Origin of the sequence: Bacillus sp. RHFS10 (assembly GCF_016757475.1) — a bacterium.
GTDB lineage: Bacteria > Bacillota > Bacilli > Bacillales > Bacillaceae > Bacillus > Bacillus subtilis_G.
The window spans coordinates 229,151-286,821 of the sequence record NZ_JAESPO010000003.1; the positions used below are offsets into that span (position 1 = coordinate 229,151).

A 57,671-nucleotide genomic window follows, 5' to 3' on the forward strand; every position below is an offset into this window, starting at 1 on the left:
ATGCTGCTGTTTGCAGGGCTTTTTGAAGCTCTGCCTCGTCTGAAATATCCGTCTGCAATACCAGCACTTCGGCTCCAGCCTTCTCGAGCTCCGCTACAGCATTGCGTTTTTTTGCTTTAGCGTCTGCTTTTAGTTGATCGGTCAGTCCTGTCCGGCTTAGCAGCACAAGCTTTGCTTGAACCGTTACAGCTAAATGAGATGCAAGAGATAATCCGATACCGCCAAGGCCGCCTGTAATGATATAAACTCCTTTATGCCTGAGTTTTCCGGTCATATTCATCTCATCTTGCTTGGCCGGCTGCTTCGCCTGCCGAATCCATCTGCTGTTTCCGCGGTAAGCCACAATAGGCTGATCATCTTCTTTTTTCAGTTCATAAGAAATCATTTCAGGCCAGCTTGATTGGCCCCGTCTCGGATCCAGATAAAGATCAACCGCTTTACAGCTGATCTGCTTATACTCTTGCGGAATGGTCAAACAGACTCCGGTCAGCGCAGCCTGATGAGGCTGAAGTTCCTCCGTTCCCGTCACATCGTGGGCTTGATTGGTCACTGCGGTTATGTTGAATCTTTTATTGCTCTCTGTTCCAAGTAAACGGACAAGATCAAGAAGAGGGAGATAACCGGCTATTGTGTGCTCCGCAATGTCTCCATCACGGCAATCACAGTCTTGCAGCCACATCCAGATGATTTCATCAGGGACAAACCCTCTTGAATTGAGTTCATCCAGCAGCTTCCGAAAGTGGGACGTATCCCCGCGGTTTACCGTAAACGTGTTTATATCTGTTTCCGCAAAGCAATCACCCGGCAGGACAGACACTGCCTCCGCTTGCTGTTTTATGAGATGTTGGCTGACATCACCGTTTTCTTCAAAAACAAGTATCCTCTTTCCTTGATGAGTGAATGTCTCATTGACTGGTTCCATTCGTTCCCAGAACGGAACGGAAAACCACTTATCAAAAGGAAGCTGTTTTTCACTTGAAGCAACGTTTAATTTCAATTCGTTTTTGATCTTTTCTTCCATTCCACCCTGAGATATTTGCGGATCGGGAAATACTTGATGCTCAAAAGGATAAGTCGGAAGCGGGACCCTTTCGTATGAGCCCCCCTTTCGAAATTGCTCCCAGTTCATGTTTACACCATGCGTCCAAAGCCTGCCGATGCTGTTTAACAGATAGACACGATCAGATGATACTTCCTTTGGATGCCTGATGATATTTACCGCGGCATGCCGCTCTGTCATAAAACCCTTATGCTTTCTCACAAACTGCGTTAAAGTGTTCCCTGGCCCGATCTCAACGAATACAACATTGCCCATTTGTAAAAGTGTGTTCAGCCCTGAATGAAAATCAACCTTTTCTATGATTTGCGAAGCCCAATATTCCGGATCTGCCGCCTGCTCTCTTTGTATCCAATCGCCTGTCACATTCGAAATAAACGGAAGGTCAGGTACTTGGAATTCCATGTTTTTCAGAATATCAGCAAAACGAGAGGCTGCCGGCTTCATCATGCTTGAATGAAACGCATGGGACGTTTTTAAGTGCTGAAGTGGCACTCCTTTGGACTGAAGGCGCGTGGCAAAAGCATTGATTGGCTCCATAAAACCTGATACAACGGATAAATCAGAGCTGTTTGAAGCCGAAAGCTCAACGCCCTCCGTCAATTCCATTTCTATCTCTCTGCCAGACAGCCCGACGCTCAACATTTCTCCCTCCGGCATCTCCTGCATCAATCGGCCTCTCACCACAACCATATGAAGCGCGTCTTCTAATGAACAAATGCCTGACAGACAGGCTGCCGTTACTTCTCCTATGCTGTGGCCTATCATGTATTGCGGCTTTAAACCTTTTTTGATCAAGAAGGACGCCAGCGCATATTCAAAAGAAAATAAAATAGGCTGTGTATATGAAGTTTCATGGATAAGCCGTTCGGCTTCTTTGCTTTCTGCTTCATTAGCCGGAAACATGATGCTTCTAATATTGAGTCCTTCCTCAGCTTGCAGAATGGCAAAACAGCGGTGCAGCTCCTCCTGAAATATGGGCTCCATTTCATACAGTTGTTTCCCCATATTGACGTATTGAGAGCCTTGACCGGAAAACATAAAGACAACCGCCGGCTTTTCCAGGGCTATTGAAGAAGTTGCCTTATCGCTTGTTATTCCTAAAGGACCCGCCGTAAATGCCTGACGATACTGAAAATGCCTGCGGCCCTCTTGCAGCGTGTATGAAATGTCTTGGAGCGGTACCTCTTCATTCTCTTTTATAAATTGCTTGACTTGATCCGCAGCCTTAGTTGCAGCTTTTTCAGACCGGGCAGAAATAAGCATAAGGCAGTCTTCATGATCCTCTTTATGGCGTCTTTCCTTCATCGGCGGCTCCTCCATGACAACATGAACATTCGTGCCGCCGATCCCAAAGGAACTGACCCCTGCCCGAAACACACGGTCAGATGCTGTCCATTGTTTTGCTGATGTGCTGACATAAAAAGGACTGTTTTCAAAATCAATTTTAGGATTGGGCTTTTTGTAATGAAGAATTGGCGGCAGGATTCTCGCTTTGAGACTCAGCGCCGTCTTAATAAACCCCGCAATTCCCGCGGCAGAATCCAAGTGACCGATATTTGTTTTAACAGAGCCGATCGCGCAGTATTGCTTCTTTTCTGTTTGAAACGCTTGGTTAAGCGCCTCTATTTCAACTGGGTCTCCTAGCGAAGTGCCCGTGCCATGCGCTTCGACATAAGAAATACTTTCGGGCTCTACACGGCTGATGTTCAATGCTTTTCTAATGACATCTGCCTGCCCTTCGATACTTGGCGCGGTGTAACCGACTTTACGGCTGCCGTCATTGTTATATGCTGATCCCTTAATGACAGCGTAAATATGGTCTTGATCCTTCAGCGCCTGCTTTAAGGTTTTGAGCACTACAACACCGCAGCCCTCGCCCCCGACTGTCCCTTTTGCTTCCGCATCAAATGCGCGGCAGCGGCCGTCTGGCGACATAATCATCCCTTCTTGATACATATAACCCTTTTTGTGGGGACAAGTCACCGTTACACCTCCGGCCAGTGCCATTTTACAGTCGCCGGTAAGCAAAGCTCTGGATGCGAGATGCACAGCGGTCAGAGAAGAAGAACAAGCTGTATCCACTGCGATACTCGGCCCTTTCAAATTTAATTTGTAAGAAATTTGCGTATTCATAAAGTCCTTGTCCGTCAACTGCACAGCAGCAAACTGCTCAGAAGAACTGCTGCTTCTCAGCAGCATTGAACTTGCCTGCCAGTACAAATTCGCAGACGCAGCGCCGTATAAGCCGATAGGCTGGGAATAGTTTTCGGGATTGTACCCGGCGTTTTCAAGGGATTCCCACGCGACTTCATGAAACATGCGCACTTGCGGGTCCATTACCTCAGCTTCGCGCTGTGAGTAGCCGAAAAACGCTGCGTCAAAGTGGTCATGCCGGTCTACTTTTCCTTTGGCCCTGACATAATTCTTATGATCGAGCTGCTCTTTAGGCACACCAGCTTCCATAAGCTCTTCTTTTGAGAAAAATGTAATGGATTCCGTGCCCGTTTTGATATTCTCCCAAAACTCTTCAATATTTTTGGCACCTGGGAAACGGCAAGCCATTCCGATAACCGCGATTTCCAAGCCTGTTGTTTTACTCATCAGAGATCCCGCCTAACAGTTGTGAGACATTTTCTAAATCTTCCGCTGCCTCTTCCACTCTCTCAGCGTTTGCCTGAGAACCCTCAGACTCCGTTTGCCGGCTGAGCTGGGCAGCTATTGTTGAAATGGATGTATATTGAAACAGCTGAACAACTGACAGCTCTTGTCCAAACTGCTCTTTCAATTTGTTCGATAGTTCTACGATGTGAAATGAATTTCCGCCGATATCAAAAAAGTTATCTTCCATGCTGATTTCAGATTCAGGTATATTCAAAATGCCAGCAAAAATGGAAACCAGCTTTTTCTCTGTTTCATTGTGCGGTTTTATGACCTGCTCGTCAGATTCAGGCTCTTCCAAAGGATCTGGAAGAGCCTTGATATCAAGCTTTCCTGACAGGTTCATCGGAAACGAATCTATGCGAATGAATCGTCTTGGAATCATATAAGCCGGCAGCTTTGCTGCTAAAAATTCTCTCATTTTTCGAGTTTTCAGCTTTTGATCGGAAATGAAATACGCCACAAGAAACTGGTCATCCGATTCCTTTTGAACTGGAATAATCACCACGTCATGAATGATTTGTCCGGACTCACTGTAATCAAGCAAGGCTTTTCTAATCTCATCCAGCTCTACTCTGAATCCTCTTATTTTCACTTGATCATCATACCTGCCAAAAAATTCGATTAAGCCGTCAGAACGCCATCTCGCCAAGTCACCGGTATGATAAAGCTTGCTGGCGGGGATATGCTGCGGTACTGTAAACTTTTCAGCCGTCAGCTCAGGCTGGCCGATATATCCTCTTGCCACACCGTCGCCGGCAATGCATAATTCTCCGTACAAGCCAATGGGCACAGGCTGGCCGCAATGATCCAGAATAAAAATCTGCTCATTTGGCATCGGCCTGCCGATCGGCACGGCGGCTTCATTCCAAGGCTCAGGAATAATAAAAGCCGCTGACTGTACAGCGCATTCCGTCGGGCCGTAATTATTTGTCATCACAGGCTTGCCGGCTTGAAACGTTTGTAAAAACTGGTGAACCAATTGAGGCGGAAGAACTTCGCCGCCTGCTAATATTAACTTCAATTCGTTAACGTGGTGCGGCTCTTTCTCAGCGGCTTTAATCATTAGGCGCAAATGAGAGGGGGTCGCATCTGAAATATGAATGCGGTTCTCTTCATAAAAAGACCACAGCTGCTTTCCATCCATCCTTGCATGATCCGGTGCAATATATAAGGTGTGTCCGAGAAGCACTGCAGGAAATAACGTTTGCACAGATGCGTCAAAAATATGAGATGCAAGCATGCCGATGCGGAGATGCACTTGTGAAAACGGCTGAAAATGAAGGCTGTCTATGCCATATACTAAATTGATGACTTGACGATGCTCCACCATCACGCCTTTCGGTTTGCCTGTTGTCCCGGATGTATACAGCACATAAGCGAGATTTTCTGGAGACGGCAGACGCCCATGCTCCGCCGTCCCTTCAAATTTCATCATTTCCTCTATCAATAAGCTTTTTTTATCCCCAGCAGAAATGTCATGATCCTCGTTCGTGATCACAAACCGCGAACCGCTGTTTCTCAGCATATAATCCATCCGTTCGGACGGCATATTTACATCTATCGGCAAATAAGGACAGCCGGCTTTTAATATGCCTAATATGCCGATAACCATCTCTGCCGAACGATGAACCATCAGCCCAACAGGCTCCTCATGACGAACACCCTCTTTTATCAAAAAAGCAGCGACCCTGTCTGACAATTCATCAGCCTCACTGTATGTGAAGCTGACATCTTCATAAACAATCGCAGGCTGATCCGGCTTGCGATCGGCCTGTTCTTTGAATAGATCGACAATTGATTTGTTTTTCGGATATGGCTGATTTGTTTGGTTAAATGTCATGATGATTTTCTCTCTCTCTTCTTGAGAAAGAAATTGCAGCTCAGTAACCGGCGTCTCTGGCGCTGACATCGCCTGCTCTGCCAGCGTGCAAAAATGGCCTGCTATCCGTTCAGCCGTTTCAAAGGTGTAATGCCTTAAATTCCAGCTCACCTTACCAGTCAGTATCCCTTCGTCACGCTGAATGGAAATCAACAAATCGGTGTCCATCTCTTTCAATGAGGCGGGCTGCTGAAGATCAGCCATTGCCACGGAAATGCCGAAGCGGGGATCCCCTTTTATATGCAAAGGATAGAGCTCATCCAACAGGATTTTCACAGGATAATTTTGATGGGCATACGCTTGTTGAAAAGACTGTTTCACGCGCTCAAGGCAGTCTCTGAAACTCATAGAAGGGTTTATTTTCACCGGCAGCGGAAGAAGATCATTGATCACCGGCTGTGTTTCCCGCTGTCTCAACACAGGGGCCGACGCCAGGATATCCGTTCTTCCGCTGTACCTGTGCAGCAATGTGACTGCCACAGTCATAAAAATGATAAACATACGCAAATCTGAAGCTCCGGATGCCTTTAAGATGGCCTTTTCCAGCTGAGCCGGGAATGAAAAAGTGAATGAAGCTTCTTCATCGTTTTGATCAAGAAGCTGTGAATCATAAGGAAACCGGCAGTCCGACGGGATTTGAGATAATAGAGAAGTCCAATATTGCCGCTCCTTCACTTTTTCAAGAGCTGCGGTTTTCAATTGAAAGACATCGGTTTGGTTCATTGTTATTCACCTATTTCTGCTAGATTTTCAGATCGTCTAGTTCCAGCAACGATACCTTTTCTAAATCATTGATGCCTGAAGTCAGGTCAATATCCTTGAGAGCGGTTTGCTTACAATCAATCACGGCTGACAGCACCTTTTTAATCCCTTTCGCAACGCTTTCAATGGTTTCTCTTGTAAACAGCTCAGTACTGTATTCAATGACAGAAGATAAACCGTTTTCGTCTTCTGAAGCGATCCAAAGCAAATCAAACCGGGAAACCGCTGTTTCATATTCATAGTCGGTTAATGTGATCCCGTCTACCTCTAAAGCAGGCTGGCTTAGATTCTGCAGTGCAAAAACAGTATCAAAAATATGATTACTATTTAACGTCCTATCTAACTTCAAATCTTGAACCATATGTTCATACTGATAATCTTGATGATCAAAGTCATCAATCACCAGCTGCTTGACATGGTGCAGAAATTGAGTGAACGTCATCTCTTTTTTCGGATAAAACCGAAGCGGAAGCATATTAACGAATATACCGATGATCCGCTGCAGTTCCTCCTGCCTTCTCCCCGCGACCGGAACGCCGACTACAATGTCGGACTGCCCAGTGAGCTTGTGCAGCAGGATTTGATAGATTGATAAAAGCCCCATAAACAGCGTCGCATCCTCATCGGCCATAATGGCTTTGAACGCCTCCAGCTCTTTTTTGCTTATATAAAAACGATAATGGGCGCCGGCAAAGCTTTTGACAACAGGTCTCTGATAATCAGCCGGCAGCTGAAGCTCACGAAATCCGTCAAGCCGTTTCAGCCAATATGTTTTCACCTCATTCAGATCATCAGACTGAAACATCAGATTCTGCCATTCTGAGAAATCTTTATATTGCAATTCAAGTGGCGCAAGCTCCTTACCGTCATACAGATCCATAAATTCGCTGACCAAGATATCCTGAGATAAACCATCTGAAATAATATGGTGCATATCGAGCATCAGAATATACTCGTTTTCAGAGTTCTTCATAACACCAGCTCTCATCAGGGGAGCCTGATCAAGCTGGAACGGCTTTAAAAAGCCGCTGATGACTTCTTGTTCTTTTTGATTTTGTCCTTCCTGGCCTCCCACATTTGATAGGTCAAAAAAGTCCGCATGAAATTCCGCATGCTCAGCTATGCACTGCATAGGAACACCGTCTATTGCTTTAAAGGATGTTCTTAAACTCTCATGACGTATAATCAATTGCTTGAACACATTCTCAAGCCTTTGCATGTCAAGCTTTCCTGCAATCTTGCCGGCAGTGAACTCATTGTAGCCTGTGCTTGTTTGATCTAACTGCTGTACAAGATAAAGCCGTTTTTGCGCTGAGGATAACGGATAATAATCCCTTTTCGCAGCTTTTTTTATCTTTCTGTAAATCTTCTTGTCGGCTTGGCTGATAAATTCGGCCATCTGCCTGATCGTCGGAATGTTAAAGAAATCCGGCAGCGCAATTTCCACATTGAATGCTTGATGAATAATGGAAATGAAAGTAATCGCCTTTAACGAATCCCCGCCCATTTCAAAGAAATCATCGTCTATGCCGATTTGATCAATCTTGAAAAACGACTGCCATTGAACAAGAAGTTCTTTTTCCATATCAGTCACCGGTTCGGCATATTCAGCGGTAAGTTCCGGCCGTCCGTACAGCGAAACTTCCTCTTGCTCTTCACCGTTAGGCTTCTGCAGACGGTTCACATATTTTTGTATCCTTTCCTGCAGATCCGTGGCAGACACTACAATCTGATCCATATGATCAAATGTAAAAATCTTCTCAAAGATCTCTCTGCCCTCATGCGTACGAATCAGGGTATTTTCTAAATCCCCTCCGATTGGAATATCCGGTTTTTTGCCGTCCTCAAATTCCCAGCCGTCTAAATTTAGGGCTGTCCACTGAACAGGATGCTGTGAATTATGTTTATATACAAAGGCATCAACAAACTGGTTAACGGCAGTATAGGCGGTAAATCCAAGTCCTCCTAATATCGGAGACAAGGACGAAATCAAAAAGCAGAAATCAAGTGGTCGATCAGCCAACACTTTTTCTAATACCGCAACGCCCGTCATTTTTGCTTGAAAGTGAGCATTGGAGAAACTTTTATCCGTTTGTTCCATCATCCTGAATGATTGTTCGCCTGTTATTCCAGCTGCATAAATTACACCGTGGATGGAGCCGTACTTACGTTCAGCCATATGAACCAGTTCAGACATATCCGCTTCACAGCTTGCATCCGCAGCAACAGCAGTGACTTCTGCGCCTGTTTTTTCTATCTCATATATTGATTTTATTTTTTTAACGGTTGGATCATCCTCAGCATGCGTGCTGATTAAGGACTCCCATTCACTCCGCGGCGGTAGGCCGGAACGGCTTGTCAGAATAAGTTTTCCTTTTGTTTTCTCAGCAATGGTTTTTGCAGCATGTAAACCGATGAAGCCCAGCCCGCCAATCAGAATATATACACCTCCGGGACGAAGGTGCCCCTGCGATGATTCTGCAGGCACTGCTTTGTGAATAAAATTCCTAGTGTACCTTTTATTATTTCTGTAAACCGTTAGGAGATTACCGGATTCAGTCATCAGCTCTGATCTGATGAGTTCCAGCAGCTTGTCTTCTTTCCAGGAATCTTCTTTCTGTCTGTCTATATCAATCACTCGATAGCGAAGGAGCGGTGTTTCCTGAGAAATGACCATACACGGCCCCAGATGTACGGCTTTCTCTGGATACAGTATGTCTTCTCCGCCAAGCTGATACGTAAGGGACGATAACACAAAGATCGAAATTTCCTGCTTTGTTCCTTTCTTTTTCAATGCTTGCCCTAAGTAAAGCAAAGAGTAATAGGATTCGTTTTGCATCTGCTCAATCCACTCGGCAGCAGCTGATTCATTCTTCTCTGCCAGCCCCCAGAGGTGCAAAATCCGGCTGTACTGGATGTTTTCCTTCTCCAACACTTCAAAGAGACGGCAGTAATCTTCCGCAGAGTCCGGACGGAGTGTGTACACTCCTTTTTCAATCTGCTGAAAGCTATGTCCTTTTTTAATGATGACACAAGAAGCACAGGCTGGTTGAAGCCCCCGAATAAGCTTATGGCCAAAATCACTATCCTCCATGAAGACAAGCAAACTTTGTTCCGTCGCTTCAATCTCGCGAGAAATCGGCAGGATTTCTTTCTCCCATTGCGGCAGATAAAACCACTCCTGAACCGGGAGCTTTCCTTCGAAATGTTTTTTGCCTTTTCCGCTGGCTGTATGTTTCCGTTTGTACCAGAAGGATTCCTTTTCAAAAGGATATTGAGGCATAGAGACCTTTTCAGGATTTCTGCCCTCCTGCATCCCGCGCCAATCAATGTTCGCACCATACATCCATAGCGTGCCAATTCTGCTGAGTAAAAATTGGACATCTGACATACTCTGTCTGCTGTGTTTCAGCACATTGCAAGCATGCTGGCGCAGCTCATCCTTAATCGATCTCTTCACCAGCACACTTAAATCCTGTCCCGGGCCGATTTCGATAAAAATAGCATGTTCCTGCTTCGTTAACACGTCAATACCCTCGGCAAAGCGAACAGTCTCAGTCATGTGCCGCTTCCAATAGTCATAGTCCGCGGCTTCTTTATCCGCTATCCAGTCTCCCGTTAAATTTGAAAAGAAAGGAACATCCGGTTTTTGATAAGAAATGTGCTTTGCTGTATTTCCAAATCGTTCAGCTGCGGAAGCCATGACATGCGAATGAGCAGCAATTGAACCTTTTACTCTCATACAAAGCACTTTTTTGGCTTTTAACTGTTCTTCAAATACGGAAATGTCAGACTCAATCCCTGACACTATACAAGAAGCGTCATTAACAACAGCCAAGGAAATGCAATCAGGGAGAATCGGTTTCAATTCTTCCTCTGGCAATGGGACGCTTAGCATGATGCCTGACGGCGCTTCGTGCATAACTTGTCCACGTAAGCTGATTAGCTTGATGGCGTCCCTGAGCGTAAACACTCCCGATACCGCGGCAGCCGTTAGTTCACCAAAGCTGTAGCCGATCATAGCCCACGGCCGCAGCCCCCACTTCATCAGCAAAAGTGACAGCGCATATTCCAGCATAAAAATAGCAGGCTGGGCATATTTCGTCTCTTGAAGCTTTTTCGCGGCAGAGTCTTCATCCTGCTGGTCAGGGTATAGAATATCCTCAAGCCTCTCACCGGTCGCTTCATAGAATTCTAGAAAACAATGATCCATCGTCTCTTTGAAAAACGGCTCCTCCGTATACAAATCACGGCCCATGTTCACATATTGACTGCCTTGGCCCGAGAACATGAAAATCAATTTTTTATCCTTTTTCTCCTGAATCCGCGACATTCGGCTGAGTCCTCTGTCCTTTTTCTCGGAAAGCAGGCGGATGACATCCTGTCTGTCCTTTGCCACAAACATTTGCCTATAATCAAAGTGCTGTCTCCCAGCCTGCAGCGTATAAGCGGCGTCTGCTGCATTAAGCTCTATGTTCCTTTCCATGTGCTCGAGCAAAAGGTCTTTCGTTTTTTCTAAAGCATTCATCGTTTTTGCTGAAAGCGGAAACAGCTGATACGAACGCGAATGTTGTTCACGTTCACTGACAGGCGCTTCCTCCAGAATCACATGGGCATTGGTGCCGCCCATACCGAATGAGCTCACGCCTGCTCGTCTTGGGGTATTTGTTTTCTTCCACATTCGGAGCTTGTCATTCACAAGGAAAGGACTGTTTTCAAAATCAATATTCGGATTCGCTTCCCTAAAATGAAGGCTAGGCACAAATTGTTGATGCTTCAGAGAGAGAACTGTTTTAATGAGACCTGCCGCTCCAGCAGCAGCATCAAGGTGCCCAATATTCGTTTTTACGGAACCAATCCTGCAAAACGCGGTCTTATTCGTTTGAAACGCTTTTGTTAAGGCTTCAATTTCAATTGGATCTCCGAGAGCTGTGCCTGTTCCGTGAGTTTCCACATAGCTGATTGTTTCCGGTTCAATCCCCGCGTCAGCAATCGCATCTCTTATGACCTCTGTCTGGCCTTCCACACTCGGCGCATTAAAGCCTACCTTTTGGTCACCGTCATTGTTGACCGCAGACCCTTTTACAACCGCATAGATCCTATCGCCGTCAGCCAAAGCGCGGCTCAACGATTTCACTGCGACAAATCCGACTCCATCGCCTCCTACAGTGCCTTTCGCGTCTTTATCAAAGGTTCGGCAGTGACCGTCTGGTGATTTCACCATATTCTCTTGGTAGATGTAGCCTGACTTAACCGGATGGAGAATGGATACACCGCCTGCGAGAGCCACATCAGATTCTCCATTCAGCACTGATTTGCAAGCCAAATGCAACGCCACCAAGGAGGTTGAACAAGCTGTCTGCAGTGTAATGGCTGGACCTTTTAAATTAAGTTTATGAGCAACTCGCGTGCTGATCGTATAGGTATCATTTAAAGAGCCGATTTCAAACAGCTCTGACATCCTGCCGTCTAATGAATCAGCGAAATGCTGGAGCCATTGAAAATTTGAGGTTGTTCCAGTAAACAAACCGATTTTCCCTTCATATTCAGCTGAAACACACCCTGCATCCTCCAGCGTTTTCCATACATACTCATGAAGAAGACGGATTTGCGGATCCATGACCTCTGCCTGTCCCGGTGAATAGCCGAAGAAGGAGGCGTCAAATAAATCGGGGCCGTCGATGATTCCTTTCGCCCTTACATAATCAGTTCTCGTAAATGTTTGTTCATCAATGCCTTCCGCAAACAGTTCTTCATCAGTGAAAAAAGAGATGGATTCCTTGCCATTTTGCAGGTTATGCCAAAATTCATCTATGTTTTTAGCTCCGGGGAAACGCCCGGCCATCCCGATGATGGCGATGCTGTCATCTGAAGGATCCTTCCGCTTTGATATGAATGGTGTTTTCTTTTTTGATTGCTCTTCATCATGACCTGATAAGAATTCAGCAAGCATCTGAACTGTTGGACGGCGGAACATCTCAACCATCGGAATACTTTTTCCCGTTTCCTTAGAAAGCTGCTGATTGACTTGGATCAAATGCAGGGATGTGCCGCCGATTTCAAAAAATTTATCCTGCACATTGATGCTGTCTTGACCAAGTACGCGTTTCCAAACCTCCAGCACCATCTTTTCTGTTTCAGAAGCGGGGGCCGATGCAAACACCTCTCGTTTTGTCTCTGCTGCAAGCTCGGGCAGTGCTTTTTTATCCAATTTTCCATTGGCCGTCAGCGGCATCTCACTCATCACAATAAATCGGGATGGGATCATATATTCCGGCAAATAACGGCGCAAGTAAACGCGCAGCTGCTTTTCATCAATCGTCTCATCAGTGAAAAGATAAGCAGCCAGGCACGGCGTCTGGGACGCATCCTTCTTCACGACAGCCGCTGCCCCTTTTATACGCCCGTACCGGCAGAGCCAGTGCTCAATTTCCCCGCTCTCAATCCGATAGCCCCTAAGTTTGATTTGGTCATCGTTTCTGCCTAAAAACTGAATGGTTCCATCCGGTAAAAAGCGGGCTGCGTCTCCTGTTTTATACATTTTTTCTCCGGGTTTAAAAGGATTCGCCACAAAGCGCTCTGCCGTCAGTTCCTCCCGGCCTAAGTAGCCTTCTGCTACTCCTTTTCCGGCAATATATAGTTCTCCCGCTGCTCCTTGAGGCAGCAGATTCATATGTGAATCTAGAATGTATATATCAGTATGTGCTGCCGGCCGGCCGATCGGCACATACAGACCTTTATCCCTTTCAGATGAGTAGCGGTGAATCATGCAGCCGACTACCGTTTCCGTCGGGCCATATTCGTTAAAGATTTCAATTTCCCCATCGAAGTTCTGTTCAATTTTCGCCGCAAGAGAGGTTTCTAATTGCTCTCCCCCCAGTATCAGGCACTTCATCACACTGTCCCGAAACGGCATTCCGGAAATGAAATGCAGATGGGATGGCGTTAACTTCATAACATGGGCTCGATTATCTTTCAGAATCTGTTCCACAAGAAGCTGCTTGTTTTTATCACGATACACAATAATTGCGTTTCCTGTAATAAGCGGGGTAAAGATAGAAGTTACAGTTAAATCAAAAGATAGGGACGTATAAAGGGCAAAATCTCTTTTCTCATCTCTTACATATTGCTCGGCGGCCCAGGAAACATAATTTTCAAGACCAAGATGCTTAACAAGCACCCCTTTTGGCCTGCCTGTTGTTCCAGAGGTATAGATGCAATACGCAATGTCCTGCGAACCGTATTGTTTCACCAGATTGCTGTCGTTTCCTCGATAAAGGTTTTGATCGGTAATATCTATTTTCACACCATCGAACGAGTAAACCAGCCCCTCAATATCTTCTGTCAGCAGCAGTTTTATCCCGCTGTCCTGCAGGAGATATTCAATTCTTTCCGAAGGATAATCGGGATCAACTGGGACATAAGCGCCGCCCGCTTTTAATACAGCGAGACAAGCGATCACCATTTCAATTGAATGTTCTGTTAAAATACCGACTCTTTGTGCAGGTTTGACTCCCCGACTTTCTAAAAAGCGGGCGAGCTGATTCACTTTTTTATTTAATTGATCATAGGTCAGGGATTCCGAGCGAAAGTCCACAGCAAGCGCATCCGGCGTCTTTTCCGCCTGCTGTTCAAACAAATCAATAACAGTTTGATGTGTGTTGCCGGTCATACCTTTATAGCTGCAAAACTCTTCAAGCTGATAATGCACTTCGTCTTCGGAAAGCATATTCAAGCAGTGCACAGATCTGTCTGCCGGATACTCAATAACTTCCGATAACAGGTTGAGAAAATGATCTCCCAGCTGCTTCACTTGAAGAGCAGACATGACACCAGGATTGTATATAAATGAAAAATGGATATGCTCATCAAAAGCTTGTACGCTCAATGTCAAATCGAATTCAGTTTGTTCAAACATGTCGTATTGCTCGATTGAAAGAGGAAGACTGTTTGACTTAAGCATCTGGTCAAGTGGATAATTTTCAATCACGACAATCGTGTCAAATAATGACTGCTCAGCGGTCAGACCCGCATAGGTTTTTAAATCAGACAGCGGTGTATGTTCATACTCACTTCTCTTAGCAATCTGCTCATGTGCAAGCTGAATCACATCTAAAGGAGTGGAGTGAGGCGTGAAGCGGAGACGAAGCGGAATGGTATTGATAAACAGCCCCGTCATTTGTTCTATTCCAGGTACATCCGCGCCTCTTCCGGAAACGGTTGTCCCGAACACCACTTCTTCTTGATCAGAATAATTCTTTAGCAGCAGACCCCAGACACTATATAGAATTGAAGCCAGTGTAACCTGCCTTTCAGAAGCGAGTGAGCGCAGAGCTTTTCCTGCTGAAGCCGGAAGCTGTATTTCATGTTTAGAAAAAATAGCATTTCGCTTCCCTGGTCTTTCTGTATTCGGCAGCAATTGCACAGGCTCCCAGTCTTTCAATAATCCTTTCCAAAATGACGCCTGGCTGTCTTTTGTTTTACGCTGCTGTGCCTGCTGCCATTTCACAAATTCTTGATATGACGGTTTTTGTGGTATAACAGGTGTTTGACCCGTGGCTAACGCTTGATAGGACTCCATCCACTCTTTGAGGACAATCCCCATGCTCCAGCCGTCCATCAAGATATGATGAAAGCTGATCATCATCCAGGTCCCGTTTTCTTCTGTTTGATACAGTGTGACACGGAAAGGTACTTCTAGAAGTTGAAACGGCTCTTCCCGATCACTCTCCGCAAGCTCTTCCTTCAGCTTTTCCTGAGAAATGCCTTTCTCGAACGAGAGGCTCAGATAACGGATATCTATTTTATGATGCTTTAATATAACCTGAATTGGCTTAGCTGTTTCCTTCCACCTAAACACCGTCCGAAGCATTTCATTTTGCTGAACCGTTTGCTGCCATGCTTTTTCAAAAAGATCGCGGGCTGGCTCACTCTCTAGCTTGATTAGCATTTGTTCAAAATAAGCATTACCTTCCGGCTCCATTAAATGATGAAAAAGCAGACCTTCCTGAATGGTGGTCAGTCCGAGAATGTTGGCTATGTTATTTTTATCTATTTTTTTCATTTGCTCACTCACAGAATCCTCTCCATCCTCTGCCTATATATGTTTGACAAAATATCGTCTCAATCCATAATTCGCTATGACTTGCTGCTGAATTTGAGATGTTCCTTCAATGATTTCCAACACTTTGGCTTCTCTGTATAAGCGGGCAGCTGAATGATCTCTGCTGAAACCGCTTCCTCCATGGATCTGCACATTTGAATTGGTAATCTCCACAGCAATCTTTGAAGTGAAATATTTCGCGATAGACGTTTCCGTCACGGCCTCTGGATCTTGTTTCATCCGCATTTCGCCTGCTTTCATACATAAGGCTCGGGCTGCATGCAGCTGTGTTACAGCATCACCGATCATTCCTTTAATCATTTGATGTTTGTAGAGCTTCTCTCCAAATTGGCTTCTCTTCCGTGAATATGTGACTAAAGAATCGACGGCTTCCTGTGCAATCGCCAAGCCGGCCCATGCCACACTGTACCTCCCATGATCCAAGGCTAAATTAACGATGTAATTAAAGCCGCCCCCGATTGGCCCTAATATCTGATCTTCAGAAACCTCGACGCTGTCAAACTCTATTTCCGCAAGATAAGAAGCTCTATTGGCCATCATGCCTTCCATTTTTTTAACCGTTACTCCGCTCTGACGGCTGTCTACGATAAAGGCTGTAACCACTTCTCTATCACGGGCTATAACCAGAAAAAAGTCAGCAATGGCGCCAAAAGAAATCCATTTTTTTCTCCCGTTGATGACATAGCTGCTTCCGTTTCTTGTATACGATGTTTCAATGTGGTTTGCGTCTGAACCAATATTTGGTTCAGACAATGCAAACGCTCCGATTTTCTCTCCTTTTCCGATGGGGACAAGCCATTCTTCTTTTTGGCGCTCTGTACCGTACCGCAGCAGAGATTCACCGACTAACGAATTTACAGTCAAAAGGGTTCGAATATTACAGCACGCTTTACCTGCTTGTTCAGTAAACAAACCGTACTCGACAGGGTTCAATCCCAATCCGTGATAAACTTCCGGAATACCCGCAGCAAAATAAGATTTGCTCCCTAACTCTTTTATTAATTCTGCCGGGATGCATTCCTTCTCATCAAATTCGCCTGCAAAAGGTCTGATTTTTTCATCGCAGTAACCTCGGAAATCTTGAATGATGTCGGCTTTCATCTCAGCTGTTTTCATTAGCAAGCGCTCCGTTCTGTTTCTTTTCAATTAGGCTGACGATTCGGTTTACTGTGCTGAAGTTAGCAATATCTAAATCTTCGTTATCAAGCTGAAACCCAAAGTTTTGCTCAAGAAATGTTACAAGCTTCATCGCAAATAAAGAATTTACAAATCCCATTTCAAAAATGTGATCATCATTGGTTAATTCGATTTCATCGTCAAAGACCACCAAATTTTGTTCAATATATTCTCTAATTTGTTCATGAAGATTCATCTATTTGCTCTCCCCGCTATTTAGATTAATTGCTGCTTCCCGCAACAGGTGATTGGCTGAATTCCGTTTTGACCTCGACATACGCAGGATACGGCTGAATCCGGCTCAGGTCGTTTTCAAATAGAATGAAGCCGTCCGGGCCCTTCGTATGTTCTTTGAAATTGGCAAATTTATAGGTGATATACATGACTCTGTTGCGATCTGTTTGTTTAAAATCGGCAAACAGTTTTTTTCCTTTTTGTTTCGCTTCATTTAAAATAGCTGTCAGTAATATGGTACCGACACCGCGGGACATAACCCGGCATGACATTAAAAGAAGATTAATATGCCATTCATCTCCCTTTTCTTCTATTAAAGAGAGTCCGATCTTTCCATAAGAGCCGTACTTGTCCTCAAGCTCGCAGACTAACAGCATATGAGAATCTGACTTTCGGAAATCATTTAATTCCTGATAATCATATGTTTTTCCGCTTGCATTCAGCTGGTTTGTACGTACCGTTAGCTCTTCTGCCCGCTGCAAGTCGCTTTCTTGCGCATGGCTGATCGTAAACTTCATATTCAGAGTGGCAAGGAATTGTTCGGACGGTCCTTCAAACTGCTCTTCGTCCTCTTTTCTGCGGTCATCCTCAAGATACATCTGCCGGCGTCTTTTGGCATCCTCCGTTACGAATGCAGGCTTCAGCAAAGGATCGACGATGAGATCCTTATATCGAACGGCATCCCAGCACGAAATCTCCGGATGGGCATTTTTCACTTCTTCCCTTTCAAACGCTTGGTCGTCAATAAAGAGAAGCGTATCCTTATGAATATTGAGGTTTTTGCTGATTTTTTCTAAAGAAACCGATTTGGCATTCCAGCTGATTTCCGGATATAAAAAGAAATGATCTATTCCAAATTCCTTTAATTTTTCCATAGCAGCAGCTTCGTCATTTCTGCTTGCGACAGACAGCAATATGCCGCGTTCATCAAGCTCAGTCAAAATTTCTTTAATATTGTCCTTCAGCTTTACATCATCAGATTCAAGCAGAATACCATCCCATAGCGTATGATCTAAATCCCAGACAACACACTTAACTCCCTTTTTCAATGGTCTGCTCCTCCTTTAACTGTATTGAAAGAATCCTTGTCCTGACTTTCTCCCTAACTTTCCTGCGTCTACCATTTTCACGAGCAGCGGACATGGCCTGAATTTTGAATCTTTGTAGCTTTCATATAGAACCAGCAAGGAGTTAAGGATCGTATCAAGACCAATTAAATCCGCAGTCGCGAGCGGACCCATTTTATGCCCGAACCCGCCGCGGAAGATTTTATCCACATTGGCTGGGGTGGCCACTTGATCTTGAACCGTCCAAATGCTTTCATTAATGGTCAGCATTAATACACGATTTGACACAAAACCAGGCAAATCATAAACGACGACAGGATTTTTATCGAAAGATTTCAAAAACTCGACGGCTGCATTGACAGTCTCGTCAGAAGTGGCATCGCCCCGAATCACCTCTACAAGTTCTTTCAGAGGAACAGGATTCATGAAATGCGCTCCAATTACCTTATCCGGACGATTCATCAGTGAACCAACCTTCGTGATTGAGATACAGCTTGTATTTACAAGGTAGATGGTATCCTCTCGGCAGATATCCTTTAGTTGTAAATACACTTGTCTTTTTATCTCCCAATCTTCTGTTACGTTTTCAATGATGATATCAGCCGGCTCCAAATGGTGCGGCTCAGTCGTAAATTGAATGTTAGCAAGCACATTTTCCAGTGACATGCTGAATTTTTCTTTCCGCATTAGTTGAACAAGCCTGAATGTCTTTTTAATATTTTCCTCTGCGGCTTTCAGTTTTTCATCACTGATATCCAGCAAAATCACTTGATACCCGTTCGCAGACAAATCAAGAGCCATATCGGCCCCCATAACGCCTCCTCCGATAACACCGGCAGTTCTGAAATCCATTTCACACCACTCCTGTCTGATTCAAAATTTGATTGATTTTAGCTGTCACTTCTTCTGTCTTCTGATTAATGAAAAAATGATCCCCTTCAAATTCGTAAAACCTGCATGACTGATCGGTGTACTGATTCCAGTCGGATAAATCAAACAGCACTGACGGCAGATCACGTTCTCCATACAAAACCGAAATATCGCAGGATAAAGGAGCAACAGTTGTATTCTTGTATGTTTCCAGCAACTCAAAGTCAGCTCTTAATATAGGAAGGAAAAAGTCAAGCACCTGCTCATTTTTGCTGAATTCTTCTGGCACACCCCCCATTTCAATAATCGCTTGTTTTAAAGCGGAATCTGAAAGCTGATGAAGCACTTTCTTTTCCGGGATGTGGGGCGGGAAACGTCCGGAAAAGAACATATGGATCGGCTGTTTATGTTCCGCGGCTAACTTCTTTTGCAGTTCATATGCAAGCAGCGATCCCATGCTGTGTCCAAAAATGGCATAATCCGAATGGCCCAAATGGGGTATTGCTTGTTCCAAAAGATCTTCCGCCACGGGTTCCGCATGATGCAGCAACGGTTCAGACATTCTCGTTCCGTGTCCGGGAAGTTCTAAGGCCACCAATTCAACTGACGCATCAAGAAACCTTTTCCATCCGCTGAAGATGGTGCTCGAACCCCCGGCATACGGCAGACAGAATAATTTGATCATTTGACCCTCTCCTCTTTACCAATATCCTTCAAACATTCAATATGGGCTGCTTCCAGCTCCAGCACTTTCTGCAGTGAATCTTTGATCCGGTCTTTATAACCAGAAGAAGATCTTCCTGAAAAATAAAGCTTAGCCGCAAGATGCCGCGCTGCTTCCCATTCATCAATAATGTCAGATGTCACAGCGGCAAGCTGTTCAAAAGCCGGAAGAAATGCGAGACGGTATCGCTCTGTTTTTTTCACATTTAAAATTCCATTAAATGAATGAAGGAGTTTTTCGCTGTCTCTTATGCCGTGAAATTCCTCAGTAAACCGGCTGAAGCTCGCCAAACCGGATAACATCCGATCTAAGTGCTCGGTGATGTTATGAACAAAAAAGGCAGCAGCATCTTTGAAAAGGCTTTGCCCTGAGCGATCCCTGCCCGGATCATAAGAAAAGGAGGCATAAGAATGAAAAGCGGCAGGAGTCTGGAAATAACGATGAAAGCCTTGATAGGCTTTGGCCAAATGATCATATGAAATGTGTCTGGCTTCATATGACAAGTTATCGGGATAACGGTTTTCAAGGGCAAGAGCAGTTTGATTTGCGTCATGTAAGCCATAAATCAGTATGCTGTTCCGATTATGCTTAGACATATATTCCTGTCTATAAGGCTGTGCATATGTATCCAACCAAATGATGACGGGTTTATTTTTAAGAACATCCCGTTTGACATCATCTATGAGACTGCTGCTCATCGATTGCTTATCCGCGCTTATTCCCTGCTGATTCATGACATACTCAGGATCGTAAACTTCTGTCCGATCGATTATTGGATAACCGTCTTCATCTAATTGATATGAATACACGTCATTTAAAAGATAAGGATAGATTTCTTGTTGAAACGAGCGAACCACGGAAAAATAACAGTTGAAAAAACAGCTTCGATAAAATAAATCGTTAAACGGCTGAATACCAGGGATGTATGCTTCACATTTCATGCGTTTCACTCCTTCTTGCGGCACGGTGATTGAAAAAGCATGCGGCTAAACCGAATAGACAGGAGGCAAAGAGCAGTATATAATAAACCGCTGCCAAATAAAGAAGAGAACCGGGCCCCCAAATAAATATCATGCTCCAAGGCAATCCATTAAAGGCGAAGACTGAAATGAGCTTAGGCGCCACTATTCCCGCTGCCAGCAAAATCCCCCAAAGCAGCGCCTTTATTCTGATTCGCTGCTGAACAGGAACATTTTTCGATTTTACGCTTTTTAGAAAAATATAAATTCTCCACAGCAAAACAATAAGCAATAAACTGAATAAAACCAGCATGGCAACCGCAACTTGATCAATGACCTGAAACGGGTCAGTGACAGAACCTGCCTGTTTTTGCTTTTGGTCGGCAACCACTTCTAAAACAGAACGTGCGATTTTCTCAGCGTACGCGCTGTTCATATTTGCCAAAACCCCTACAGCCGCATTATCGTTAGGGCTGATGATAATAAACGAAGAAAAGTTAGGGTTGGAGCCGGCATGGAACATTTCTTTGACTGCGCCCTTTTTTTCAAAAATTGACCATCCCGCACCATAATAAACGCCCGGCTCATCCGTTTTTACGCTTTTATCAGGCAGGTGGCTCTGCTCGATCAAACGGCTTATATCAGTGTCACTGCGATTGAGCTGAAAACGAAGCCATTTGGATAAATCTTCTGCGTTCGTGATGATATATCCAGCAGGCGTGTTCCCTCGATACTCAGGCGCATTATAGGCTCTGGCCTTTAGAAATCCAAATTTAAAACCTGATGATACATAGCCGGCCTGTCCAGCGTGACGTCCAGCATACGTGTTTGACATATCTAACTGCTTAAAAACGTGCTCAGCCATATATTGCTCGTACGGCTGGCCTGATGCCTGTTCGATGATATATCCCAGTACATCATAATTGATTGTGGCATATTCAAATGTGCTTCCCGGTTTATGGCTAAGCTCAACTCCTCTTAATCCCTTCGCCGTTTTCCCCAAGGCATCTTCTTTTGAATCAACTTTGATATCAGCTATCGATAAAAAAGGAATCCCGCTTGTATGATGCAGCAGCTGATCAATTGTGATATCTACTTTCTTTCCGTCATAAACTGGATAAAATCCGCTGATATACCGGCTGACAGGGTCATTTAGACTGATTGCCCCCGAACGTACAAGCTTAAGTACACCCAGTGCAGTAAACGCTTTAGAGGTTGAGCCCATCTCAAATAATGTCGAAGTAGTTACAGGGCGGCTATGCCTTTCGCCGGCATAACCAAACCCCTTTTCATATACAACATCATCTCCTTTTACCACTGTCATAGAGATCCCGGGTATTCCGCTTTCCTTCATTTGCTTTTTAATCAGGACGTCAATGCGCTTATCAACTGGCGTCTGAGCGTTTACCTGCCCGCCATCCCAGACTAGAATTGACAGACAAAAACATAAAACCAGCCATACGTTTCTCATCATTTGAACAAAGAATCCAATTCTTCAATAGATAATGAGGCGGTCTCGAAATCTGATGGCGTATATTCGACAGACTCTTGTTTACAACAATGTTCTGCCAGCTCCTTCAGCTGTAGAGAAAACTCATCTAAAAGCAGTTCCATATCTCCTGTTTGATAAAGATCGGTGCAGATTAAATCCAACGTTAGCTGTCCGTCATAGATTCCCGCTGTCAAATCAAGACTGACTGTCAAATCATTTTCCGGTGATGACTCGGCTCCTGAATTTAAATAAGTTATCCGGTATTCTGATTTGTCTGCTAAAAAACGGTCAACTTCTCCTAGATAATTAAAGCGCAGCTCAGGCTTCCTGTGAGCCGGCATTCGTTTACTCAAATAGGTGAGAGCGCCGTAGCCAATACCCTTTTTGGGAATGCTTCGCAGGTTTTCTTTCACTGACCGGATTTGCGCCGGCAGTTCAGCCTCTGCCTGAAATACGGCAGGATACATCGCTGTAAACCACCCGATCGTTCTTGAAAAATCTAAATCTTCTTTTATTGGTTCTCTTCCGTGACCTTCTAATTCCAAAGAAATAACCTCTTTGCCTGTGCAATGATGGCAAGCCCGGATTAACGCAGCGATAAGCAAATCATTGGTTTGGGTTTGATACGCCTCATTTGCTTCACTGAGCAGTTTTTGAGTCATCTGGCGGCTCAAAGCCCGTTTCAGTTTTAAGCTATTTTTAACTTTGGAATTTTCCGAACAAAACTCATAGAGAGGCTCAATCTGTTTCACTTTTTCATCCCAATAGCTGCATTCTTCTTCCGCTTCACGCGAATTAGCATATTCATGGATCGAATCTGAAAATTTTTGATAAGAATGTGTCTTTAAAGGAAGTCTCCCCTCTTCCTTCTTATCTATTGAATGTAAAAGAGTAAGAAAATCATCAATCAAAATTTGCCATGATACACCGTCCGTGATCAGGTGATGAGCTGTAAATAACAAATGCGTTTTTTTGTTTGCTTTGATCACTCCGGTTTTAAAAAGCACTCCATTGTATAGGTCAGTGCTTTCTCTCATTTCCTGTCCGATTACCGCTATTTGTTTGGTTTGCTCATCCTCGGAAAAATTAGACAGATCCCAGTATTCGGTATAAGGTTCGATATCTGTATTGTGATAAAACAAGGTATTCGTTTCTTTTTCTACATTCATTCGCAAGCTGTCGTGATGATTGATCAACATAGATAGAACCGCTTTTACATCTTCAAGATGAATCTCTTTTTCAGCAGTTAGCATAACCGATTGATGCCAGAAATGAGCGCACTTTAAATTCAAGGACCAGAACCATTGGGTAATCGGCGTTCCCATCACTCTGCCTTCTGCTTGTTGTTGAGAAATTGAAACCGATTGTTTGCTAGTCACGGCACTGACAAGTTCTCTAAATACGGGATATGTCATCATATCCTGAGTCTTGATAAAAAGACCTTTTTCTTTCATTTTTGAAACGAATTGAATGGCTTTGATAGAATCTCCGCCAAGCTGATAAAAATGATCCTCTGGGCGAATATCAGTCTGGCCGAGAATCTCCTTCGCGGTTTCTAAAAGAACCGCCTCCGCTTCTTTCTGCTCTTCAGTTAACAATCCATAATCTGTCTGCTCTTGAGACAGTATAGGGTCAGGGAGAGCTTCTCTGTCTGTTTTTCCATTTTGCGTCAGCGGAATCCGATCCATATGAATAAAGTAGGCCGGAACCATAAAAACAGGCAGTTTGTCAGAAAGCTTTTTCCGGAGCTCCAGCGCTGCCGTTTTGGTTGAGCTGACAACATATGCCGCCAATTGTTTTCTGCCCTGTGAATCATCAAAATCAATGACAACCGCCTCATCTATGTCTTCAAGCGAAAGCAGAGCTAATTCAATTTCTCCCAGTTCAATACGGTAGCCTTTTAATTTGATTTGATGATCTTTCCGCCCCGCATATTCAAGCAGTCCATTATTCGTTCTTTTCGCCAGATCGCCTGTCTTATACATTTTTCTTCCCTTCATGAAAGGGTTATCCAGAAAACGCTCGGTTTGCAAATCCGGACGCTTCCAATATCCTCTGGCGACATTATCGCCTGATATATACATTTCACCTTGAGTTCCCGGCAATACAGGCTGCAGCTGTTCGTCTAATAAATAAATTTCAGTGTTCTGCATCGGAATCCCTATTGGCACCGAAGCCTGCTGATCTTGTTTTAGGTCATATTTGTGGATCATACATCCCACTGTCGCTTCTGTCGGTCCGTATTCATTGAAAATCTCAATGCATTGATCTGATGATTCTGTTATTTGGCGTGCTAATAAAACAGGCAGCTGCTCTCCGCCGACGATCATTCTTTTTATAGAGGATTCTGACAAATTTTCATCTTTCAATAACGCTAAATGTGCTGGTGTCAGCTTGATAACAGCTGTTTTCTTTTCTTTTACGATTCGATGGAGTACAAACTCCGGTATATCTTCTTGTCTGTAAATGATGATTTTATTTCCTGTCACTAATGGGGTATAAATGGATGTAACGGTTAAATCAAAAGCTATGGATGAGTAGAGCGCAAAGCTATCATCTTGGGAAGAAGTGTAATTCTTTGAGGCTGATATAATGTAGTTTACAAGGCTCTGATGTTCGATCATCACGCCTTTCGGCTGCCCTGTTGATCCAGAAGTGTAAATCATATATGCAATGTCGGAAGGATCGTTCTTGATGTCTAACTGTCCCGTATCTAAATCATGAAACATGGCGCAGTCAAAACTGATTTTTTTCACTTGGCTTGGCAAACGGCAGTCTGTCTCAAAAAGCGGATCTGTGATAAAAAATGCCGCTTCGCTGTTTTCCAAAATATATTGAATGCGTTCGGCGGGATATTCGGGATCGATCGGCACATAGGCGCCGCCTGCTTTTAAAATGCCCAGCAACACAGCGATCAAATCGGGTGAATGTTTCATGCTCACGGCGGCAAAATGACCGCGGCTTATTCCTTTATGGATTAGGTAACGAGCAATCTGGTTGGAGCGTTCATCCAGTTCTTGATAGGAAACCTGTTTTGTTCCATCCTCAATCGCTGTATGAAACGGATACTGTGCGGCTTTTCCTTGAAATAATTGATCGATTGTGAGATCTTTCGGATAATCAGCCCGTGTCTGATTCCATTTCACGATTTCGTCTCTTTTTTCTTGTTCAGTTAATAGAGACAAATTCCTTAATTCCAGATCTGGATTCTCGATGACTGATAAAATCAAGCGCTGTAAACGTTCATTCAATAGCTGAATGTCCGCTTCGCTGTGATCGGATACCTTGTAGTCAAACTGCAATTCGATCGCTCCGCCTTCATCCCACTCTTTAACAGCGATCTGCAGAGAATAAGGCTGTGACCCGTTATATAATTCATCATATTCGACACGACACCCGCTTATATCAGAAGCCAGGTCGGTGTTATATGAATTCATATAAATTTGGAAAAGCTGGTCGTATCCCTGTTTTGCAAGCTGCAGTTCCTTCACCAATTCATCATAGGGGTATCGTTGATGGAGAAAGTATTTCATGTAATCGGAATTGACTTCTTTTAAAAAGTCCGAAAAACATACATCACTGTCTGTTTTCTTTCTGAACGGCATCGTACTGACCGTCATCCCTGCAGTGCTTTTTTCCTTCTTGCCTGATCTGTTTAATACCGGCGTGCCTATAATAAAATCATTCTCTCCGGTTACCTTGCTTAAATACCAAAACAACGATGCAGTAAACAAAGCGTTTAACGAAGAGCCTTGTCGTTGAATAAATTCATAAACTGCGGCAGAATGCTCTTGGTCAAGCTTATACCGCTTGCGCTTTCCGGCAATGTGTGCAGAGCTTTTTGACAGGAAGCTGTCCGGCAAGTGAGAAAATTCAGCTTTCCAGAACGCAGCATCTTTGTCATATCGTGATGAAGAAAGGTATTTTTTCTCTTTTTCTATAAGAATCGAATAATTGTCAGCTCCTTCTGTAAGAAGTTCACCGGATGTGAGCTGCATGTACAGATTCTTAATCTTATCAATGATGATTTTCATAGACCAGCCATCAGCGACAATATGATGGCATTTGATTAAATATCCGCATGTCGCTTCATCTGTTTGAAACACATAAAATTGAGCAAGTGCGTTATCATATAAAGAGAATGGTATTTTAAACTCCCGTTCTGCCCAATCCAGCATTCTTTCATAAGGATAATCCGTTTGGGTAAAATCGGCTGACGGCACTTGCGCCTGAGTTTTTCCGTCTATGTATTGAAGAACTGATTCTTCCTGCTTCACGAGCCGTATTCTGAGGGATTCTGTCTGTCTGATACAAAGCTGAATGGCTTTTTGTAATGTCTCCAGATTCAGCTTTCCATTGATTTGTATAAGGCCGCCGATATGATTAATAGCTGTATCAGGATATAAATTTTCGATATTTAAAATTCTTTTTTGATGATGAGAAAGAGGAAATAAATTCAATTTATCATTCAAAAATTCCCACCTCTTTACAAAAATATTTAACAACACCCATTTAAACATACAAAAATATCTTTGTAAATATTTATAATATATTGTCTATATTTGTTCATTTTTTAATTTTATTGATAGAAGTGCTGAAGCAGTAAAAATGATAAAATTCAAGAAAAAGACATATTGCACACCAAGCCAATCAGTAAGACTGCTCATAATTAAGATGGAAGCGCCGTATACAAATGTACTTATTGTATGCTGAGCAGACAGGATTTTCGGCAGCATTGTTTCGTTTATGTTCTCCTGTACATACGTTCTGATCGCAATCCCCCTGAGCTGAAATGATGGTCCCAGAATAAAGACAAAAAGCAGGGATGCCAGCGCATACTTGTTTAGTGCAAGACATAATGTGCAAGCGCCTATGGCAAGTGATGTCCATAAGATCATTGAGAACAGTTTTCCACTGATGTTTTTCGAAAGTTTCCATACAATTAAACCGCCTGTAATGGTGCCGGCGAAATAGCTTGCATTAATAAATCCCCACCATGTCTCACTTTTATGAAGCACTTCATCGACATAAACAAGAATGATGGCCCCAGTCCAAATGCTTCTGCCAAACATAGATAAAAGTTCTAGAACAGTCAGCATTCTGATGACAGGCATTTGATAAATCGCTTTCCAGCCAGCTGAGATTTTATCAATAAAAGACTCATTTTCTTCTTTTTCAGCATCTCCTTTCCCGGCATCCTTGACAAAAAATAAAGACACTGTCGAAGTGCCATAAAGCACAAAAGTCAGCATTAAAAGCAATTGGGGCCCGAGCCATTTGATCAAAATGCCGCCGAGCAGCCAACCGAGCAGGAGCACGATTTGATCAGAGGTTAATACAAGACTATTTGCTTTCAATAGCATGGATTTGGGAACAAAACGGGGAATCATAGAATTTCTGACCGGGATGGTTCCTCCATCTAACAGCGACATGAAAAATACGATCAAAAAAAAGATAAAAATAGATTTAAAATCTATGATAAATATAACAAGCAGCAAAGATAAAAGAATAGTTTGCGTCAGCTGCAAAAAAATCAAAATTTGTTTGAGCCTGTATTTATTAATAAAAACAGGTATAAATACTGCGCTTAATGACTGTCCGACAAATTGCATCATAGCCACAAGCGATGCCAAAAAAGCTGAGTCTGTGACTTGATAGGTGAATAGGGTCAGAACCAGCACATATAGAGAATCCCCTAAATTGGCAATCGATTGACCCGCCCATATGAAATAAAAGGATTTATTTTTCATAATTTCAACCCTTTTCTATTTTTAGAACATCATAACATAAATATATATCCCCTCCAATGATACCTAAATTCAACACAAACGCAAAATAACCCCAGCGCCGTTGCGACGCAAGGGGTTACCTTATTTTAGTCATAAATATGAACAGTCGGCTCTTTATCTCCTGCATTGCGGATAATGACCGCTTCCTGTCCATCTGAAGATTTGATATTCACTTCGAGATTAAGTGAGCTCTTAGAGTAGTAATCCATCACTTCACCCGTTAAGAACTGGGTAAACGCGACGACTTCACTTTTTCCATAGAATTGCATTGGAATGTCGATCTTCATTTTCGTCATTTCATCATTTTCATACAACGCTGCACCTACAACGCCTGTGTAGTTCGGGAAATACTCTTCGATTGAGTTTTTGAACCGCTTAAAGACCTCGGTGTCATCCGGGTATTTTTCTGCTGTGGTTGTATCCGCCGGATAAAAAACATAAGTTTCATTGATGTCATCCCAATTCGAGATATCCGTGGAGCCTGCTTTGACTTCTGTTTTGGAGATGAAGTTCCCCGGTACAATCGATGTTTTTGACGCCTGCTTGTAAAGCGCGATGGTGATCGGCACATTCTTCAGGTTATCTTTTTTACGGAGGCGGTTAATGACCTCCTGTGCGATTTTTTCTCCCTGTTTGCGGAGCGTGCTGTCCTTAATCTCCACCTCTTTTTGAGGGTCGCCTGTTTTTTCACGATAGTAATACACAGAGTTCAACGCCAGTCCGATCATCACGCCGCCAAGCTGGATGGAATTCTTGTCTTTTCTGACTAAATAATCGTGCTCCAGCATGGACGCTAAATAAACCGGGCTGCTTTCGTATTTCTCTTCTGTTGAACCGGAGTTTGGCAGCGCCGGGTTCAATCCTTCATTTTTGAAGTCTTTATCTTCTTTTTGGGCTTTTTTCAGATCTGAGCCTGTTTTTTTCCGTGCCAGCCAGCTTAATACTGTATCTTCATCTAAATATTGCCCTTCTTGGAACAGGTAATCTTCAGTCGAGAAAGAATCTTGGGCAAGACGCATCAGCCCTGTTTCAAACTCATCAATGTCCAGTCTTGTATTCAGCTGTTCCGTCGTCAAGCCTCGCGCTTTTCCCGCCTTAAATGGCAGCACCATTTTGTAATAGGAGTCAGAGATATTATATTTCGGGACAATCGCTTTTTCTGACGATTTCGCTGTCTTTTGCGTGATCTCTTCCTCCTTCTCCCCCCCAAAACCTGACGAGCAGGCAGACAGCATTAACACTGCCGCCGTTGCCGCCATTGCCAACGTCTTTTTCAATAGAAAACACTCCTCTTATTTCTTTAGCTCTCCTATTAACTGCTCTTCATTCCACACTTCAATGTCCAGCTCTTGCGCTTTTGTCAGCTTGCTTCCCGCCGCTTCTCCGGCGATGACCAAGTCTGTGTTTTTGCTGACGCTTCCAGTCAGCTTTCCGCCGAGCGCTTCGATTTGCGCTTTGGCTTCGTTTCTAGACAGTTCTTCCAGCTTTCCTGTCAGAACAATTGTTTTACCGGCAAAGTAAGAATCGCTGTCCTCTGCTTTTACTTTTTTCGGGCCTTTGTAGAGTGTGTTTACGCCCAGCTCCTGAAGTTCATTCAAGAGATCAAGCATTTCTTCTTTATGAAAATAAGTGATGACCGCGTCAGCCATTTTTTCACCGATTTCATCGATCGCGAGAAGCTCCTCTTTGGAAGCTTTTTTCAGGTTCTCCAAACTTTCAAAATGCATAGCGAGCGTCTTTGCGGCCTTTGAGCCGATAAAACGGATGCCGAGCCCGAATAGCAAGCGTTCTAACGAATTTTCTTTTGATTTTTGGATGGAGCCGATCAGGTTTTCAGTGGACTTTTCTCCCATTCGTTCGAGCTGAATGACCTGTTCCTTTGTCAGCTTATACAAATCCGCCACATTGCGAACAAGGTTCTCCTCAAACAGCTGTGTGATGACTCGTTCGCCAAGCCCGTCAATGTTCATGGCATTGCGGGAAACGAAATGGATCAGCCCTTCCCGGATTTGCGCCGGGCATTCAGGATTAATGCAGCGGAGCGCCACTTCTCCTTCGATACGAACGAGCTCGCTTCCGCATTCCGGACATTCCGTCGGCATGCTGAATTCCTTTTCTTCTCCCGTGCGCTGTTCAACTAGGACGTTTACGACTTCCGGAATGATATCGCCCGCTTTTTTGATGACGACCTTATCCAAGATCCGAATGTCCTTCTCTTTAATTAAATCTTCATTATGCAGGGATGCTCTTGAGACCGTTGTGCCGGCAACTTTTACCGGCTCGAGAACCGCTGTCGGCGTAATGACACCCGTTCTGCCGACATTTAATTCGATATCGAGAAGCTTTGTCACGACCTCTTCAGCAGGAAATTTATACGCGATGGCCCAGCGCGGGCTTTTCGCCGTAAAACCGAGCTCCTCCTGCTGATCGAGGGAATCTACTTTAATGACGATGCCGTCAATTTCATACGGGAGGTCAGCGCGCTTAGCCTGAAACTCATCGATCAGCGCGATGACTTCTTCTATGCTGCGGCATTTTTGTCGTTCCTGATTCGTTTTAAATCCGATTTCATCGAGAAAATCAAGTCCCTGGCTTTGCGTCTCCACCCCAATTTCATCAAGCTCCGCTATACTGTAGACGAAGATATCGAGATTTCGTTTCGCCGCAATTTTCGGATCGAGCTGTCTGAGTGAGCCCGCGGCGGCATTTCGCGGATTGGCAAACGGTTCTTCTTCATTTTTGATCCGTTCCTCATTGAGCGCTTCAAACGAAGGCTTCGGCATATACGCCTCGCCGCGCACTTCGATGGACAGACCACGTTTCATTTTGAGCGGGATATTGCGGATCGTCTTCAGATTCTCCGTAATATCCTCACCAGTCGTGCCATCACCTCTTGTGGCGCCTCTGGCAAAATAGCCGTCTTCATAACGGAGAGAAACAGCAAGACCGTCTATTTTCAGCTCCACATTATACGCCACATCGTCACCGACCGCCTGACGCACCCGGCGGTCAAAATCACGGAGATCATCAGCATTAAAGGCGTTGCCCAAACTGAGCATCGGCGTGCCGTGAGTGACTTTCTGAAACGCTTCAAGCACGGCTCCGCCGACACGCTGCGTAGGAGAGTCAGGCGTTCTGAGGTCTGGATGCTCCTCCTCGATCGCAATCAGCTCCTGCATCAATCTGTCGTATTCGGCATCAGGGACGCTCGGTTCATCTAAGGTGTAATATTCATAGCTATACTTGTTGATGGTGCGGCGCAGTTCTTCTGCCCGCTGCTTCGCTGTTTCTTGGTCCATCTGCTTCTTCCTTTCCTCTTCAATTACTGCTTTTCAATAGGAGCGAATGCCGCTAATAGGCGTTTTACGCCGACAGGGCTCGGGAAGGCGATATCAAGCTCCGTCCCTTCTCCTTCGCCTTTCACACTGACGACAGTTCCTGTTCCCCATTTTTTATGGCCGGCCTTATCTCCAACTGCCCAGTTTAAGGAGTCACCGCCTGTTTTGCCAGCGTAGGATACCGGACGTGAAACAGGGCCGCGTCTCGGCTGCATTTTTCTCGCAGACGGCGTTCTCGTTTCTTTTTTCTCATTTAGGTTTTCCAATAAATCATCCGGTATTTCAGCAATAAAGCGAGATTCCGGGTTCATATTTGTTCGGCCAAACAAGGTGCGCATTTTGGCGTTGGTCAGATAAAGCTCCTGCTCCGCTCTTGTAATCCCAACGTAAGCAAGGCGGCGCTCTTCTTCCATTTCCGCTTCCTCCATCAGTGAACGGCTGTGCGGGAAGACGCCTTCTTCAAGCCCCATCAAGAAAACAACCGGGAACTCCAGCCCTTTTGCGGCGTGCAGCGTCATCAGCGTGATCGCATCCTTGCCGCCGGATTCCTCTTCTTTCTGGTCGAGCTGATCGATATCGGCGATCAGTGCCAAATCTGTCAGGAACGCAACGAGTGTTTTATCTTCGCTTTTCTGTTCAAAGTTTTTCGTGACAGACAGGAACTCGTCGATGTTTTCTAAACGGCTTTGGGCTTCGATTGATTTCTCAGCCTTCAGCATTTCTCTGTATTCGGTCTTATCGAGAATTTCTTCTGTCAGCTCTGTAATAGACAAGTAGTCCTGCATATTGGTCAGGTTCTCAATCATCTGTCTGAAGCTGTCGAGCGCGTTGGCCGCCTTAGCGCTGACGCCGATAAAATCAACCTGCTGAATCGCTTGGAAAAACGACAAGCCGTTCATCGCCGCATACGAAGCGATTTTTTCAAGTGAAGTGGCGCCGACTCCGCGCTTCGGCACGTTGACAATACGTGTGAAGCTGATATCGTCATCCGGGTTGGATACGAGGCGCAGGTACGCGAGAATGTCTTTAATTTCTTTTCTGTCATAGAACTTTGTGCCGCCGACAATGTTATAGTTCAAGCCAGCTTTGAGAAGCGTTTCCTCAATTACACGGGACTGGGCGTTTGTCCTGTACAAAATGGCGATATCCGACAGCTTCCGCTTGCCTGAGCTGTGAAGCTGATAAATTTTACCGGCAACAAACTGTCCTTCGCCGAACTCGTTATCTCCGCGGTAGTAAGCAATTTTGACGCCATCATCGTTTTCCGTCCACAGATTTTTCGGTTTGCGGTTTGAGTTGTTTTTGATGACCTCGTTAGCCGCGCTCAAAATCCGTTTCGTTGACCGGTAGTTTTGTTCAAGCAAAATCACGCTTGCGTTCGGATAATCTTTTTCAAACGAAAGGATGTTGGCGATATCCGCGCCGCGCCATCTGTAGATCGACTGATCCGAGTCCCCGACCACGCAAAGGTTCTGGAAACGCTCCGCAAGCTGCTTAACAAGCATGTATTGGGCTCTGTTCGTATCCTGATACTCATCAACATGGATGTACTGGAATTTGCGCTGATAAAATTCAAGCACTTCCGGCACACGGTCAAACAGTTTAATCGTTGTCATAATTAAATCATCGAAATCGAGCGACTGGTTTTTCAAAAGCTTTTTCTGATAATCAGCATATACGTCGCTGACCACCTGATCGTAATAACCGCCGGCAACTTTAGAGAATTCCTCCGGTTCGGTCAATTCGTTTTTCGCACCGCTGATCGTGCCCAGGATGCTTCTCGGATCAAACTTTTTCGGATCAAGATTGCGTTCCTTCAAAATCCCTTTGATGACCGAAAGCTGGTCCGCCGTATCAAGGATGGAGAAATTGCGGTTGATCCCGATCCGGTCGATATCTCTGCGCAAAATCCGCACGCACATGCTGTGGAATGTGGAAATCCAGATATCGTCCGCGCCCGGTCCGAGAATGCTTTCCACACGTTCTTTCATTTCTCGTGCCGCTTTATTTGTAAATGTGATCGCCAGAATGTTCCACGGCGCCACATGTTTTTCCGCCATTAAAAAAGCGATTCTGTGTGTCAGAACACGCGTCTTTCCGCTTCCCGCTCCCGCCATCAGCAAGAGGGGCCCGTCCGTTGTTTTTACAGCTTCCTGCTGAACAGGGTTTAATCCGCTTAATAATTGATTGCTAATGTAATTCAAAATTCGTTCACCCGCCTATACAAAACATATGTTCTATCATAAACCAAATCCGTACAATTTACTACTCGCCTTTCACAGCCGCTACTGTTTTTAAAGCCCGGTCAAAATCTTCATACACCGCATTGCCTACAACAACCACGTCCGCATGCTCCGCAAACTGCTTTGCCGTTTCCGCGTCCTTGATGCCGCCGCCGTAAAACAGGGTGGACGTTTCCAATACAGCCTTCGTTTTCTTCACGGCTTCTATGTCTCCAAGCATACCGCTGTATTCCAAATAAAAAATGGGAAGCTGCAGCAGCTCAGACACACGCGCATAGGCGGCAATATCGTCAACACTCAGATCGGCATTCGCCTCAGTTAATGCAGCCGCTTTGCAATCCGGATTTGCGATGCAGTAGCCTTCCGCCACAATTTCTTCCATAGACATCAGTTCTCCGTATTCCTTCATGGCCTTCTGGTGCATTCCGACAATCCAGTCCGCGTTTTTGCTGTTTAGTACACTCGGAATAAAATATAAGTCAAAGCCGGGAACGATCGCTTCAATCGCTGACACCTCAAGGACACACGGCACTAAAAACCGTCTCACCTTTGACATCATGCGCAAGACATTGTCCTCTGTCACACCATCGCTTCCTCCGATAATGACCGCATCCGTTCCTGATTCACAAAGAATCTCCAGCTGTTCATCAGGCAAATCTTTATTTGGGTCGAGTTTAAAGACATGCTTCCACTCCGTTACATCGTACACGTCATACGTTCCTCCATTCGTTTGTTACCATTTAAACATTATAACAAATTCACATAGCGCGTAAAAACGGAAAAAGCCGTTAATCTCGTTATTCACTGAAAAAGGTGTTTTGATTCTTTTTTCATAAAAAAAGAAAGCTCTAGAAAGCCTTCAATAGCATCAAGGCCTAGGCAAATGACTCCCTTCTGTTATTGTTTGGAAAGCGCTCAACTGTGGAAAAGGTTACATAAAAAAGGGAGGATGACAGATGGAAACCCTCATCATTGCACTTATCGCTTTTCTTATCGGGATCATTGCCATCCCCATCGTTTTGTTTCTCTGGATCTACATAAAGGATGAAAAACAGCAGGAGCATTCGATCCTCCGCAACTACCCCTTGCTTGGAAGATTTCGATATATCCTTGAAAAAATCGGGCCGGAACTCAGGCAGTATTTATTCAGCAATGACAATGAGGGCAAGCCCTTTTCACGAAAGGAATATGAGCAAACCGTTATCTCGGGCAAATACAAAAGCAGAATGATGGGCTTTGGATCTGTAAAAGATTTTGACAAACCGGGCTTTTATATCCGTAATGCTCTATTTCCGAAACAAAAAAAAGAATTGCACGTAAACCAAACACCTAAAATTGAAACCCAAATCTATGAAATAGAAGCTGACAATCTGTTCAAACGAAAGGAACACGCCGAACAAATCAAGGCCGATCCGTATTATCTCCACCCTGATGATGTGCAGGTGATCGGCTCCCATACATGCGAGAAGCCTTTTTATGTGAAGGGATTAGTCGGCCAGTCCGCCATGAGCTACGGTTCCCTTGGAGAACGAGCGATTACGGCGCTCTCAAAAGGGCTTCATCAGGCTGGCGGCACATGGATGAATACCGGTGAAGGGGGATTATCTGAGTATCACTTAAAGGGCGGCGCCGATATCATTTGCCAAATCGGTCCGGGTCTTTTCGGCGTGCGCAAAAGAAACGGAGAATTTTCATGGGAGGAGTTTAAAAGAAAAAGCAGGCTTGACCAAATTAAAGCGTTTGAGCTAAAGCTGGCGCAAGGAGCGAAAACCCGCGGCGGCCATGTGGATGGCGCCAAAGTATCAGAGGAAGTGGCAGACATCCGGAATGTCGAACCCGGGAAATCAATTGACAGCCCGAATCGCTTTCATGAATTTTCAAACGCTCCTGAAATGCTCGACTTTATCGAGAAACTTAGAGATGTCGGGCAAAAGCCTGTGGGAATCAAACTTGTCGCAGGCCACCCTGACGAATTGCGCGAGCTTTTCTCTTATATGCAGAAAAGCGGAAAGCATCCGGATTTTATTACGATAGACGGGAGTGAAGGCGGTACTGGCGCTTCCTTTTATGAGCTCGCTGACACAGTCGGCCTTCCGATTATGACAGCGCTGCCTATGGTTGATACACTGCTTAGACAATACGGCTTGCGCGGCCAGCTGAAAATCTTTGCTTCCGGAAAGCTCCTGACTCCTGACAAAATTGCGGTCGCCTTAGCCCTCGGCGCTGACTTTGTCAATATTGCGCGCGGGATGATGTTTTCTGTCGGCTGTATCCGCGCCCTCGTCTGCCACACCAACACATGTCCGGCAGGCGTAGCGACAACAGATCCAAAACTGCAACAAGCACTGAGCGTTGAGGAAAAACAGCATCGTGTCTGCAACTACGTCATTTCGCTGCGCGAGGGACTGTTTAATCTCGCAGCCGCAGCCGGCATCAATTCCCCCATCCACTTTTCCAAGGAGCATGTTGTCTATCGAAAAGAAGACGGAAGCATCGTCGACATCGACAAACTGATCAACCAATTTGTTTCATAAAGAAACCGCCCATGCCAAACGGCAGGGCGGCTCTTTGTTATTTTGAAGAAGACCCTGTTTCCGTCTCCTTCACACGATCAAGCGCCATTTCATAAGCGTCATTTCCGTAATTTAAGCAGCGTTTCACACGGGAAATCGTAGCCGTGGAAGCGCCTGTTTCTGTTTCAATCTTATGATACGTGTTACCTTCGCGAAGCATGCGCGCCACTTCTAGGCGCTGAGCCAGCGATTGAATTTCGTTAATTGTGCAAAGATCATCGAAGAACCGGTAACATTCCTCCAGGTCTTTCAGCGATAAGATCGAGTTGAATAACTGGTCCAGCTCTTTGCCGCGTAATTTATCGATTTGCATCGTTACACACCTTCTCCTTTACTAATGGAAGCCGCATCGAGATCAGGCACGATATTGATCCAAGTTTTTCCGGGCACAAGCGGCAGCCATTTGCCGTCTTTTACCGGCACAATTCTGCCGTTTACTTGTTTCCAGTCTGTTTCAATAACGTTTCCGCGCTGAAACAACAGACCTTTCCCCCCTGATTCTAGATCGATGTCCCGCCTTCCATCTTGATCAATAATATGATGGCTCGCTTCAACAATGAAAATATTCTGCATTGCAACCGGCTTTCCGGTTTCCCGGTCTGTCGTAATGACACCATCAGAGCTTCTTGTATAAGCTTCGGCTTTTTTATCATAGTTGTATTCGACAAGATTCGTAACGTTCTTTGTTCCATAATCTACCCGAACATTGTAAAAGTCATTTGCAGGTTTTGCTTCTGATGTTTGAAACAGCAGCGGATCTGTTTTCTGCTTCAGCTCATATCCCATTTGCTCCGCCGCCTTTTTTATGTAATCATAAGACGTGTAGGAATTGTGGGGCGGTTCGCTGAAATCAGCTCTCCAAAATAAGCTTCCGTCAAAATCCAATCCGTTCATATAATCGGCAGCTCCGGATTCCAGCTGCTCTTTGGCGCCGGGACTCCAGCCGTGATGGACAAATATGCTGTCAAAGCCATTGCTGAGAGTGACGAAATATTCCCGCGCGCTCCGCACAGGCCCGACAGTTTCGGGCATCTGGCTTTGGAAAATGGCCAGAAATCTCGTAATTTGCCCTTCGGCAAGCGCTTCTATGACAATATCGGCTTTAGACAGTCCTGACTGCGGCCTCGCCTTCGGGTGATTATTCACCATAACAGCAACAGGCCGGCGTTCAGTCACCTTCTGTTCCGTCTCCAGTCCTGTCAAAGGAGCTTTCGGCTTCTTTGCAGAATCCGGGACAGCATCCTTCTGCTGGCAGGATACCAGCAGAAAAAACACGATACACAGCACGCAAACTGTCATCCATTTTTTCATATGTCGGCTCCCCGCTCTTTTATATTTTAACGCATTATCGATGGAAAGAGTACAGTTTTTTTCATGACGTCGAAGATTCCTCTAGGCGTAATGCGTATATACGGAAGGTGCGTACTTTGCAAAAAGAGCAGCGTATAGACGGGATCACAAAACTCGTAACCTCTTTCAGTCAAAAGATCTTTCAGCTTTTGTTCCTTCTCCAGCACGTCTTCATACGCTTCCGAAGAGGCACAGCCGCACAGCGCAAGCGGAATTTCATGCAGAATGTTCCCGTTTTCCGCAAGAACGATTCCTCCTCCGATCTCTTTCATGCGGGCGAAAGCGAGCAGCATATCCGCTTTATTTTTTCCGATCGCGACAATATCACCTGTCGTCGTAAAGGAGCTCACAAATCCCTGCACGCTTGAGGCAAAGCCTTTTATCATCGTATTGACACGCCATTTCCCATGTCTGTCAAGCATCGTCAAATAACTTTCATCATGGTCAAATGAGAGCTGTTCCATCGAATTGTCGATCTCAATCATATACGGCTCCATAATGACCGCATTCCGCATTTTCACGCCCATCGGCATGGAAAACTGTAAATCATCCATCGTCATATCATATGAAAGCTCAAGCGGGACAAGACCGCCTTTGCTCCAGCCCGTCTTTGTAAACGCCTTCAAATCACAGCCATCTTCACGAAGGATGACCCCTTTTGAGAGAACGGTCACGGGATTGGGATTTAACGGATCTTCTAGTACGTTCAGCGATGCCAGCCTTCCCGGTCCGACAACTCCTAAATAATCATCCATTTGATAATACTTTGCAATATTAAATGATGCCATATTGTAGGCGTCGATTGCCGAGACTCCTTCTTCTAACGCGATGCGGATCAGCTCGTTTGTCATGCCACCTTTATAAAAATTAGGCGTCGCGCCGTCTGTCGTGTAAAAGAAATGGTCATAATAGCGGAAACCCTTCTCATGCAGCTCCCGCAAGATTTTTCTTACATCAGGGCGAATGGAAGAGTTCCGAAGGGAAACATAGTAGCCCAGTTCCAGCCTTCTCATCACTTCATCACCTGTCATCGCTTCATGATCACAATCCGCTCCGAACAGCTTCATTTTTGTAAGCGTTTTATTTGAAGCGCCGGGAAAATGCCCTTCAATGCGTTTTCTCTGCTTCTTTGTAGCTTGCATGCAGTGAAGCATTAAATCATCACCATCTACCAAACGCGGCCATCCGGTCATTTCTCCGCCTTGAATCACATCCGGATGTTCAATCCACTGCTTTCTGACATCAAACGGAAGAACATGATCCTCGTTCAGAACTTCGGTTTGGAGGTCATAACGTGACCACCAAAAATATTGAACAGGCTGCTTTTTGAGTTCATTTAAAATGGTAAGCGCTTTCTTTTTTCCGCTTTGTAAAAGCAAAAATAAGTTATCATTCACAAATGTCGTTGTTCCGTATTGAGACACATATTCCGCCAGGGTTTGGGGATTATATATTTGAAAAGGATGTGCGTGCGGTTCGATATACCCTGGCACAATGTATTTTCCTTCACAATCAATTGTATGAATTTCTTCGGCTCTATTCGGAAGTTCATGACCCACATAAACAATGCGGTCCTGATAAATCCAAATGTTTTTTTTCAGCCATTGTTTTACATATGGATTTAAGACGAGAGCATTCCGTAAAAGGAGCGTTGGAAGCAGCTTTGAGTCTACAACATCAACCTGTGCCCTGATGTCTTTGTTTTTCCAGTTAAAGGTGCGTTCGGACATTCACATACTCTCCTTTACATGTATTAGACTCATGTTATCACATCCTTCCTCATCACGCATGATAAAAACGTTACAAATTTTTGAAGGTTCAATTAAAAAACTTTTTTAATTAAAAAGGAGCGGATTTCCATGAAGCCAAACATCAGTCTCATCAATGCCGTCTTCAGAATCGCCTGCGGACTGACGATTATGTCAGCCGCCAGCGCAAAGTTTACGAAAAAGCCTTGGTGCAGAATGCACCTCTTTTACATCTTTATGGGGGCCATGAAAGCAGGATCGGGAATCCTGCGCTTCTGCCCTGTGACCTACATGCTTCAAAACAGCGCTTCCGGTCATAACGAACAAGAGCATCAAGACAGATGAACAAAAAAAGCTTGATCACGAAACGTGATCAGGCTTTTTCTCATGACATTTCTTTGTCTTCATATAGAGATACCCTGCGGCTGCCAGTGCTGCTGGATAAAGGACTGCCCAGCCGCTGAATGAGTAAATCACTGCGCACGCCGCAAAAGCCCCTAACGCCATCCACCAGCCTGAATCTCTCCAGCTCAACAGTTTTAGCGCTGCCGCCATTGTACATATGTATGATGCGATGAATGCCGCACTCGGCCCTTTTAACAGTGTTGTTAAATCGGTTTTAAAAAGGCCATATGCCGCAAGCACGAAGCCAAACACTGCGGCCAGCGCTGTTAATACACGGATAGGCGTAAGTTTTGTCTCACTGAGTTTCCCGAAATATACGGGAATGTGCCCCTCTCTCGCCAATGCGTACACCATTCTGGAAAAACCCGCAATATTAGCATGAATGGTGGCGAATGTGATAAACAGTGCTAAACACACCGTTACATATACTCCGCCTTCACCGACTCCTTTTGATATGAGCATGGCAAGTGATGCGATTTCTCCATTCACTCCGTATGAATGAGTACCTATCGTCACAAACGACAGCATGATATACAGCCCTGCCACACAAGTTGCCGCTAAAAACAAGCTGAGCGGGACATCTTTTTCAGGATGTGTAAACTCTTCAGCCAATGGTGTAATCATTTCCCAGCCTACAAAAGAGAAAAAAATCATTACAGAAACAGATCCTGCGGCAGACCAGCCATGCGGAAGAAACGGCTTGAATTCTGCTGCTTTGACGTGAGGAAATGACACGGCAATCGAAGTGACAAGCAGAATTACGATGACACAAATAACGAGTGTACTGATATTAGCGGATAGTTGAATGCCTTTTATATGAAGCAAAATGGAGACACCCAACATACAACCTGCAATCAATGTAATCTGCCAATCCGAAGCATCTGTGACGTAACTGACGTAATGCGCGCCAGTCAAAGCGATGACAGGAACACCGATTGGAACGGACCCTAACATGATCCAGCCCAAAACCGCTCCGGCTTTTTTCTGAAAAGCCAACTGCACATAAGCCGTGATTCCTCCGGCGCTGGGCGCTATTTTCACAAGCCGGGCCAGCGTGCCGACAAGAAGAAATGATAAGAAAGACATGAACACCCAAACAAATAAAGAAGCAGGACCGGCTGCGTCAGCTGTGACAGACGGCAGAATTAATATCCCGCAGCCTAAAACGGCCCCAATCGTTAATGCCGTCCCTTGTATCCAAGTGATCGAACGCTGCAATTCTGGCAACATGATGCCTCCTCTCCCGTTGATGGCTTTATTATAGGAAAAATAAGACGGCATCCATATGCTACAATTAAGTTAAATCGACAGCATCACCTTATGATAAAAGGAATTTTCACGAATTCTCTTAAACATGTAAAGGAGCCAGACAAATGGACGAAACAGACCTTCACATCCTCTCGCATTTGCAGCGAAATGGCAGATTAACGATGGTTGAGCTGGGAAAGCTTGTTGGACTCAGCTCTCCAAGCGCGGCGGAACGTGTCAGGAAGCTGGAAGACAAAGGAGTGATTACCGGCTACAGCGCGAATATCTGTTATGAAAAACTAAACAAGCATGTTACCGCTTTTATCCTGATGGAACCGAAAAGCTGCAAACACTACGCCGCCTTTGCCACAGCGCATCCGGATGTGACAGAAAACCACCGCATTACAGGCATGTACAGTTATGTGACAAAAGTGGTGACAGAATCGGTACATACGCTTGAAGATTTTATTGACGCCTCGATGGTCCACGGAAAACCAACCACGCTGGTTGTGCTTTCTTCTTCCGCACACCACCCCGCTTTTGCATAACAAAAAACCCGCAGTTCAACCTCTGCGGGTTTTCTTCACTTTATTTTTGGGCAGCCTTTAAAGCGCGTGCCCCAATGTCTTTTCTGAAAAAGAGTCCCGGCTTGATGATCTCATCAACGGCTTTGTACACTCGGTCTCTCGCCGCTTCAAATGTTTCATCAAAAGCCGTCACATTGGCGACGCGGCCTCCGTTTGTGACGAACTCTCCGCCTTCTGCTTTCGTTCCGGCATGAAAGACCACAACCTGATCAGTTTCCGCTGCAAGGTTGCCAATCGGCGTGCCCTTTGCATAGCTTTCCGGGTACCCTTCTGAAGCAAGCACCACACTCACTGCCGCGGTATCCTTCCATTTCAAGTCGACTTCTTTATCTTCTAAAAGATCAAGAAGCACCTGTACCAGATCAGATTCCATGCGCGGAAGCACGACCTGTGTTTCCGGGTCGCCAAAACGGGCATTAAATTCGATGACCTTTGAGCCGTTTTCAGTGAGCATCAATCCCGCGTACAAAACGCCAGTGAAGGAACGGCCTTCTTGTACCATTGCTTTTGCAGTCGGCTTGACGATCGTTTCCACCGCATGGCGGACGGTTTCTTCTGAAATTTGCGGAACTGGAGAGTAAGCGCCCATTCCGCCCGTATTCGGGCCTTTGTCTCCATCAAACGCCCGCTTGTGATCTTGGGCAATCACCATTGGATACACCTTTTCTCCTTTGACGAATGCCATCAGAGAAAATTCTTCGCCGGAAAGAAATTCTTCAATGACAACAGACGCGCTCGCATCACCGAATTTTTCATCCTCAAGAAAATCATGCAGACATGCAATCGCTTCTTCCTCTGTCATAGCAACGGTTACGCCTTTTCCAGCCGCAAGTCCATCTGCTTTTATGACAATCGGAGCGCCTTTTTCCTGCACATATGCCTTTGCCTCTTCAAAGGATGTGAACGTGTCATATTCTGCAGTCGGAATATCGTATTTCTTCATTAAATCCTTAGCGAACTGTTTGCTGCCTTCGATGATCGCAGCGGCTTTTGACGGGCCGAACACACGCAGACCGGCCTTTTCGAATTCATCCACCAGACCTTCAATTAAAGGAACCTCGGGGCCAACAATGGTCAGGCCGACCTGATTTTCTTTTGCAAACGAGACAAGCCCGGCGTGATCGCTTTCCTCAATGTTTACAAGCTGTGCGGAATCAGCCATACCGTCATTTCCTGGAGCTGCAAATACGTTCTCTACGAGACTGCTTTGCGCCGCCTTCCATGCCATCGTATGTTCTCTTCCGCCTTTACCGATAATGAATACATTCACGTCGTTTTCATCCCCTTAATGTTTGAAGTGTCTAATGCCAGTGAATACCATGGCAATGCCGTACTCATCTGCTTTTTTGATGGAATCCTCATCACGGATCGATCCGCCTGGCTGAATGATGGCCGTAACGCCCGCTTTTGCCGCTTCTTCGACAGTATCCGGCATTGGGAAATATGCATCAGAACCGAGCGCGCTGCCTTTCGCTTTTTCACCTGCTTGCTCAATGGCGATTTTTGCTGATCCGACACGGTTCATTTGGCCTGCTCCCACGCCGACTGTCATGTTGTCCTTCGCGAGAACGATCGCATTTGATTTCACATGCTTCACGACTTTCCAAGCAAGCTTCAAGTCTTCCCACTCTTGCTCGTTCGGCTCTCTTTTTGTCGGAACGCTGATCTCAGCATCATCAAAGCCGTGCATATCCAAATCTTGAATCAGCAGTCCGCCTTGAACAGATGTCAGCTGTTTTTCCTTTTGAGCAGCAGCTGTCATATCAAGTGTCAGCAGACGAAGATTTTTCTTCGCAGTCAGGATGTCAAGCGCTTCTTGGCTGAATGAAGGCGCAATGATGATTTCTAAGAAAATGTTGTGAAGCGCTTCGGCAGTTGCCTTGTCCACTTCGCGGTTCAGGGCGATAATGCCGCCGAAGATCGAAGTTTTATCCGCTTCAAACGCTCTGTCAAACGCTTCTGCGATCGTTTTTCCAGTTCCTACGCCGCACGGATTCATATGCTTGACGGCAACCGCAGCCGGCTCAGTGAATTCGCGAACGATTTGAACTGCCGCGTCCGCGTCTTTAATGTTGTTGTAAGAAAGCTCTTTTCCGTGAAGCTGTTCTGCTTGCGCAATGGAGCCTTTGACAGGAAGAGCTGTTTGATAGAATGTCGCTTCCTGATGCGGGTTTTCTCCGTAGCGAAGTGATTGTTTTTTCTCAAATGTCACAGTGAATTGCTCTGGTTCTTTTTCACCGACAACATCTGTCAGATAGTCAGCGATCAGTGCATCATACGCCGCAGTATGACGGAATACTTTTGCCGCCAGCTCGCGTTTTTTCTGAAGTGATACGCCGCCTTCTTCTTTGATTTGATTCAGCACTGGGCTGTAATCCGTCGGATCGACGATAACCGTTACATCCTGATGGTTTTTTGATGCCGCACGCAGCATGCCCGGGCCGCCGATGTCGATATTTTCGATCGCTTCTTCATATGTGACATCTGCTTTAGAAATCGTTTCTTTAAATGGATAGAGGTTGACGACAACGAGGTCAATCGGCTGAATCCCATGTTCATTGATCTGCGCCATATGCTCTTCATTGCCGCGAACCGCCAGAAGGCCGCCATGAATATTCGGATGAAGTGTTTTAAGCCGTCCGTCCATAATTTCAGGAAAGCCTGTCACTTCAGAAATTCCGATGACATTCACACCGTTTTCTTGAAGAAGCCTTTTCGTTCCGCCTGTTGAAATGACTTCAACGCCAAGCTCTGTCAGTTCTTTTACGAAAGGAACGAGATTTGTTTTATCTGAAACACTGATTAATGCACGTTTAATGGTCATGCCTTTTCACCTCTGTTATTTAATTCTAATAGCTGTTTAATCACAATGGGATACCATTTATGCTCAAGTTTGTGAATCCGCTGTTCGATTGTTTCCAATGTATCATGTTCGTTAATTTCGATTGCCTTTTGAGCGATGATCGGGCCTGTATCCATTCCTTCATCGACATAATGCACGGTGATTCCGGCAACCTTCACACCCGCGCGGTACGCCTGCCCGACTGCGTCGATTCCGGGGAACGCCGGAAGAAGCGACGGGTGAATGTTAATGATTTTTCCTCCGTAAGCCTGAAGCAGCGTGTCACCGATCAGCCTCATATAGCCGGCGAGAACGATCAATTCAACGTTATGAAGGTGAAGCTGTTCAATAATGGCCCGTTCAAATGCGGCCTTGTTTTCATAAGACTTCGGTTCAAATGCAAAGGATGGAATATGGAACGTTTCCGCCCGTTCGATGACTTTCGCCTGCGGTTTGTCGCAAACGAGAAGCGATACGGACGCATCCCAGTTCTCCTCTTTCAAACAAGTGACGATGGCTTCGAAGTTTGAACCGTTTCCGGATGCAAATACCGCAATTTTTTTCATGAAAGTGCCGCACCGCCGAATGTGACGCCTTCGCCTTGTTTCACACGCCCGATCAAATAGGCTTTTTCGCCATGGCTTTCAAGCGTTTCGATCACATCTGTCAGATGCTCTTCTTTGACTGCCAAAACAAAGCCGATGCCCATATTAAAGACGTTGAACATGTCTTCTTCCTTCAGCTTGCCGTACTCTTGCAGGAAAGAGAAAATCGGCGGGATCGGCCATGAGCCGTGATCGATTTCCGCGCTTAAGCCTTCTGGAAGCATGCGCGGGATATTTTCGATGAATCCTCCGCCTGTCACGTGCGCCATGCCGTCGACTTTTCCACTCTTCACCGCGGCGAGCACAGGCTTCACGTAAATTCTTGTCGGTTCAAGCAGCTCCTCGCCAAGTCGGCGGTCAAACGGTTCGTATGTTTTATCAAGATCCAGCTCCGCATCATCTAGAAGCACTTTTCTGACAAGGGAAAATCCGTTGCTGTGAAGGCCGCTGGAGCTGAGGCCGATCAATAGATGGCCCTCCTCGATGTTTTCACCAGTCACGATTTCGTCCTTTTCAACCACTCCGACTGAGAAACCGGCAATATCGTATTCATCAGCTGTATATAGTCCCGGCATTTCAGCTGTTTCGCCGCCGACTAAGGCTGAACCTGACTGCTCACAGCCGTCCGCCACACCTTGTACGATTTGCTCAATTTTCACAGGATCCGCTTTGCCGACCGCTAAATAATCAAGGAAAAATAGCGGCTCTGCACCTTGTGCCAGCACGTCATTGACACACATCGCAACAGCGTCCACGCCAATCGTGTCATGCTTATCCATAGAAAAAGCGAGCTTTAATTTTGTGCCGACACCATCTGTTCCCGAAATTAAAACCGGTTTTTGATAAGAAAGCTCAGACAGGTCAAACATGCCGCCAAAACCGCCAAGGCTGCCCATAACGCCAAGCCGTTTTGTACGCTCCACATGTTTTTTCATTCGTTTTACAGCTTCATATCCGGCTTCGATGTCAACCCCTGCGTTTTTATATGCTTCAGACATCCTATTCACTCCTTTAGGCGCTTTTTCAAAATATCTCCCCCGAACGAGGGCAGAAAGAGAAGGCAGCCGAACTGCGCTGCCTTTATGTCATTTTCAAGGTTTATTTGGTTAATACCGCTTCTTTTACATGAGGAAGCACTGTATCCTGGTAAATTTCAGTCGGATATTTTCCTGTAAAGCAAGCGAGACACTGTCCGCAATTAGAGTCATCGTATTTTCTGCCGATGCCTTTCAGCAGCCCTTCCACACTCAAAAATGAGAGAGTGTCAGCTCCGATTTCCTGACGGATTTCTTCAACTGAATGGGAAGACGCGATCAGTTCTTCGTGAGTGGAAGTATCAATGCCGTAAAAGCACGGATGAGCGATCGGCGGTGAACTGATTTTCACATGCACTTCTGTCGCACCCGCTTCTCTGAGCATCGTGACAATCCGGCGGCTTGTTGTTCCGCGCACGATCGAGTCATCTACCATAACGACTCGTTTGCCTTCCACAACCCCGCGCACAGCAGAAAGCTTCATTCTGACGCCTTGCTCACGAAGAGCCTGAGACGGCTGAATAAACGTTCTGCCGACATAACGGTTTTTGATTAAGCCGAGCTCGTACGGGATGCCTGTTGCTTCTGCATAGCCGATCGCCGCTGAAATACTGGAATCCGGAACCCCTGTTACGACATCGGCTTCAACTGCGGATTCCTGAGCAAGCATTTTCCCAAGGTTTTTACGCGCACTGTGCACGTTAATCCCTTCAATATTGCTGTCCGGCCTTGAGAAATAAATGTACTCCATGCTGCAAATGGAACGGTTGATATTCATGGAAAAACGCTCTGATTTCATGCCTTCATCATTGATGATCAGCATTTCGCCCGGTTCTACCTCACGAAGGTACGTCGCGCCGACCACATCAAATGCGCACGTTTCTGATGCGACCACATAAGCGTCGCCCATCATGCCGATTGACAGCGGTCTGAGCCCGTTCGGGTCGAGCGCGACGATCATTTCTGTTTCGGTCATGATCAGGAATGCGTAGGCCCCTTTCAGCATGGAAAGCGAGTTTTTCATTTGATCCTTCAGCGTGAAGTGACCGCTTCTTTTGATCAGGTGAGCCAAAACCTCTGTGTCCGAAGAGGTCTGAAAGATACTCCCTTGATTTTCGAGCTGCTGCTTCAGCTGAGTGGCATTGACTAGGTTTCCGTTATGGGCAAGCGCCAGGCTGCCGTTGTTTTGGGAACGGAAGAGGAGCGGCTGAACATTTTCGTATCCGCCGCCTCCAGCCGTTGCGTACCGAACGTGCCCGATTGCGCCTTTTCCTTTTACTTTGCTGAGCTCGCCATTTTGAAATACTTCCGTGATCAGCCCTTGGCCTTTGTGCGCCGTCAGTTTTTCACCGTCTGTCGCCACAATGCCAGCGCCCTCCTGTCCTCGGTGCTGGAGGCTGTGGAGACCGTAATACGTGATTTGCGGAGCTTCTTCATGTCCCCAAATCCCAAATACGCCGCACTCTTCATTTAAGCCTTTGATTTCAGCAAGCATGGGATAGCTCCTTTCCATGCGCGTTCAAGATCATTCGTTTGCGCATGAATCAATTGTTGTCCGTCTTGGTTTTGAATCGCCAGAAGTCCGTCCGCTGTTACCTCACCGATATGAACGGCATCTTTTACAGTCGCTTCAAACGCTGCTTGATGTTCTTTTTTCACAGAAACGACAAAGCGGGATTGAGATTCAGAGAATAATAACGCCGCTTCCCCTTCTACAGTCACGTTCGCGCCAAGGTTTTCCGTCGTCATGACACTTTCTGCAATCGCTACGCCTAAGCCGCCTTCAGACACATCATGCGCGGATTGAACAAAGCCTTTTTTAATCGCGTCAAGCAATGCTTTTTGGCGTGACAGCTCTACATCAAGATCGATTTGCGGCGCTTTTCCGTAAATGCTGCCTTCTGTCATTTTTTGCAGCTCGCTTCCCGCAAACTCAGGTTTTGTTTCACCGATCACGTAGACGAGATCACCCGCTTGTTTGAAATGCTGTGTTGTAATGTGGGCTGTATCTTCAATTAAGCCGACCATGCCGATAACAGGTGTCGGGTAAATCGCCGTGCCGTTTGATTCGTTGTAAAGCGATACGTTTCCGCCGATAACCGGTGTGCTGAGAACATTGCACGCCTCGCTGATGCCGTCAGCCGCTTTTTCGATCTGCCAGAAGATTTCCGGTTTCTCCGGGTTTCCGAAGTTAAGGTTATCTGTGACCGCAAGCGGCTCTGCACCTGAGCAAATGATGTTGCGCGCCGCTTCAGCGACAGCAATTTTTCCGCCGACTTCAGGATCAAGATAGAGATAACGCGCGTTACAGTCTGTCGTCATCGCCAGCGCCTTTTTCGTTCCGCGGATTCTGAGAACACCTGCGTCAGATCCAGGAGCGACAACTGTGTTCGTCCGCACCATGTAGTCATATTGATCGTAAACCCACTCTTTGCTTGCGATCGTCGGCTGCTGCAGGAGTGCCTTCAGTGTTTCATTCGCATTTTCAATTTGCGGAGCCGGAACATCCGTCTCTAAAAACTCGCGGTAGTAAGCAGGCTCTTGAGAAGGCTTATGGTAAACCGGCGCTTCTTCTGCCAAGGCATCAACGGGCAGCTCGCACACAATCTCACCTTTGTGTGTGAGGCGAAGCATCTTATCATCTGTTACACGTCCGACAGAAACCGCTTCAAGATCGTACTTGTCAAAAATATCGATGATCTCCTGCTCACGTCCGCGCTCGATGACCAAAAGCATCCGCTCCTGTGATTCAGAAAGCATCATTTCATATGCAGTCATACCTGTTTCACGCTGAGGAATCAGGTCAAGATTCATCTCAATGCCAGAGCCGGCTTTACTTGCCATTTCCGCGCTTGAGCTTGTTAAACCGGCAGCTCCCATATCCTGAATGCCGACTAACGCATCACATTGGATGACTTCCAGACATGCTTCAAGCAAAAGCTTTTCCATAAACGGATCGCCGACTTGAACGGCAGAGCGCTTGTCTTCAGACGAATCAGACATTTCTTCCGAAGCAAACGTAGCGCCGTGGATTCCGTCACGCCCTGTTTTCGCTCCTACGTACATCACTGTGTTGCCGACACCCTTCGCCTGGCCTTTTTTAATGTCTTCATGATTAATTAAACCGACGCACATTGCGTTAACGAGCGGATTTCCTTCATAGCTGCTGTCAAACTGCACTTCTCCGCCGACTGTCGGGATGCCGATACAGTTGCCGTATCCCGCGATACCCGCTACTACTTCTTCAAACAAGTACTTCACACGCGGTGAAGTCAGTTCACCAAATCGAAGAGAGTTCAATACAGCGATTGGACGGGCACCCATTGAGAATACGTCACGGATAATGCCGCCTACGCCAGTCGCAGCACCTTGATAAGGCTCGAGAGCTGATGGGTGGTTATGTGATTCAATTTTGAACACAACCGCTTGGTTGTCACCGATATCAACGATTCCGGCGCCTTCCCCCGGACCTTGCAGCACACGCTCGCCGCTTGTCGGGAATTTACGCAGAATCGGCTTAGAGTTTTTGTAGCTGCAATGCTCTGACCACATGACAGAAAAAATTCCGATTTCTGTGTAGTTCGGCAATCTGCCAAGAATGGATTCAATCAATGCAAACTCATCATCACTGACACCCATTTGCTGATACATTTTCTCTTCTTTTATTTGTTCTTTACTTGGTTCAAGCAGTAGTGACATGAGTTTCCCTCCAATTTTTCACGATAGACTGAAATAATTTAAGACCGTCGGCGCTTCCAAGCAGTTCATCGACCGCGCGCTCAGGGTGAGGCATCATGCCTAATACGTTGCCTTTCTCATTCACGACACCGGCAATGCCGCTGACACTTCCGTTAATATCGGAGCCGTATGTGAAAGCAATTTGGTTGTTTTCTTTCAATGAAGCAAGTGTGTCGTCATCACAGTAGAAGTTCCCTTCACCATGAGCAACCGGGATTGTAATCGATTGGCCCTTTTCGTAGGAAGATGTGAATAATGTTTCGTCGTTCTGAACAATTAATTCAGCAGGCCGGCAAATGAACTTCAAATCTTTGTTGCGTCTCATTGCGCCTGGCAGAAGGCCAAGCTCTTGTAAAATTTGAAATCCGTTGCAGACGCCGAGAACTGGTTTTCCTTCAGCCGCCGCCTGTTTGACAGCTGGCATAATATTCGCAAATCGGGCAATAGCCCCGCATCTCAAATAATCGCCGTAAGAAAATCCTCCCGGAATTAATACGCCATCGAAGCCGTCAAGGCTTGTTTCCTCATGCCAGACGTATTCCGCTTCATGGCCGAGCTCATCCTTTACAGCATGATACATATCGATATCACAGTTGGATCCAGGTAACACAATCACCGCAAATTTCACTGTGCGACTACCTCCTCAACTTCGTATCTGTAATCTTCAATCACTGTATTCGCAAGAAGTTTTTCGCACATTTCTTTCACTAGCATGTCAAGATCACGGTCAGATTTTTCGATCGTAAGCTCCATATATTTACCGATGCGCACATCTTGAACTTCGTTGTAAGTCATACTGTGCAAGGCATGCTGGACAGCGCTCCCTTGTGGATCTAGTACACTTTCTTTTAAGCTGACATAAACTTTTACTTTATACATGATGAATGCCTCCCAGTCTTTTGAAAATCTCTTCATATGCGTCGGTTAAGCTTCCAAGATTGCGTCTGAATAAATCTTTGTCCAGCTTTTCGTTCGTGTTTTTATCCCACAAGCGGCATGTGTCCGGTGAAATTTCATCGGCCAAAAGCACTTGTCCGTCTGGATCTAAACCGAATTCAAGCTTAAAATCTATTAATCTGACGTGACAATCGGCAAAAATGGTTTGAAGCTCTTCATTTACTGTTTTTGTAACGGACTTAATGTTTTCTACCTGCTCAGGAGTTGCCGCTTTCAAGAGCCAAATATGATCTTCCGTGATGAGCGGATCACCCAGCGCGTCATCCTTGTAGTAAAACTCGATAATCGGCTGTTCAAGCTCGGTGCCTTCTGGAATGCCGAGACGTTTGGACATGCTTCCTGCCACAACATTTCTGACGACGACTTCAAGCGGCACAATCGTTACCTTTTTGATGAGCTGCTCCGTTTCCGATATGCGCTCGATAAAGTGGTTGTTAATGCCATTAGCGTGAAGATGTTTGAAAATCAAGCTTGAAATCTCGTTATTTAAGCGCCCTTTGCCGCTGATTTCTGCTTTTTTCTCGCCGTTAAAAGCAGTGGCGGAGTCTTTATACACGACATACAACGTGTTTTCGTCATCGGTTTTGTAGATCTTTTTTGCTTTTCCTTCATATAAAAGTTCATTCTTCACAATATTCACGGAAGGCCTCCTAATCCGAATCTTGGGAATTTTCAAACCACGGCGGCATAGAAGAAGCCGCCTAAAAGCTTCTTCTATGCTAAACCTAAACGTTCAAAGATCAGATCAACATTTTTCAGATGGTAGTTGTAATCAAAACAGTCAGCAATTTTTTCCGGAGAAAGACGGGACGTGATTTTCTCTTCCGCTTCCACAAGCTCACGGAACGGCACTTGTTTTTCCCAGGCTTCCATTGCTTTCGGCTGTACTGTATCATAGGCTTCTTCACGAGTCAGGCCTGTGTCGATCAAAGCAAGCAGCACACGCTGAGAGTAAATAAGGCCGAGTGTGCGGTCCATGTTGCGCTTCATGTTTTCCGGGAAGACCGTTAAGTTTTTCACGATGTTGGAGAAGCGGTTCAGCATGTAGTTCAGCGCGATTGTCGCATCCGGGAGAATAATCCGTTCTGCTGAAGAATGAGAAATATCGCGCTCATGCCATAATGGAACATTTTCGTAAGCCGTCATCATGTAGCCGCGGATGACGCGCGCAATACCTGTCATGTTTTCAGAGCCGATCGGATTGCGTTTGTGCGGCATTGCAGATGAACCCTTTTGCCCTTTCGCGAAAAATTCCTCAACTTCGCGTGTTTCACTCTTTTGCAGACCGCGAATTTCCACTGCGAACTTCTCGATGCTTGTCGCGATCAAAGCAAGTGTCGCCATATAGTCAGCATGGCGGTCGCGCTGAAGGGTTTGGGTTGAAATCGGTGCTGCTTTCAATCCGAGCTTCTCACAGACATATTGCTCAACAAATGGGTCAATGTTCGCATATGTGCCGACAGCGCCGGAAATCTTCCCAACCTCGATGCCTTCTTTCGCTTGTTTGAAACGCTCAAGGTTACGTTTCATTTCCTCATGCCAAAGCGCAAGTTTTAAGCCGAATGTTGTAGGCTCAGCGTGTACGCCGTGTGTGCGCCCCATCATGACTGTGTATTTATGTTCTTTCGCTTTTTCTTTTATAATGTCAACAAATCTCTCAAGGTCCTTGAGCAGAATATCGTTTGCCTGTTTTAATAAGTAAGAAAGAGCGGTATCCACAACGTCAGTTGACGTTAAGCCGTAGTGCACCCATTTTCTTTCTTCGCCCAGTGATTCGGAAACGGCGCGTGTAAAAGCGACAACGTCATGGCGGGTATCCTGTTCGATTTCTAAAATGCGGTTGATGTCAAATGACGCGTTCTCGCGCATGACCTTTACGTCTTCTTTCGGAATGACGCCAAGCTCCGCCCACGCTTCACAGGCAAGAATCTCAACCTCCAGCCATGCTTGAAATCTGTTTTCATCCGTCCAAATTGCGGACATTTCAGGTCTTGAATAACGTTCGATCATTCTGCTTGTCCTCCGTCTCTATTCATCCATTTATTTGTGATCTCCTGAATCCATTGGTCTTCAGGCTGCTTCATAAATGTAATATGCCCCATTTTGCGGCCTTTTTTGATTTCATGTTTTCCGTATATATAGAGCTTTGCTTCTTTTATAAGCTCCGGCTCTTCCTCAACAAGCTTCACTTCATCGCCGAGTAGATTCACCATCATGCCCGGCTTCAGCAAATCTGTTTTACCGAGCGGAAGGCCGCATACCGCTCTGATATGCTGTTCAAACTGACTGGTTTCGCAAAGGTCCAGCGTATAATGCCCTGAATTATGCGGTCTTGGCGCCAGTTCATTGACCAAAAGCTCGCCGTCTTCTGTCAGGAACATTTCAACAGCGAGGGGCCCGACAAGGTGAAGCTCATCTGCAAGCTTAACGGCCAAATCAGCAGCCTTCCTCTGGATCGCTTTTTCCACCCGTGCAGGCACGATGCTTTGGAAGAGGATATTGTTGTGGTGAATGTTTTCTGCTGCCGGAAATGTTGAAATTTCGCCGTTTACCGATCTGACGACGATGACCGACATTTCCATTTTAAAAGAAACCCAGCTTTCGAGAATGCAAGTACCGTGTTCTAATAGAGCGGCAGCCTGCTCAATTTGCGCCTCTTCCTTGATCACAAATTGGCCTTTGCCATCGTATCCGCCGCGGCATGTTTTCAGCACCGCGGGAAGTCCAAGCTCCTGTACCGCCTGTTTCAATCCATCTTTTGTTTTGACGATGCTGTACGGAGCAACTTCACAGCCCGCGGCTTGAATGGCTTTTTTCTCTGTTTCACGATTTTGGGTAATGAGCAGCAGTTCACTTCCTTGCGGGAGATAGGCATGATCTTTTAGCCAATGCAGCGCATCATAATCGATGTTTTCAAACTCATACGTGATGATGTCGCTGATTTCAGCCAATTTTCGAATCGCTTCACGATCATTGTAATGAGCGGTAATTTCAATATCCGCAACCTGCCCGCATGGCGAATCTTTAACCGGATCCACGACCGCGACTTTATACCCCATTTGTTTGGCGGACACAGCCATCATTTTTCCAAGCTGGCCGCCGCCGATAATGCCGATCACTGCTCCTGGATAGATGATTTGTTTAGACAAGCTGATCACTGCTTTCTAACACTGTCTGTTTAGTATTTTCTCTTCTCTCATCCAGCTTACGGGCAAGATCCTCGTCAAAAGCTGACAAAATTTGCGCCGCTAACAGCCCTGCGTTCACAGCGCCTGCTTTGCCGATGGCTGTTGTCGCAACAGGCACGCCTCCGGGCATTTGGACGATGGAAAGCAGAGAATCCATTCCGTTCAGCGCCTTGGACTGAACCGGAACTCCGATGACCGGCAGTGTTGTTTTCGCCGCCGTCATCCCTGGCAGATGCGCCGCTCCTCCGGCACCGGCGATAATCACCTTGATGCCTCTTTCTCTCGCGGTTTCAGCGTATTCAAACATGAAATCAGGCGTCCGGTGAGCGGAAACGACCTTCTTTTCGTACGGAACATTAAGTTCGTCAAGTATGTCGCATGCGTTTTTCATTGTCTCCCAATCGGAAGTGCTTCCCATGATGATTCCTACTAGCGGCTGCATTCTGTTCCCACCTTCTCATGCTTTTGTTTTCAGAAAATAAAAAATACCCGCTCTGCATTGCACTTATGAGGAAGCAATACAAACCGGGCATGGTACATGTATCGTCAGTCGTTCGCTTCTGCGATATATCCATGTCAGTTTTATCGATCACTTTCCTGCATAGTCCGGCAATTTACGGTTGCCGGGTAGAAACTTATGGGCCATATTCCCAAGATTATATGAGGTCGTGTTTTGATTTCATGTTTATCTTAACAACGGATATGGATAATGTCAACGACATTATCGAACGATACAAAAATTCATTCTGCTAATGTTCGTGTTTTAGATCAATTTCCCTTCAAATACGATTTTTTTCCCGCATGGAACGATCTGAATTGACCCGTTTTCCTTTTTCTCCATAAAAACAGGCTCCTCCATTCGCCGTACAGGCAAATACCCTTCTTCTTTCATTTGCTGAAGCACAGCATCAATCGTTTGCTGCTCTGTCACTTCAAACTTTTTCTTCTTCGGCTTTGCCATTATTCTTTAATTCTCCTCTTCTTCACCGCTTTGACCCAGAAGCCGCCGTGGATTGTTTTTGGTTCATACGCAATAATAAAGGCTTTTGAATCAATTGTCTTAATCGTATCATACAGCTGGAGTTCATATTTTCTCGGTGTCAGAATCTGAAGGGCTGTGCGGTCGCCTTCAAGCCCGCCGACCACCCAGTTTGTCACACCGTAGCCTTTTTCACGGAGCTGCCTCGGAAGATCAACATCAAGCTCCTTCGTAATCACATTGACCATCATATAGCCAAGCGCCAATTTTTCTTCTATTTTCATGCCGACAATGACGCCAAGACCGTAACCGAGCGCGTACGCAATCACATTTTGAATCTGGTCTAAGTTATCGAGCACCAGGCTCAATCCTGTCACATAAACCAGTATCTCAATCGTACTGATGCCGGCCGCTAAATAACGCTGGCCTTTCAGCGTTAAAATCATTCTTATCGTAAAAAATGACACATAGACAATATTAATAATGAGAATTATGAGAACCATGGCTATTCCATTTGATAAGATGGTTTGCATCATTTCATTTCATCCCCCTACTCTTCATCTTGCATAAAGCAATCATATTCTACTAGAGAAACGCGTCGTTTACAATCAACTGAGGCCGTAAGCCTAAGGAAAATATTTCGACACGCTTTTTCAGATTGAACAGTAGTAGTTTACCCTCTTTCTTACCTTTTCAACATCAAAACAAAAAAGCCCGCTTTTCAGCAGACTCACCTTTTCTCATATATTGTCAGATCTCTTTTTTCATTTTCAGAAGGGATTTGTATTCTTTCTCAAGCTCACTCAGCGTATAATCAGCAAGCTGTTCCCCTCTTCCCTGATAAAATTCCGAGAGCAGTAATTTGGTTTTTAAAAATTGCTTCTTTTGATTAATCGCTCGGCGAAGTACTTCAGCCATGTCCATCATCCTCCAAAATATAAAGGTTTGTACGCTGGACGTTTACAGCATTTTCCTCATCATACACGGATTAATCCTACAAATCAACTATGTTTTTTAGATATATTTGTAAAAATTGTGACATCAAAAAACCGGCTATGAACAGCCGGTTTTTTCATTAAAGCGGAATCAGCGACGCTGTGAAATATTCAGAAATAAACGGCCAAGTCACCGCCGCAAACAGCAGCGCGACCGCAACTACTGCAAATACACAATAGATATAATCAATCGGTGCATCTTGTGCCGCCTGATACAGACGCTGCACATACAGCGCCATCATAAAAAAGATCGAAAACAAGATCAGCACTGTAAAAAGAACTGTCAGCATCGGGATATTCACGATCGCAAAGATCAGCCAAAGAATTGAAACAGCAATCACCGGTACAAGCAATGAACCCAAACCCGCAGCCACTTCTCTAAACGTCACCTTCTGCTTCATCATATAGCGGGAGACGGCCCATACGGCTATGACCATTACCGCGAAAAAGAGAAGCAAATAGACAAGAACGATTAAAAATCCGTCATAGAAAGCGTGATGGCGTTCTCCGAAACCAAGCGGCCGATTCCAGCTGGCCTTTAACTGAAACCAGTTCCCGATTGAAAAGATCATACTGAATATAAGCATTGAAATCAAACCATACTTATAATGAGAAAAACCATCCGCCACGACGGTTTTCGCCGGTGATTTTAAAATCGAGAACGCAAAACCGCAATATCTGTTGATGGCTGCCCATACAGACGCAAGCTTGTCTTTAGCAATGGATACACCACCGCGTTCCTGATGCGGTTTCTGCTTTTGTTTTTGCTTCTGCTTGCTTTGCCGGCTCGCCTTTCTGGACATTCTCGATAGCGGTTCTTCATCTGTATCTATTCTTTCACTCTGGTTAACTTCTTCTTCAAACGTTTCTTTTCTTTCTTCCGTCATGTCAGCAACTCCTATCAAAAAAATACGGCGGAATACCATAAGAAAATAAAACACTTATATAAGGTACCGAAGCCTTCCTGAACAGTCAAGTCATTTCCATTTAAGTAAAGCATGGCGGCACATCTACATGACGGTATATCGTATGAAATGGTTTTACCTTTTGCAACAAAAAAACCAGCTGCCAAGGCAGCTGGTTTCATTCGTTATTTTAAGAAGATAAAGTACAGGATAAAAACGATAAACAGCCCGTACATAATCGGATGAACCTCTTTGGCTTTTCCTTTGCACACCATCGTAATCGGATAGAAAATAAATCCGATGGCAATCCCAGTTGCAATGCTGTATGTTAACGGCATCATGATCATGGTAAGGAAAGCGGGAACGGCCACCTCGAACTTATCCCAAGCGATTTTGCCAAGCGGCGCCACCATCAATGCACCAACAATGATCAGCGCCGGAGCCGTTACATTTGAGGTAACGACTGATAGAAGCGGCGAGAAAAACGTAGCCAGTAAAAAGAGAATACCTGTTACAATTGCCGCAAATCCTGAGCGGGCACCCGCAGCGACGCCTGAGCTTGATTCCACGTAAGAAGTTGTGGTAGACGTACCGAGCATGGCGCCGATCACAATCGAAGATGAATCAGCTAAAAGCGCACGGCCCGCACGCGGCAATTTGTTTTCCTTCATTAAACCAGCTTGAGTTGCCACAGCAACCAGTGTACCCGCTGTATCAAAAAATCCGACAAACAAGAACGTTAAAATGACGATCAGCATTTGTACGGAGAAAATATCCGGCAGATGAAGCCACGCTTGTCCGAAAGTCGGCTCAAGGCTCGGCACACTGCCGATGATTTGAGTCGGAACCGGAACCAAACCGAAAATCATGCCGGCAACCGCAGTTAACAGCATCCCGATAAACACGCCCGCGTTAACGCGAAGCACCATTAAAATAACCGTTACAATTACACCGAAAATCGTTAACAGCACAGGACCGCTGTGAATGTTTCCGATGGTGACGAGTGTGGAAGGGTTGGATGTAATAATTCCTGAACCTTGTAATCCAACGAATGTAATAAACAGGCCGATACCCGCGCCGACTGCCAATTTCAGCTCTGGGGGAATGGCGTTGATGATTTTTTCACGAAAACCTGTTAA

40 protein-coding genes and 1 riboswitch (2 of these 41 running past the window's edge) are annotated in these 57,671 nt (G+C 45.4%); of the genes, 3 read left to right on the plus strand and 37 right to left on the minus strand.

The window, feature by feature from the left end; genetic code table 11:
• From JMN17_RS13620 to JMN17_RS13695, 16 genes are all read right to left on the minus strand, one after another.
• Nucleotides 1-3,661 carry the 5' portion of a type I polyketide synthase gene (locus JMN17_RS13620; RefSeq protein WP_202328335.1) on the minus strand. It extends 863 nt beyond the left edge of the window, so the window shows 3,661 of its 4,524 coding nt (coding positions 1-3,661); the start codon lies at nt 3,659-3,661; its stop codon lies off the left edge, out of view.
• A complete protein-coding gene (locus JMN17_RS13625) occupies nt 3,654-6,323 on the minus strand; it encodes a non-ribosomal peptide synthetase (protein ID WP_202328336.1) in 2,670 nt (889 codons plus the stop codon). The genes JMN17_RS13620 and JMN17_RS13625 overlap by 8 nt, the downstream gene beginning before the upstream one ends.
• 19 nt (nt 6,324-6,342) lie before the next feature.
• Nucleotides 6,343-15,438 carry a non-ribosomal peptide synthetase/type I polyketide synthase gene (locus JMN17_RS13630; protein WP_202328337.1) on the minus strand — a complete coding sequence of 3,032 codons (9,096 nt, stop codon included), beginning with the start codon at nt 15,436-15,438 and terminating at the stop codon, nt 6,343-6,345.
• A 21-nt stretch (nt 15,439-15,459) separates the two neighbouring features.
• Nucleotides 15,460-16,602 carry an acyl-CoA dehydrogenase family protein gene (locus tag JMN17_RS13635; protein ID WP_087991368.1) on the minus strand — a complete coding sequence of 381 codons (1,143 nt, stop codon included), beginning with the start codon at nt 16,600-16,602 and terminating at the stop codon, nt 15,460-15,462.
• A complete protein-coding gene (locus JMN17_RS13640) occupies nt 16,589-16,858 on the minus strand; it encodes an acyl carrier protein (RefSeq protein ID WP_003240117.1) in 270 nt (89 codons plus the stop codon). The genes JMN17_RS13635 and JMN17_RS13640 overlap by 14 nt, the downstream gene beginning before the upstream one ends.
• Nucleotides 16,859-16,883: 25 nt before the next feature.
• Nucleotides 16,884-17,945 (minus strand): HAD-IIIC family phosphatase, encoded by a 1,062-nt coding sequence (locus JMN17_RS13645; protein WP_087991367.1) that lies wholly within the window; start codon nt 17,943-17,945, stop codon nt 16,884-16,886.
• Nucleotides 17,946-17,960: 15 nt separating this feature from the next.
• Nucleotides 17,961-18,815 carry a 3-hydroxyacyl-CoA dehydrogenase family protein gene (locus JMN17_RS13650; RefSeq protein WP_087991366.1) on the minus strand — a complete coding sequence of 285 codons (855 nt, stop codon included), beginning with the start codon at nt 18,813-18,815 and terminating at the stop codon, nt 17,961-17,963.
• Nucleotide 18,816: 1 nt separating this feature from the next.
• Nucleotides 18,817-19,518, minus strand: a complete 702-nt coding sequence (locus JMN17_RS13655) for a thioesterase II family protein (RefSeq protein WP_087991365.1) — start codon at nt 19,516-19,518, stop codon at nt 18,817-18,819.
• Nucleotides 19,515-20,498, minus strand: a complete 984-nt coding sequence (locus JMN17_RS13660; protein WP_087991364.1) for a hypothetical protein — start codon at nt 20,496-20,498, stop codon at nt 19,515-19,517. The genes JMN17_RS13655 and JMN17_RS13660 overlap by 4 nt, the downstream gene beginning before the upstream one ends.
• On the minus strand, nt 20,488-21,990 hold the full coding sequence (locus tag JMN17_RS13665) for a serine hydrolase domain-containing protein (protein WP_087991363.1): 1,503 nt from the start codon (nt 21,988-21,990) through the stop codon (nt 20,488-20,490). The genes JMN17_RS13660 and JMN17_RS13665 overlap by 11 nt, the downstream gene beginning before the upstream one ends.
• Nucleotides 21,987-26,480 (minus strand): amino acid adenylation domain-containing protein, encoded by a 4,494-nt coding sequence (locus tag JMN17_RS13670; protein WP_242519904.1) that lies wholly within the window; start codon nt 26,478-26,480, stop codon nt 21,987-21,989. The genes JMN17_RS13665 and JMN17_RS13670 overlap by 4 nt, the downstream gene beginning before the upstream one ends.
• 84 nt (nt 26,481-26,564) lie before the next feature.
• Complete coding sequence (locus JMN17_RS13675; protein WP_087991361.1) at nt 26,565-27,758, minus strand: MFS transporter; 1,194 nt, start codon at nt 27,756-27,758, stop codon at nt 26,565-26,567.
• Between the two features lie 125 nt (nt 27,759-27,883).
• On the minus strand, nt 27,884-29,074 hold the full coding sequence (locus JMN17_RS13680) for a CamS family sex pheromone protein (RefSeq protein ID WP_087991360.1): 1,191 nt from the start codon (nt 29,072-29,074) through the stop codon (nt 27,884-27,886).
• A gap of 15 nt (nt 29,075-29,089) precedes the next feature.
• The gene (gene ligA / locus JMN17_RS13685) at nt 29,090-31,096 is read right to left on the minus strand and encodes an NAD-dependent DNA ligase LigA (RefSeq protein ID WP_202328339.1); all 2,007 of its coding nucleotides are present in this window, start codon (nt 31,094-31,096) and stop codon (nt 29,090-29,092) included.
• A gap of 23 nt (nt 31,097-31,119) precedes the next feature.
• Nucleotides 31,120-33,339 carry a DNA helicase PcrA gene (gene pcrA / locus JMN17_RS13690; protein ID WP_087991358.1) on the minus strand — a complete coding sequence of 740 codons (2,220 nt, stop codon included), beginning with the start codon at nt 33,337-33,339 and terminating at the stop codon, nt 31,120-31,122.
• 61 nt (nt 33,340-33,400) lie between these two features.
• Nucleotides 33,401-34,087 (minus strand): heptaprenylglyceryl phosphate synthase, encoded by a 687-nt coding sequence (locus JMN17_RS13695; RefSeq protein WP_087991357.1) that lies wholly within the window; start codon nt 34,085-34,087, stop codon nt 33,401-33,403.
• 247 nt (nt 34,088-34,334) lie between these two features.
• On the opposite strand from JMN17_RS13695, the gene JMN17_RS13700 reads away from it, so the two are divergent.
• Nucleotides 34,335-35,912 (plus strand): FMN-binding glutamate synthase family protein, encoded by a 1,578-nt coding sequence (locus tag JMN17_RS13700; protein ID WP_087991356.1) that lies wholly within the window; start codon nt 34,335-34,337, stop codon nt 35,910-35,912.
• A gap of 37 nt (nt 35,913-35,949) precedes the next feature.
• Here JMN17_RS13700 and JMN17_RS13705 read toward each other — a convergent pair whose 3' ends face one another.
• Genes JMN17_RS13705 through JMN17_RS13715 form a run of 3 tightly spaced genes read right to left on the minus strand, consistent with a single transcriptional unit; the run spans nt 35,950 to nt 39,031 of the window.
• Nucleotides 35,950-36,264, minus strand: coding sequence for a YerC/YecD family TrpR-related protein (locus JMN17_RS13705; protein WP_148963497.1), 315 nt, complete (start codon nt 36,262-36,264; stop codon nt 35,950-35,952).
• Nucleotides 36,265-36,266: 2 nt separating this feature from the next.
• Nucleotides 36,267-37,262 (minus strand): DUF3048 domain-containing protein, encoded by a 996-nt coding sequence (locus tag JMN17_RS13710; RefSeq protein WP_202328340.1) that lies wholly within the window; start codon nt 37,260-37,262, stop codon nt 36,267-36,269.
• Between the two features lie 26 nt (nt 37,263-37,288).
• Nucleotides 37,289-39,031, minus strand: a complete 1,743-nt coding sequence (locus JMN17_RS13715; RefSeq protein ID WP_202328341.1) for an adenine deaminase — start codon at nt 39,029-39,031, stop codon at nt 37,289-37,291.
• A gap of 129 nt (nt 39,032-39,160) precedes the next feature.
• Between JMN17_RS13715 and JMN17_RS13720 the strand changes: the two genes are divergently transcribed.
• Nucleotides 39,161-39,394, plus strand: coding sequence for a YgaP family membrane protein (locus tag JMN17_RS13720; RefSeq protein WP_087991352.1), 234 nt, complete (start codon nt 39,161-39,163; stop codon nt 39,392-39,394).
• A gap of 15 nt (nt 39,395-39,409) precedes the next feature.
• Here JMN17_RS13720 and JMN17_RS13725 read toward each other — a convergent pair whose 3' ends face one another.
• A complete protein-coding gene (locus JMN17_RS13725) occupies nt 39,410-40,684 on the minus strand; it encodes an APC family permease (protein ID WP_202328342.1) in 1,275 nt (424 codons plus the stop codon).
• Between the two features lie 143 nt (nt 40,685-40,827).
• Here JMN17_RS13725 and JMN17_RS13730 point away from each other — a divergent pair, with 143 nt between their 5' ends.
• A complete protein-coding gene (locus JMN17_RS13730; protein ID WP_087991350.1) occupies nt 40,828-41,250 on the plus strand; it encodes an Lrp/AsnC family transcriptional regulator in 423 nt (140 codons plus the stop codon).
• Nucleotides 41,251-41,290: 40 nt separating this feature from the next.
• Here the strand turns inward: JMN17_RS13730 and purD are convergent, their stop codons facing one another.
• The 17 genes from purD to pbuG all read right to left on the minus strand — a co-directional run.
• On the minus strand, nt 41,291-42,559 hold the full coding sequence (purD, locus tag JMN17_RS13735) for a phosphoribosylamine--glycine ligase (protein WP_202328343.1): 1,269 nt from the start codon (nt 42,557-42,559) through the stop codon (nt 41,291-41,293).
• Nucleotides 42,560-42,574: 15 nt separating this feature from the next.
• Nucleotides 42,575-44,113: a bifunctional phosphoribosylaminoimidazolecarboxamide formyltransferase/IMP cyclohydrolase gene (purH, locus tag JMN17_RS13740; RefSeq protein ID WP_087991348.1), complete on the minus strand. Its 1,539-nt coding sequence runs from the start codon at nt 44,111-44,113 to the stop codon at nt 42,575-42,577.
• Nucleotides 44,110-44,697, minus strand: coding sequence for a phosphoribosylglycinamide formyltransferase (gene purN / locus JMN17_RS13745; protein ID WP_202328344.1), 588 nt, complete (start codon nt 44,695-44,697; stop codon nt 44,110-44,112). The genes purH and purN overlap by 4 nt, the downstream gene beginning before the upstream one ends.
• Nucleotides 44,694-45,734 carry a phosphoribosylformylglycinamidine cyclo-ligase gene (purM, locus tag JMN17_RS13750; protein WP_087991346.1) on the minus strand — a complete coding sequence of 347 codons (1,041 nt, stop codon included), beginning with the start codon at nt 45,732-45,734 and terminating at the stop codon, nt 44,694-44,696. The genes purN and purM overlap by 4 nt, the downstream gene beginning before the upstream one ends.
• A gap of 100 nt (nt 45,735-45,834) precedes the next feature.
• A complete protein-coding gene (gene purF, locus JMN17_RS13755) occupies nt 45,835-47,265 on the minus strand; it encodes an amidophosphoribosyltransferase (protein WP_087991345.1) in 1,431 nt (476 codons plus the stop codon).
• Nucleotides 47,241-49,469, minus strand: a complete 2,229-nt coding sequence (gene purL, locus JMN17_RS13760; RefSeq protein WP_087991344.1) for a phosphoribosylformylglycinamidine synthase subunit PurL — start codon at nt 49,467-49,469, stop codon at nt 47,241-47,243. Before purL ends, purF begins: the two co-directional genes overlap by 25 nt.
• Nucleotides 49,453-50,136, minus strand: coding sequence for a phosphoribosylformylglycinamidine synthase subunit PurQ (gene purQ / locus JMN17_RS13765; protein WP_087991343.1), 684 nt, complete (start codon nt 50,134-50,136; stop codon nt 49,453-49,455). Before purQ ends, purL begins: the two co-directional genes overlap by 17 nt.
• Nucleotides 50,133-50,387 carry a phosphoribosylformylglycinamidine synthase subunit PurS gene (gene purS, locus JMN17_RS13770; protein WP_087991342.1) on the minus strand — a complete coding sequence of 85 codons (255 nt, stop codon included), beginning with the start codon at nt 50,385-50,387 and terminating at the stop codon, nt 50,133-50,135. The genes purQ and purS overlap by 4 nt, the downstream gene beginning before the upstream one ends.
• A complete protein-coding gene (gene purC, locus JMN17_RS13775; protein WP_202328345.1) occupies nt 50,380-51,105 on the minus strand; it encodes a phosphoribosylaminoimidazolesuccinocarboxamide synthase in 726 nt (241 codons plus the stop codon). Before purC ends, purS begins: the two co-directional genes overlap by 8 nt.
• Nucleotides 51,106-51,179: 74 nt before the next feature.
• Nucleotides 51,180-52,475, minus strand: coding sequence for an adenylosuccinate lyase (purB, locus tag JMN17_RS13780; RefSeq protein ID WP_024715850.1), 1,296 nt, complete (start codon nt 52,473-52,475; stop codon nt 51,180-51,182).
• Nucleotides 52,472-53,614: a 5-(carboxyamino)imidazole ribonucleotide synthase gene (gene purK / locus JMN17_RS13785; protein ID WP_202328346.1), complete on the minus strand. Its 1,143-nt coding sequence runs from the start codon at nt 53,612-53,614 to the stop codon at nt 52,472-52,474. The genes purB and purK overlap by 4 nt, the downstream gene beginning before the upstream one ends.
• On the minus strand, nt 53,607-54,095 hold the full coding sequence (purE, locus tag JMN17_RS13790; RefSeq protein WP_040083964.1) for a 5-(carboxyamino)imidazole ribonucleotide mutase: 489 nt from the start codon (nt 54,093-54,095) through the stop codon (nt 53,607-53,609). The genes purK and purE overlap by 8 nt, the downstream gene beginning before the upstream one ends.
• A gap of 140 nt (nt 54,096-54,235) precedes the next feature.
• Nucleotides 54,236-54,337, minus strand: a riboswitch (purine riboswitch).
• 79 nt (nt 54,338-54,416) lie between these two features.
• Nucleotides 54,417-54,614 carry an NETI motif-containing protein gene (locus tag JMN17_RS13795; protein WP_148963482.1) on the minus strand — a complete coding sequence of 66 codons (198 nt, stop codon included), beginning with the start codon at nt 54,612-54,614 and terminating at the stop codon, nt 54,417-54,419.
• Complete coding sequence (locus JMN17_RS13800) at nt 54,614-55,168, minus strand: DUF2179 domain-containing protein (protein WP_087991338.1); 555 nt, start codon at nt 55,166-55,168, stop codon at nt 54,614-54,616. The genes JMN17_RS13795 and JMN17_RS13800 overlap by 1 nt, the downstream gene beginning before the upstream one ends.
• A 214-nt stretch (nt 55,169-55,382) precedes the next feature.
• Nucleotides 55,383-55,550: a Fur-regulated basic protein FbpA gene (locus JMN17_RS13805; protein WP_052245624.1), complete on the minus strand. Its 168-nt coding sequence runs from the start codon at nt 55,548-55,550 to the stop codon at nt 55,383-55,385.
• 157 nt (nt 55,551-55,707) lie between these two features.
• The gene (locus JMN17_RS13810; protein ID WP_202328347.1) at nt 55,708-56,514 is read right to left on the minus strand and encodes a hypothetical protein; all 807 of its coding nucleotides are present in this window, start codon (nt 56,512-56,514) and stop codon (nt 55,708-55,710) included.
• Between the two features lie 203 nt (nt 56,515-56,717).
• On the minus strand, nt 56,718-57,671 hold the 3' portion of the coding sequence (pbuG, locus tag JMN17_RS13815; protein WP_087991336.1) for a hypoxanthine/guanine permease PbuG. Its footprint extends 369 nt past the window's final position; the window shows 954 of its 1,323 coding nt (coding positions 370-1,323); the start codon falls outside the window, past its right edge — the gene reads right to left on this strand; it ends in the stop codon at nt 56,718-56,720.

Excerpts from the sequence above, each read along its gene's own strand:
- JMN17_RS13625 (WP_202328336.1), bottom strand. The coding sequence starts at position 6,323 with ATGAACCAAACCGATGTCTTTCAATTGAAAACCGCAGCTCTTGAAAAA.
- JMN17_RS13635 (WP_087991368.1), bottom strand. The coding sequence starts at position 16,602 with ATGAAAACAGCTGAGATGAAAGCCGACATCATTCAAGATTTCCGAGGT.
- JMN17_RS13640 (WP_003240117.1), bottom strand. The coding sequence starts at position 16,858 with ATGAATCTTCATGAACAAATTAGAGAATATATTGAACAAAATTTGGTG.
- JMN17_RS13650 (WP_087991366.1), bottom strand. The coding sequence starts at position 18,815 with ATGGATTTCAGAACTGCCGGTGTTATCGGAGGAGGCGTTATGGGGGCC.
- JMN17_RS13655 (WP_087991365.1), bottom strand. The coding sequence starts at position 19,518 with ATGATCAAATTATTCTGTCTGCCGTATGCCGGGGGTTCGAGCACCATC.
- JMN17_RS13660 (WP_087991364.1), bottom strand. The coding sequence starts at position 20,498 with ATGAAATGTGAAGCATACATCCCTGGTATTCAGCCGTTTAACGATTTA.
- JMN17_RS13665 (WP_087991363.1), bottom strand. The coding sequence starts at position 21,990 with ATGATGAGAAACGTATGGCTGGTTTTATGTTTTTGTCTGTCAATTCTA.
- JMN17_RS13675 (WP_087991361.1), bottom strand. The coding sequence starts at position 27,758 with ATGAAAAATAAATCCTTTTATTTCATATGGGCGGGTCAATCGATTGCC.
- ligA (WP_202328339.1), bottom strand. The coding sequence starts at position 31,096 with ATGGACCAAGAAACAGCGAAGCAGCGGGCAGAAGAACTGCGCCGCACC.
- JMN17_RS13700 (WP_087991356.1), top strand. The coding sequence starts at position 34,335 with ATGGAAACCCTCATCATTGCACTTATCGCTTTTCTTATCGGGATCATT.
- JMN17_RS13705 (WP_148963497.1), bottom strand. The coding sequence starts at position 36,264 with ATGCAAATCGATAAATTACGCGGCAAAGAGCTGGACCAGTTATTCAAC.
- JMN17_RS13710 (WP_202328340.1), bottom strand. The coding sequence starts at position 37,262 with ATGAAAAAATGGATGACAGTTTGCGTGCTGTGTATCGTGTTTTTTCTG.
- JMN17_RS13715 (WP_202328341.1), bottom strand. The coding sequence starts at position 39,031 with ATGTCCGAACGCACCTTTAACTGGAAAAACAAAGACATCAGGGCACAG.
- JMN17_RS13720 (WP_087991352.1), top strand. The coding sequence starts at position 39,161 with ATGAAGCCAAACATCAGTCTCATCAATGCCGTCTTCAGAATCGCCTGC.
- JMN17_RS13725 (WP_202328342.1), bottom strand. The coding sequence starts at position 40,684 with ATGTTGCCAGAATTGCAGCGTTCGATCACTTGGATACAAGGGACGGCA.
- JMN17_RS13730 (WP_087991350.1), top strand. The coding sequence starts at position 40,828 with ATGGACGAAACAGACCTTCACATCCTCTCGCATTTGCAGCGAAATGGC.
- purH (WP_087991348.1), bottom strand. The coding sequence starts at position 44,113 with ATGACCATTAAACGTGCATTAATCAGTGTTTCAGATAAAACAAATCTC.
- purN (WP_202328344.1), bottom strand. The coding sequence starts at position 44,697 with ATGAAAAAAATTGCGGTATTTGCATCCGGAAACGGTTCAAACTTCGAA.
- purM (WP_087991346.1), bottom strand. The coding sequence starts at position 45,734 with ATGTCTGAAGCATATAAAAACGCAGGGGTTGACATCGAAGCCGGATAT.
- purF (WP_087991345.1), bottom strand. The coding sequence starts at position 47,265 with ATGCTTGCTGAAATCAAAGGCTTAAATGAAGAGTGCGGCGTATTTGGG.
- purL (WP_087991344.1), bottom strand. The coding sequence starts at position 49,469 with ATGTCACTACTGCTTGAACCAAGTAAAGAACAAATAAAAGAAGAGAAA.
- purS (WP_087991342.1), bottom strand. The coding sequence starts at position 50,387 with ATGTATAAAGTAAAAGTTTATGTCAGCTTAAAAGAAAGTGTACTAGAT.
- purB (WP_024715850.1), bottom strand. The coding sequence starts at position 52,475 with ATGATCGAACGTTATTCAAGACCTGAAATGTCCGCAATTTGGACGGAT.
- purE (WP_040083964.1), bottom strand. The coding sequence starts at position 54,095 with ATGCAGCCGCTAGTAGGAATCATCATGGGAAGCACTTCCGATTGGGAG.
- JMN17_RS13795 (WP_148963482.1), bottom strand. The coding sequence starts at position 54,614 with ATGGCAAAGCCGAAGAAGAAAAAGTTTGAAGTGACAGAGCAGCAAACG.
- JMN17_RS13800 (WP_087991338.1), bottom strand. The coding sequence starts at position 55,168 with ATGATGCAAACCATCTTATCAAATGGAATAGCCATGGTTCTCATAATT.
- JMN17_RS13805 (WP_052245624.1), bottom strand. The coding sequence starts at position 55,550 with ATGGCTGAAGTACTTCGCCGAGCGATTAATCAAAAGAAGCAATTTTTA.
- JMN17_RS13810 (WP_202328347.1), bottom strand. The coding sequence starts at position 56,514 with ATGACGGAAGAAAGAAAAGAAACGTTTGAAGAAGAAGTTAACCAGAGT.